Annotated in this window: 51 protein-coding genes, 3 tRNA genes and 1 other RNA gene (1 of these 55 cut by a window edge); 30 read left to right on the plus strand and 25 right to left on the minus strand. The window is 73.1% G+C overall.

Annotated elements, in window-relative coordinates; all coding sequences use genetic code 11:
- The 4 genes from EKG83_RS01065 to EKG83_RS01080 all read right to left on the minus strand — a co-directional run.
- Nucleotides 1–666 carry the start of a fibronectin type III domain-containing protein gene (locus tag EKG83_RS01065; RefSeq protein WP_033433424.1) on the minus strand. Its footprint begins 1,116 nt before the window's first position, so 666 of the gene's 1,782 nt are visible here — the first part of the coding sequence; it begins with the start codon at nt 664–666; its stop codon lies beyond the left edge, outside the window.
- A gap of 57 nt (nt 667–723) precedes the next feature.
- On the minus strand, nt 724–2,433 hold the full coding sequence (locus EKG83_RS01070; protein WP_033433425.1) for a fibronectin type III domain-containing protein: 1,710 nt from the start codon (nt 2,431–2,433) through the stop codon (nt 724–726).
- A 9-nt stretch (nt 2,434–2,442) separates the two neighbouring features.
- Nucleotides 2,443–3,393, minus strand: coding sequence for a prephenate dehydrogenase (locus EKG83_RS01075; protein ID WP_033433426.1), 951 nt, complete (start codon nt 3,391–3,393; stop codon nt 2,443–2,445).
- Between the two features lie 378 nt (nt 3,394–3,771).
- Entirely contained in the window at nt 3,772–5,007 is a 1,236-nt protein-coding gene (locus EKG83_RS01080) for a M20 metallopeptidase family protein (RefSeq protein WP_033433427.1), read from the minus strand.
- Between the two features lie 89 nt (nt 5,008–5,096).
- Here EKG83_RS01080 and EKG83_RS01085 point away from each other — a divergent pair, with 89 nt between their 5' ends.
- The 3 genes from EKG83_RS01085 to EKG83_RS01095 all read left to right on the plus strand — a co-directional run bounded on the left by EKG83_RS01085 (nt 5,097) and on the right by EKG83_RS01095 (nt 6,195).
- A complete protein-coding gene (locus tag EKG83_RS01085; protein ID WP_033433428.1) occupies nt 5,097–5,585 on the plus strand; it encodes a tRNA adenosine deaminase-associated protein in 489 nt (162 codons plus the stop codon).
- 23 nt (nt 5,586–5,608) lie between these two features.
- A complete protein-coding gene (locus EKG83_RS01090; protein ID WP_033433506.1) occupies nt 5,609–6,043 on the plus strand; it encodes a nucleoside deaminase in 435 nt (144 codons plus the stop codon).
- A gap of 67 nt (nt 6,044–6,110) precedes the next feature.
- Nucleotides 6,111–6,195: transfer RNA gene (locus EKG83_RS01095), tRNA-Ser, on the plus strand.
- Between the two features lie 456 nt (nt 6,196–6,651).
- On the opposite strand, the gene EKG83_RS01100 is transcribed toward EKG83_RS01095, so the two are convergent.
- Nucleotides 6,652–6,867: a hypothetical protein gene (locus EKG83_RS01100; protein WP_153277827.1), complete on the minus strand. Its 216-nt coding sequence runs from the start codon at nt 6,865–6,867 to the stop codon at nt 6,652–6,654.
- Nucleotides 6,868–7,469: 602 nt separating this feature from the next.
- On the opposite strand from EKG83_RS01100, the gene EKG83_RS01105 reads away from it, so the two are divergent.
- Nucleotides 7,470–9,920 (plus strand): endonuclease/exonuclease/phosphatase family protein, encoded by a 2,451-nt coding sequence (locus EKG83_RS01105; RefSeq protein ID WP_033433430.1) that lies wholly within the window; start codon nt 7,470–7,472, stop codon nt 9,918–9,920.
- Between the two features lie 58 nt (nt 9,921–9,978).
- Here EKG83_RS01105 and EKG83_RS01110 read toward each other — a convergent pair.
- A tRNA-Ser gene (locus tag EKG83_RS01110) sits at nt 9,979–10,066 on the minus strand.
- A 93-nt stretch (nt 10,067–10,159) separates the two neighbouring features.
- Nucleotides 10,160–13,735, minus strand: coding sequence for a DUF4082 domain-containing protein (locus tag EKG83_RS01115; protein WP_051766472.1), 3,576 nt, complete (start codon nt 13,733–13,735; stop codon nt 10,160–10,162).
- A gap of 177 nt (nt 13,736–13,912) precedes the next feature.
- Between EKG83_RS01115 and EKG83_RS01120 the strand changes: the two genes are divergently transcribed.
- Entirely contained in the window at nt 13,913–14,845 is a 933-nt protein-coding gene (locus EKG83_RS01120; protein WP_033433431.1) for an iron-siderophore ABC transporter substrate-binding protein, read from the plus strand.
- A 5-nt stretch (nt 14,846–14,850) separates the two neighbouring features.
- Here the strand turns inward: EKG83_RS01120 and EKG83_RS01125 are convergent, their stop codons facing one another.
- On the minus strand, nt 14,851–15,120 hold the full coding sequence (locus tag EKG83_RS01125) for a hypothetical protein (RefSeq protein ID WP_033433432.1): 270 nt from the start codon (nt 15,118–15,120) through the stop codon (nt 14,851–14,853).
- Complete coding sequence (locus tag EKG83_RS01130; RefSeq protein ID WP_051766473.1) at nt 15,114–15,410, minus strand: hypothetical protein; 297 nt, start codon at nt 15,408–15,410, stop codon at nt 15,114–15,116. The genes EKG83_RS01125 and EKG83_RS01130 overlap by 7 nt, the downstream gene beginning before the upstream one ends.
- 89 nt (nt 15,411–15,499) lie before the next feature.
- Between EKG83_RS01130 and ffs the strand changes: the two genes are divergently transcribed.
- From ffs to EKG83_RS01155, 5 genes are all read left to right on the plus strand, one after another.
- Nucleotides 15,500–15,594, plus strand: an RNA gene (gene ffs / locus EKG83_RS01135) — signal recognition particle sRNA small type.
- Between the two features lie 65 nt (nt 15,595–15,659).
- Nucleotides 15,660–17,777 (plus strand): DNA polymerase III subunit gamma and tau, encoded by a 2,118-nt coding sequence (locus EKG83_RS01140; protein WP_033433433.1) that lies wholly within the window; start codon nt 15,660–15,662, stop codon nt 17,775–17,777.
- 53 nt (nt 17,778–17,830) lie between these two features.
- Nucleotides 17,831–18,178, plus strand: a complete 348-nt coding sequence (locus tag EKG83_RS01145) for a YbaB/EbfC family nucleoid-associated protein (RefSeq protein ID WP_033433434.1) — start codon at nt 17,831–17,833, stop codon at nt 18,176–18,178.
- A complete protein-coding gene (gene recR, locus EKG83_RS01150) occupies nt 18,178–18,771 on the plus strand; it encodes a recombination mediator RecR (protein ID WP_033433435.1) in 594 nt (197 codons plus the stop codon). The genes EKG83_RS01145 and recR overlap by 1 nt, the downstream gene beginning before the upstream one ends.
- The gene (locus EKG83_RS01155) at nt 18,768–19,268 is read left to right on the plus strand and encodes a uridine kinase family protein (RefSeq protein ID WP_033433436.1); all 501 of its coding nucleotides are present in this window, start codon (nt 18,768–18,770) and stop codon (nt 19,266–19,268) included. The genes recR and EKG83_RS01155 overlap by 4 nt, the downstream gene beginning before the upstream one ends.
- Before the next feature lie 187 nt (nt 19,269–19,455).
- Here EKG83_RS01155 and EKG83_RS01160 read toward each other — a convergent pair whose 3' ends face one another.
- Nucleotides 19,456–22,710, minus strand: a complete 3,255-nt coding sequence (locus EKG83_RS01160) for an AfsR/SARP family transcriptional regulator (RefSeq protein WP_033433437.1) — start codon at nt 22,708–22,710, stop codon at nt 19,456–19,458.
- A 231-nt stretch (nt 22,711–22,941) separates the two neighbouring features.
- On the opposite strand from EKG83_RS01160, the gene EKG83_RS01165 reads away from it, so the two are divergent.
- The 6 genes from EKG83_RS01165 (at nt 22,942) to EKG83_RS01190 (ending at nt 29,209) form a co-directional block, all read left to right on the plus strand.
- Entirely contained in the window at nt 22,942–24,621 is a 1,680-nt protein-coding gene (locus EKG83_RS01165) for an ABC transporter substrate-binding protein (protein ID WP_051766474.1), read from the plus strand.
- 73 nt (nt 24,622–24,694) lie between these two features.
- Complete coding sequence (locus EKG83_RS01170; protein WP_033433438.1) at nt 24,695–25,699, plus strand: ABC transporter permease; 1,005 nt, start codon at nt 24,695–24,697, stop codon at nt 25,697–25,699.
- Complete coding sequence (locus EKG83_RS01175; protein ID WP_033433439.1) at nt 25,696–26,622, plus strand: ABC transporter permease; 927 nt, start codon at nt 25,696–25,698, stop codon at nt 26,620–26,622. The genes EKG83_RS01170 and EKG83_RS01175 overlap by 4 nt, the downstream gene beginning before the upstream one ends.
- Nucleotides 26,623–26,628: 6 nt before the next feature.
- Entirely contained in the window at nt 26,629–27,627 is a 999-nt protein-coding gene (locus EKG83_RS01180) for an ABC transporter ATP-binding protein (protein ID WP_033433440.1), read from the plus strand.
- Nucleotides 27,624–28,766, plus strand: a complete 1,143-nt coding sequence (locus EKG83_RS01185; RefSeq protein ID WP_051766475.1) for an ABC transporter ATP-binding protein — start codon at nt 27,624–27,626, stop codon at nt 28,764–28,766. Before EKG83_RS01180 ends, EKG83_RS01185 begins: the two co-directional genes overlap by 4 nt.
- A 113-nt stretch (nt 28,767–28,879) precedes the next feature.
- Nucleotides 28,880–29,209: a DUF6204 family protein gene (locus EKG83_RS01190; RefSeq protein WP_033433441.1), complete on the plus strand. Its 330-nt coding sequence runs from the start codon at nt 28,880–28,882 to the stop codon at nt 29,207–29,209.
- A gap of 43 nt (nt 29,210–29,252) precedes the next feature.
- Here the strand turns inward: EKG83_RS01190 and EKG83_RS01195 are convergent, their stop codons facing one another.
- On the minus strand, nt 29,253–29,816 hold the full coding sequence (locus EKG83_RS01195) for a TIGR03086 family metal-binding protein (protein ID WP_033433442.1): 564 nt from the start codon (nt 29,814–29,816) through the stop codon (nt 29,253–29,255).
- A 74-nt stretch (nt 29,817–29,890) separates the two neighbouring features.
- Here EKG83_RS01195 and EKG83_RS01200 point away from each other — a divergent pair, with 74 nt between their 5' ends.
- Nucleotides 29,891–30,481 (plus strand): TetR/AcrR family transcriptional regulator, encoded by a 591-nt coding sequence (locus tag EKG83_RS01200; RefSeq protein ID WP_211269183.1) that lies wholly within the window; start codon nt 29,891–29,893, stop codon nt 30,479–30,481.
- Between the two features lie 355 nt (nt 30,482–30,836).
- Here the strand turns inward: EKG83_RS01200 and leuA are convergent, their stop codons facing one another.
- The gene (leuA, locus tag EKG83_RS01205; RefSeq protein WP_033433444.1) at nt 30,837–32,624 is read right to left on the minus strand and encodes a 2-isopropylmalate synthase; all 1,788 of its coding nucleotides are present in this window, start codon (nt 32,622–32,624) and stop codon (nt 30,837–30,839) included.
- Between the two features lie 227 nt (nt 32,625–32,851).
- On the opposite strand from leuA, the gene EKG83_RS01210 reads away from it, so the two are divergent.
- Together EKG83_RS01210 and EKG83_RS01215 are read left to right on the plus strand one after the other, a co-directional pair.
- Nucleotides 32,852–33,151, plus strand: coding sequence for a hypothetical protein (locus tag EKG83_RS01210; protein ID WP_051766476.1), 300 nt, complete (start codon nt 32,852–32,854; stop codon nt 33,149–33,151).
- A 109-nt stretch (nt 33,152–33,260) separates the two neighbouring features.
- Complete coding sequence (locus EKG83_RS01215; protein ID WP_051766477.1) at nt 33,261–33,584, plus strand: hypothetical protein; 324 nt, start codon at nt 33,261–33,263, stop codon at nt 33,582–33,584.
- On the opposite strand, the gene EKG83_RS01220 is transcribed toward EKG83_RS01215, so the two are convergent.
- Together EKG83_RS01220 and EKG83_RS01225 are read right to left on the minus strand one after the other, a co-directional pair.
- Entirely contained in the window at nt 33,558–34,175 is a 618-nt protein-coding gene (locus tag EKG83_RS01220) for a nitroreductase family protein (protein WP_051766478.1), read from the minus strand. The two genes, EKG83_RS01215 and EKG83_RS01220, sit on opposite strands and share 27 nt — an antisense overlap.
- Nucleotides 34,175–35,398, minus strand: coding sequence for a glycosyltransferase family 39 protein (locus tag EKG83_RS01225; RefSeq protein WP_033433447.1), 1,224 nt, complete (start codon nt 35,396–35,398; stop codon nt 34,175–34,177). Before EKG83_RS01225 ends, EKG83_RS01220 begins: the two co-directional genes overlap by 1 nt.
- Before the next feature lie 75 nt (nt 35,399–35,473).
- Here EKG83_RS01225 and EKG83_RS01230 point away from each other — a divergent pair, with 75 nt between their 5' ends.
- The 3 genes from EKG83_RS01230 to EKG83_RS01240 all read left to right on the plus strand — a co-directional run bounded on the left by EKG83_RS01230 (nt 35,474) and on the right by EKG83_RS01240 (nt 39,326).
- A complete protein-coding gene (locus EKG83_RS01230) occupies nt 35,474–36,739 on the plus strand; it encodes an aspartate kinase (RefSeq protein ID WP_033433448.1) in 1,266 nt (421 codons plus the stop codon).
- Nucleotides 36,736–37,818 carry an aspartate-semialdehyde dehydrogenase gene (locus EKG83_RS01235; RefSeq protein ID WP_033433449.1) on the plus strand — a complete coding sequence of 361 codons (1,083 nt, stop codon included), beginning with the start codon at nt 36,736–36,738 and terminating at the stop codon, nt 37,816–37,818. The genes EKG83_RS01230 and EKG83_RS01235 overlap by 4 nt, the downstream gene beginning before the upstream one ends.
- Before the next feature lie 74 nt (nt 37,819–37,892).
- On the plus strand, nt 37,893–39,326 hold the full coding sequence (locus EKG83_RS01240) for a gluconokinase (RefSeq protein WP_033433450.1): 1,434 nt from the start codon (nt 37,893–37,895) through the stop codon (nt 39,324–39,326).
- On the opposite strand, the gene EKG83_RS01245 is transcribed toward EKG83_RS01240, so the two are convergent.
- Nucleotides 39,293–40,489, minus strand: coding sequence for an MFS transporter (locus EKG83_RS01245; RefSeq protein WP_033433451.1), 1,197 nt, complete (start codon nt 40,487–40,489; stop codon nt 39,293–39,295). The two genes, EKG83_RS01240 and EKG83_RS01245, sit on opposite strands and share 34 nt — an antisense overlap.
- An 84-nt stretch (nt 40,490–40,573) precedes the next feature.
- On the opposite strand from EKG83_RS01245, the gene EKG83_RS01250 reads away from it, so the two are divergent.
- Both EKG83_RS01250 and EKG83_RS01255 read left to right on the plus strand, forming a co-directional pair.
- A complete protein-coding gene (locus EKG83_RS01250) occupies nt 40,574–40,996 on the plus strand; it encodes a Fur family transcriptional regulator (protein WP_033433452.1) in 423 nt (140 codons plus the stop codon).
- 59 nt (nt 40,997–41,055) lie between these two features.
- Nucleotides 41,056–42,504 (plus strand): catalase, encoded by a 1,449-nt coding sequence (locus tag EKG83_RS01255; protein WP_033433453.1) that lies wholly within the window; start codon nt 41,056–41,058, stop codon nt 42,502–42,504.
- Between the two features lie 522 nt (nt 42,505–43,026).
- On the opposite strand, the gene EKG83_RS01260 is transcribed toward EKG83_RS01255, so the two are convergent.
- Nucleotides 43,027–44,094, minus strand: a complete 1,068-nt coding sequence (locus EKG83_RS01260) for an alpha/beta hydrolase (protein WP_051766479.1) — start codon at nt 44,092–44,094, stop codon at nt 43,027–43,029.
- 80 nt (nt 44,095–44,174) lie between these two features.
- Between EKG83_RS01260 and EKG83_RS01265 the strand changes: the two genes are divergently transcribed.
- The 3 genes from EKG83_RS01265 to EKG83_RS01275 all read left to right on the plus strand — a co-directional run bounded on the left by EKG83_RS01265 (nt 44,175) and on the right by EKG83_RS01275 (nt 45,764).
- Entirely contained in the window at nt 44,175–44,735 is a 561-nt protein-coding gene (locus EKG83_RS01265) for an NADPH-dependent FMN reductase (RefSeq protein ID WP_033433454.1), read from the plus strand.
- A gap of 112 nt (nt 44,736–44,847) precedes the next feature.
- A complete protein-coding gene (locus tag EKG83_RS01270; protein ID WP_033433513.1) occupies nt 44,848–45,270 on the plus strand; it encodes an organic hydroperoxide resistance protein in 423 nt (140 codons plus the stop codon).
- Nucleotides 45,271–45,287: 17 nt separating this feature from the next.
- Nucleotides 45,288–45,764 carry a Dps family protein gene (locus EKG83_RS01275; protein ID WP_033433455.1) on the plus strand — a complete coding sequence of 159 codons (477 nt, stop codon included), beginning with the start codon at nt 45,288–45,290 and terminating at the stop codon, nt 45,762–45,764.
- A 50-nt stretch (nt 45,765–45,814) separates the two neighbouring features.
- Here EKG83_RS01275 and EKG83_RS01280 read toward each other — a convergent pair whose 3' ends face one another.
- The 3 genes from EKG83_RS01280 to EKG83_RS01290 are packed head-to-tail and all read right to left on the minus strand — an operon-like array spanning nt 45,815 to nt 48,672.
- Nucleotides 45,815–47,626 carry a S9 family peptidase gene (locus EKG83_RS01280; protein WP_033433456.1) on the minus strand — a complete coding sequence of 604 codons (1,812 nt, stop codon included), beginning with the start codon at nt 47,624–47,626 and terminating at the stop codon, nt 45,815–45,817.
- Nucleotides 47,623–48,429 carry a class I SAM-dependent methyltransferase gene (locus EKG83_RS01285; protein ID WP_033433457.1) on the minus strand — a complete coding sequence of 269 codons (807 nt, stop codon included), beginning with the start codon at nt 48,427–48,429 and terminating at the stop codon, nt 47,623–47,625. Before EKG83_RS01285 ends, EKG83_RS01280 begins: the two co-directional genes overlap by 4 nt.
- Nucleotides 48,430–48,444: 15 nt before the next feature.
- Nucleotides 48,445–48,672: a hypothetical protein gene (locus EKG83_RS01290; protein ID WP_033433458.1), complete on the minus strand. Its 228-nt coding sequence runs from the start codon at nt 48,670–48,672 to the stop codon at nt 48,445–48,447.
- Between the two features lie 254 nt (nt 48,673–48,926).
- On the opposite strand from EKG83_RS01290, the gene EKG83_RS01295 reads away from it, so the two are divergent.
- Nucleotides 48,927–49,127: a hypothetical protein gene (locus EKG83_RS01295; RefSeq protein ID WP_033433459.1), complete on the plus strand. Its 201-nt coding sequence runs from the start codon at nt 48,927–48,929 to the stop codon at nt 49,125–49,127.
- A gap of 125 nt (nt 49,128–49,252) precedes the next feature.
- Here EKG83_RS01295 and EKG83_RS01300 read toward each other — a convergent pair.
- Both EKG83_RS01300 and EKG83_RS01305 read right to left on the minus strand, forming a co-directional pair.
- A tRNA-Pro gene (locus EKG83_RS01300) sits at nt 49,253–49,326 on the minus strand.
- Nucleotides 49,327–49,365: 39 nt separating this feature from the next.
- Complete coding sequence (locus EKG83_RS01305) at nt 49,366–50,325, minus strand: metallophosphoesterase (protein WP_033433460.1); 960 nt, start codon at nt 50,323–50,325, stop codon at nt 49,366–49,368.
- Nucleotides 50,326–50,389: 64 nt separating this feature from the next.
- Here EKG83_RS01305 and EKG83_RS01310 point away from each other — a divergent pair, with 64 nt between their 5' ends.
- Nucleotides 50,390–50,857, plus strand: coding sequence for a GatB/YqeY domain-containing protein (locus EKG83_RS01310; RefSeq protein WP_033433514.1), 468 nt, complete (start codon nt 50,390–50,392; stop codon nt 50,855–50,857).
- A 21-nt stretch (nt 50,858–50,878) separates the two neighbouring features.
- Here the strand turns inward: EKG83_RS01310 and EKG83_RS01315 are convergent, their stop codons facing one another.
- On the minus strand, nt 50,879–53,341 hold the full coding sequence (locus EKG83_RS01315) for a transglycosylase domain-containing protein (RefSeq protein ID WP_033433461.1): 2,463 nt from the start codon (nt 53,339–53,341) through the stop codon (nt 50,879–50,881).
- Nucleotides 53,342–53,599: 258 nt separating this feature from the next.
- On the opposite strand from EKG83_RS01315, the gene EKG83_RS01320 reads away from it, so the two are divergent.
- On the plus strand, nt 53,600–53,893 hold the full coding sequence (locus EKG83_RS01320; protein WP_033433515.1) for a WhiB family transcriptional regulator: 294 nt from the start codon (nt 53,600–53,602) through the stop codon (nt 53,891–53,893).
- Between the two features lie 39 nt (nt 53,894–53,932).
- Here EKG83_RS01320 and EKG83_RS01325 read toward each other — a convergent pair whose 3' ends face one another.
- The 3 genes from EKG83_RS01325 to EKG83_RS01335 form a co-directional block, all read right to left on the minus strand.
- Nucleotides 53,933–55,045: an ArsA family ATPase gene (locus EKG83_RS01325; protein ID WP_033433462.1), complete on the minus strand. Its 1,113-nt coding sequence runs from the start codon at nt 55,043–55,045 to the stop codon at nt 53,933–53,935.
- Nucleotides 55,042–56,034 carry an ArsA-related P-loop ATPase gene (locus tag EKG83_RS01330; RefSeq protein ID WP_033433463.1) on the minus strand — a complete coding sequence of 331 codons (993 nt, stop codon included), beginning with the start codon at nt 56,032–56,034 and terminating at the stop codon, nt 55,042–55,044. Before EKG83_RS01330 ends, EKG83_RS01325 begins: the two co-directional genes overlap by 4 nt.
- Nucleotides 56,035–56,107: 73 nt before the next feature.
- Nucleotides 56,108–56,359, minus strand: a complete 252-nt coding sequence (locus tag EKG83_RS01335; protein ID WP_033433464.1) for a hypothetical protein — start codon at nt 56,357–56,359, stop codon at nt 56,108–56,110.
- Nucleotides 56,360–56,381 lie beyond the last annotated feature (22 nt).

Consider the following 56,381-nt stretch of genomic DNA (forward strand, 5'->3'; position numbering starts at 1 on the left):
CGCGTCGGTCTCCACCGCGAACCGGCCCAGCTCGTCGCCGTCGCGCGGCACGAACGGGGTGCGCGACCGCAGCGTGGTCGGCGCCGCCGCGCAGTTGCCGGTCAGCACCAGCCGCCTGCCCTCGTCACCGCGGCCGGGCGCGGCCCGCGCGCAGTTCGGCCGGGACGCCGTCCGCCACCGCAGCGGGTCGGGCGCGTCGTCCCGGTCGAACCGGTCGACCAGCGAGTAGCCGTCGACCGCCACGCCGTGCGGGGTGCCGGAGGACTTCGCGGGCGCCGACCGCTGCCCGAACGCGTCCACCGCGTACACCTCGACGTCGTAGGCCCGCTCGTCCTCCAGCCCGTCGAGCTGGACGGCGGTGTCCGTGACCAGCTTCGAGCGGTCGGCGCCCCAGCGCACCTCGTAGCCGGGCGCCTCGCCCCGCCAGCGCAGCTGCAGCCGCCGGGGCCCGGACGTCACGGCCAGGTCCCGCGGCGCCTCGGGCGGCGCGCCCGCGGTCGGCACCAGCACGCCCTCGGCGGCGAACGGCGCGAGCGACGTGGGCGCCGCCGCGGAGGTGGGGGTGGCGCTGCTCGGCTCGCCGACGCCCGCGGTCCGCAGGACCCACACGACACCGCCGAACAGCACCGCACCCGCGGCGATCAGCGCGATCCGGCGACGGTCCATGGCGTCAAGCTAGGTGGCGCGGTGACGGCGGTCACTACGTCGTTGCGGAGCCGAGACCTACAGCGGCCGGATCTGGAACTCGTGCTCGGCCGACCGCACGTCCCGGCGCTGGTCCGCCGGGAGCACCCGGGCGGTGAGCCGGTGCCCGCCGGTGGGCACGCCTGCCGTGTCCAGGGTGAACTCGTGGCGCCCTCCCGCGGCCCCGCCGGCGGGCAGGGCGGCGATCCGCTCGCCGTCCAGCAGCAGCTCCAGGCCCCGCACCGGGGCGATCTCGCGCGCGTCGCGGTCGGTCAGCTCGACGGCCACCCGCGCCAGGTCGCCGTCGCGCTGGAGGGTGATCCCCGGCTGCGGCACCCCGGGCGGGACCTCCGGCAGGTCGACGAGCCGGGGCGGGGGGCGGCGCGCGTCCGGGACGTCGGTGACCACCAGGCGCGAGTCGTACACGAACAGGTCGCCCTCGCCGCGGACCCGCACCGGCAGGGCGCCCTCCGGCGCGGGCAGCGGGAAGTCGGCCACCAGCAGGGAGGTGCGAGGGCCCAGCGGGACCAGCGCCGCGGGCGCGGACCGGGCGCCCAGCTCCGCGGTGACCGGCGCGCCGGGCTCGGCGATCACCACCGCGACCACGCGCGCCGACGTCCCGCCCGCCACCGAGCGGGGGTCCACCTCGCCCAGGGACGTGCCGCGGTTCGTGCCGGGGCTGCGGTCCAGCGGCACCACCCGGGCGGGCTCGGGCTCCGCCGGTGCGCCGCCGGTGCCGAACGAGTCCAGCAGGGTGCCGCCTGCCTCGCGCAGCGCCAGCCGTGGCCGCGCCACCCGCCACGGCACCGCGACCGGTGCGGCGGCCACCACCTCGCCGTCGCGCAGCGCCAGCACCGCGTCCGGCCGGACCCGCAGCTCCCAGCGGTGCCGGACACCCGGCCGGGGCGGGGTGGACGTGCCGGCGACGGGGACCTGGGCCTGCGTGGCGGGCACCCCCGGGCCGATGTCGAAGCGCGCGCCTTGCGGCGTGATGCGCAGCAGGACCGCGCCCGGCGGCACGTGCTCGTCGAGCCGGGGCAGGTCCTGGAACGGCTCGGGCAGCAGCGCGACGACCAGCTCGCCCTGCGCACCCGCCGGGCCGTCGGTGGTCAGCACGACCCGGCCCACCGCGCCGTCGGCGCCGGGTTCGCCCGGGGACATCGGCACGTTCGACTGGAGGTCCACCGACCGGCAGGTGACCTCCACCCGCTCACCGCTGAACGGGCGCAGGCCCAGGCAGTCGTCGTCCAGGACCCGCCAGCGGTGCCCGGTCAGCGCCGCCGGGCCGTCGAACACGTCGACCGGCGGGAACAGCCCCTCCAGCCAGGACTCGTCGAACGCCAGCCGGGGCACGGCGGTCGCGGTGGCCGGCGCGGACCGGGCGCCCAGGGCGCCGACCGCGCGCACCTCCACGGTGACCTCGGCGTTCACGTCGAGGTCGGTCAGCTCGGTCTCGGTGCCCTGGACCAGGCGGGTGCGGTCCTGCCAGCGCACCTCGAAACCGCCGTACCCGATGCCGCCGCCGGCCTCCCAGGACGCGCGCAGGCTGGTGCGGTCCAGGGCGGTCAGCACCAGGTCGGTGGGCGGGCGCGGCTCCCGGGTGTCCGCGACGTAGGCGACCCGCTCGTCGAGGAAGCGCTCGAAGCCGCCGGGCGACGGGGGAGGAGCGGACTCGTTGCGCAGCACCACGACCGCGCCGCCGAGCAGCACCAGGCCGCCGACCAGGGCGAGGAGCCGGCGTCGTGCCACCCCCCGACCCTACGGGGTGCGCGCGAGCGCGGTCGAGCCGTTCAGCGCGACGACGCGGCCGCCGCGGGAGCCGAGGTCGCGCAGCGCGCGCAGGGCACCGGGGGAGGTCAGGTCGACGGTGGTGTCGGTGAGGTCGGGGCGGCGCTCCAGCTCCAGGCGGGCGGCGTGCCCGGCCTCGACGGTCTTGGCCAGGCCGCCGGTCGAGGCGAGCGACCCGCGCGCCGCGCCCAGCCGGCCCAGCGCGTCGTCCACCGCGTCCAGCAGCGCGGCCCGGTTGCCCTCGCACATCGCCAGGACCAGCTCGGGGCGGCTGCCCGCGACGCGCGTGCCGTCGCCGAACGAGCCCGCGGCCAGCGCGAGGGCCAGCGGGCCGCCGTCCGCGCCGACGCTGGCCAGCACGGCGGCGAGCACGTGCGGCAGGTGGGAGATGCGGGCCACCGCGGCGTCGTGCTCGGCGGCGGTGGTGGGCACGACGTGCGCGCCGGCGGCGAGGGCCAGGCCGACGACGTCGGAGAGGACGTCCAGGTCGGTGCCGTCCTCGGCGGTGACCACCCAGGCCGCGTCGCGGAAGAGGTCCGCCCGGCCCGCGTCCCAGCCGGACCTCGACGTGCCGGCCATGGGGTGGCCGCCGACGTAGCGGGCGTGCGGCGCGACCCGCGCGACGAGGTCGGCGACCGGGCCCTTGACGCTGACCACGTCGGTGAGGCGGACGCCCTCGGGGAGGGCGCGCAGCACGTTCTCCACAGCCGGCAGCGGAACGGCCACGACGACGAGCGCGTCCTGTACAACCGCGCGTTCGAGGGCGGCGGCGAGGTCGACGACGTCGTAGCCGTCCCGCGCCGCGGCCCGCGCGTCGTCCTCCGAGGCGGTCGCGCCCCAGGTCACGTGACCCGCCGCCGCTGCCGCGCGCAGCACCGACCCGCCGATCAACCCCAGCCCGACCACGCACACGCTTCGCACGGCGCACATCCTGCCGGCGCCCCGGCGTGCGAGGGATTCCGGAGTTGTCCACAGGTCGGAGATCGGCGCTCGCGGCTTCGCCCGGCCGCCGGCACGGTCGGGGTCATGAACACGACCCCGACCGCACCGCGGTCCTCCGCGACCACCACCGCACCGCGGTCCTCCGCGACCCTGACGGCGCTGCGGTCTGCCGCGACCCCGACCGCACCGCGGTCTGCCGCGACCACCGCCGCACCGCGGTCCGCCGCGACCACCGCCGCCACCACCACCGCACTCGCGCCGCCCGTGCTCCGACCGGCGGCCGCCTCGCGCCGCCACCCGGCTGCTCCCCGCCCGTCGCCGGTCCCCCGGCCTCCCCGGGGCGGCCCGCCCCCCGGCCTACCTCAGGGCGTCGAGCGCGAACGCGGTGTAGACGACCACCCCGTGCTCCATCGCGGCCTCGTCGAAGAGCACCCGGTTGGAGTGGTTGGGCTCGGCCTGCGCCAGCTCGACCCCGCGCGGGCAGGCACCCAGGAACGCGATCGCCCCCGGCACCCGCTGCAGCACGTAGGAGAAGTCCTCGGCCCCCATCAGCGGGTCCTCCATCGGCGCGGCCCAGCGCGGACCCAGCGCCGCCGCCGTGATGTCCACGACGTGCGGACCGACCTCGGCGTCGTTCACCGTGACCGGGTAGCCGGGCACGATCTCCACCTCGGCGGTGCAGCCGTGCGCGGCGGCCACGTGCTCCACGACCTGCCGCAGCTCGCGGTGCACCAGCGCCCTGGTGTCCTCCGACAGCGTCCGGACGGTGCCCTCGACCAGGGCGGTCTCCGGGATGATGTTGGTGGTCGTGCCCGCGGCGATCCGGCCGATGGTGACCACGGCCGGCTGGTGCACGCTGACCCGCCGGGCGACCATCGTCTGCAGCGCGCCGACCATGGCGGCGGCGGGCGGCACCGGGTCCACCGCGTCGTGCGGCATGCCGCCGTGCCCGCCGCGACCGGTGACGGTGACGTGGAAGGTGTCGGCCGAGGCCATCGTGGGGCCGGGGCGGGAGACGACGACGCCGGACTGCAGCGTCGAGGTGATGTGCAGGGCGAACGCCTTCTCCACCGGCGTGCCCGCCGCGTCCAGCACGCCCTCGTCGAGCATGTGCCGGGCGCCGTGCTGGCCCTCCTCGCCCGGCTGGAACATGAACACGACCTGCCCGGCCAGCGCCTCCCGCCGCGACGACAGCAGGCGGGCGGCCGAGGCCAGCATGGCGACGTGCGTGTCGTGGCCGCAGGCGTGCATGGTGCCGTCGACCTCGGAGGAGTAGGCCAGCCCGGTCTCCTCCCGGAGCGGCAGGGCGTCCATGTCGCCGCGCAGCAGCACGGTCGGCCCCGGCCGGGCGCCCCGCAGCACGGCGGTGACCGAGCTGCACGACTCGCCGGTGGTCACCTCCAGCGGCAGGCCGGACAGCGCGTGCCGGATCGCGGCCTGGGTCGCGGGCAGGTCCAAGCCCTGCTCGGGGTGCTTGTGCACCTGCCGGCGCAGCGCCACGGTCCTCGGCTGGAGGGCCCTGGCAGCCTCCACCAGCCCGGTGAACCTGGGCTCGGCGGCGGTCGTCAACGTGTGCGGCAGAGTTGTGCTCATCCCTCGATAGTGGCACCGGAAAGCCCCCGTCGCCCGCGCCCGAGGGCCCCGTGCTACCGAGCGCGTGCCCATGGCCCTACGGTGTGCACATGGCACACCAGGAGCCGGTCAACGGCTTCGCTGTCGCGGTGGTCCGTGAGGACGGCCGCTGGCGGTGCAGCAAGATGGACAGCTCCGCGCTGTCCGAGCTGGATGCGGCGATCACGGAACTGCGCCAACTGCGCTCGACAGGTGCCGTCTTCGGGATGCTGGCGGTGGACGACGAGTTCTTCATCATCCTGCGCCCGGTCCCCGGCGGGGTCGCGCTCCTGCTCTCCGACGCCGCCGCCGCGCTGGACTACGACATCGCCGCCGACGTCCTGGACCTGCTCCGGGTGGACCCGCCCGACGAGGAGGACGACGAGCTGTGGCCGGAGGGCGACCTCGCCGTCCTCGCCGACCTGGGCATGCCGCAGCACGAGCTCCAGGTGATCGTCGACGAGGTCGAGCTGTACCCGGACGAGCAGTTGCAGATGATCGCCCAGCGCTGCGGCTTCGGTGACGAGTTCACCAAGGTCCTGGACACCATCCAGGCGTGACCACCGACGAGCCGTACGAGGCGATGGTCGAGGACGCCCTGGCGGTGGCCGCCGAGGCGCCGAAGACCGGCGACATCCCCATCGGCGCGGTGGTCTACGCCCCGGACGGCACGGAGCTGGCCAGGGCCTGCAACGCGAGGGAGGCCCTGGGCGACCCGACCGCGCACGCCGAGGTGCTGGCCCTCCGAGCCGCCGCGGCCGCCTACAGCGACGGCTGGCGCCTGACCGGCTGCACCCTGGCGGTCACCGTGGAGCCCTGCACCATGTGCGCCGGCGCCCTGGTCCTGGCGAGGGTCGAGCGAGTCGTCTTCGGCGCCTGGGAACCCCGCACGGGCGCCGCGGGCTCCCTGTGGGACGTGGTCCGAGACCGGCGCCTCAACCACCGCCCGGAGGTGGTGGGAGGTGTCCTGGAGGCCCGCTGCGCCGCCCTGATGGAGTCCTTCTTCCACGACCTGTGAGCGCAGGTCAGGAGCTGTGAGGGACCCCCGTTTGGGGCACGGCCGGCGGTCTTGTATTGTTCTCGGCGGTGGCGTGTCCGAGCGGCCGAAGGAGCACGCCTCGAAAGCGTGTGAGGTGAAAGCCTCCGTGGGTTCAAATCCCACCGCCACCGCTGCTCAGAGCCCCGGTTGCCGATCACGGCAACCGGGGCTCTGACGTTGGGGCCCTGATGTTGTGGGCCCTGACGCCGGGCCACCCGCTCGCGCGGAGGCCATCCCGCGCCGATCCGCTCCCGATACGGCAACCCCGGACCACCCCCGCCCGCGCGGAGACCACAACAGCTCGTACCCCTGGTCGGTCAGCTCGTGGGGACCACCCCCGCCTGCACGGGGACCACGCTTCCCGACCCGCACCGATGTTGCCCGCCTACCGCGGTTTAATTCGGCTCACCCCAGTCTCGCAATAGAGGGCCCCGCCCCGAAGCGCCCACCCGGCAAGATCCCCCATCGCCCGAACCGCCAGACCATTCCCCGCACCCGCCGGTCCTCGCCAACCAAATCCCGACCGACCCGGCGAAGCCCTCCTCGATCGCGGCCGACGCCCCGCGATTCCCCTCGAACGAACGCCCCTACTCGCCCCGGCCCCGCCCCGGCCTCACCGCACCCGCCCGCCCACGGGTAACCCGGCCAATGGTGATCTCGGGTTTCGGGAAGAGGCGGATGATCACCTCGTCATCCTTCTCCTTCTTGCACAACACCAGCCAAACCACACCGAACACGAAGAACAGGACCAGCGCGACGACGACCACGAACGCCCACGGACAGGCGCCGACGAGAGCTGTCATGGACAAAGCCTAAAGCGACAGGCCGCCCACGTTTTGGTGTACTAATGGCTCTGACCGCAGATCGCCGCCACCGAACGGCGAAGTATTTTTTGCGGTAAGAGCATTCTCGATCCGCCCGCCGCGCCCGAACAAGGTCATCCGGGGCAATTCGCTCTTCCGGGTTACGACCCATTACCCAAAGTGGCACCGAGCGAACTCCGGGCGACGGGCAAACCCGGAAGATGTGACGTACATCACTTCCGGCTCTCTCCGGGGCGCCGCGGAGCGCCCGGGCATCCGCTGTGGCACGGTTCCGGTGTCACCGGTGGGGCGCAGCGCCGCGGTCGAAGCCGGCACCTCGCCGGCCACGCGCGCAAGGGCCACGAGGCGGCACAGGGGCGTCGATTCGCTCCTCGTCAGGCCCGGCTCGACGCCCCTGTCGCGTGCACCGCGCCCGACCCGGCGCTGGGAGGGCCACCGGCTGGGCGCGCCAAAACTCTACCCCATGCTCGAACACACGTTCGAGTGAAGGGTCAATGGTCAACAGTTAGTGACGGCGTCTACCGTCGTTCACTCGATCCGGGGAAGATGCGCGGACCCCCGCCAACTTCCCGGAGGACCCCTTGAGACCCACCCCGCTCCGCCTGGGCGCGGCGGTCACGGCCGCCTCGGCCGTGACGCTCGCCCTGGCCACGCCGACCCTCGCGGTCCCGAGCCAGGACGCCCTCATCGCCGAGGTCTACGGCGGTGGCGGCAACTCCGGCGCGACGCTGACCCAGGACTTCGTCGAGCTGGCCAACCGCGGCGCCGTCCCGGTGTCGGTCGAGGGCTGGAGCGTCCAGTACCTGCCCGCGAGCGCCAGCGCGAGCAGCCAGTGGCAGGTCACCCCGCTGACCGGGTCGATCGCCCCCGGCGCCCGCTTCCTCGTCGCGCAGGCCAAGGGCTCCGGCGGCACGGTGGAGCTGCCCACCCCGGACGCCACCGGCACCACCGCCATGGGCGGCAGCGGCGGCACGGTCGCGCTCGTCGCCACCACCACCGCGCTGACCTGCAAGACGGCCGCCGACTGCGGTGCCGACGCGCGCATCCGCGACCTGGTCGGCTACGGCACCTCGACCGTCGTCCGCGAGACCACGCCGACGGCCAACCTGAGCAACACCACCTCCGCGGCCCGCCCGGCGCTGACCGACACCGACGACAACTCCGCGGACTTCACCACGGGCGCGCCGACGCCGGTCAACAGCAAGGGCCAGGGCGCCGGCGACCCGGACCCCGACCCGGAGCCCCAGCCGGGGGACAAGCGCATCCGCGACATCCAGGGCACCACCCGCATCTCGCCGCTGGTGGGCCGGCGCGTCGCGGGCGTCCCGGGCGTCGTCACCGCGGTCCGCAACACCGGCGACCGCGGCTTCTGGATCCAGGACACCGCCCCGGACGCCGACCCGCGCACCAGCGAGGGCGTGTTCGTCTACACCGCCAACCTGGCCCCGACCGTGGAGCCGGGTGACGACGTGCTGGTCACCGGCACCGTCGCCGAGTACCGGCCGGCCGGTGACGCCGCGAGCAACTCCCTCCAGACGCTCACCGAGCTGACCGGCGCCACGGTCACCGTGAAGTCCAAGGGCAACGCCCTGCCCGCGCCGGAGGTCCTGTCCGTCCCCGCCGGCTACACCCCCACCGCGGGCGGCGGCAGCATCGAGCAGCTGCCGCTGGAGCCGGCCACCTACTCGCAGGACTACTTCGAGTCCCGCGAGGGCATGTACGTCCAGGCGAACGACGTCCGCGTGGTCGGCCCGACCAACGGCTTCGACGAGACGTTCGTGACGCTGCGCCCCGAGCAGAACCCGACCCCGCGCGGCGGCACCGTCTACCTCGGCTACGACCAGCCGAACAACGGCCGGATCAAGGTCAAGCCGGGCAGCGCGACGCCGCCGAGGAGCAACGTCGGCGACACCTGGCGCGGCGCGACCGTCGGCAACGTCGAGTACACCAACTTCGGCGGCTACACCCTGGCGGCCAAGTCCGTCGGCGAGTACGCCTCCGGCGGCATCCAGCGGGAGCGGACCGACGCGCAGCGCGGCTACGAGCTGTCCGTGGCCACCTACAACGTGGAGAACCTGGCCGCCACCAACGAGCAGGCCAAGTTCGACCGCCTGGCCGCGGCCGTGGTGGACAACCTGGCGAACCCGGACGTGGTCGTGCTGGAGGAGATCCAGGACGACAACGGCACCACCGACGACGGCACGGTGACCGCCGGCGCGACGTTCGCGAAGTTCACCGACGCCATCGCGGCCGCGGGCGGCCTGCGCTACCAGTGGCGGCAGGTCGACCCGGTGGACGGCGAGGACGGCGGCGCGCCCGGCGGCAACATCCGCGTGGCGTTCCTGTTCAACCCGGCGCGCGTGTCCTTCGTGGACCGCGCGGGCGGCGACGCGACCACCCCGGTCCAGGTCGTCAAGCAGCACGGCAGGGCCGCGCTGTCGGTGTCGCCGGGCCGCGTCGCGCCCGCCGACCCGGCGTGGGAGGACAGCCGCAAGCCGCTCGCCGGCGAGTTCAAGTTCCGCGGTCGCACCGTGTTCGTGGTCGCCAACCACTTCAACTCCAAGGGCGGCGACCAGGCCGTGCACGGCCGCTACCAGGAGCCGAACCGCACCTCCGAGGTCCAGCGGGCGAAGCAGGCCGCGCTGCTCAAGGGCTTCGTCGACCAGGTGAAGGCCGTCGACCGGGGCGCCAACGTCGTCCTCGCGGGCGACCTCAACGACTACCAGTTCTCCCCGGTGGTCCGGACCCTCACCGCGGGCGGCCAGGTCGTCGCCCTGATCGACACCCTCCCCGAGGCCGAGCGGTACAGCTACGTGTTCGAGGGCAACTCGCAGACCCTCGACCACCTGCTGATCAGCTCGAACATCACCCGGTACCGCTACGACGTGGTGCACGTCAACGCCGAGTTCGCCGACCAGGCCAGCGACCACGACCCGCAGGTCGTGAAGGTGCGCCCGAGCACCGGCAACGCGAACGTCGACAAGGTGGTCTTCCTGCTGGAGGACGTCCTGGAGTGCCTGCCCAGGACGTGACGCCGACCAGCGGAAAGGCCCCGGGACTCGGTCGAGTCCCGGGGCCTTTCCGTACCGCTGGCGGAGGATACGGGATTTGAACCCGTGAGGGGGTTAACCCAACACGATTTCCAATCGTGCGCACTAGGCCGCTATGCGAATCCTCCGCCGCAGAGGGTACCGGATGGGCGTCTGGCCGGACAAAACGGGTGGTCAGAGAGGTGCGGAGGCGCCCGCCGGGGGAGCCGCGCGGGTCGGGGTCAGCCGGTCCGGACCACGACGTCCACCCAGTAGTTCGTCGCGTTGAACGACGAGTTCGGGAAGCTGCCGGCCAGGCCGTAGGCGAACACCCCGTTCCCGTCCGCCGGGGCGATCAGCGGGCCGCGCACGCGGTCGGCGGTGAAGAAGTTCGGGGTCGCCGAGTACCGCCCGTCGGTGTGGTACGAGGCGATGTAGGTCACGTCGGGGCTCAGCGCGACGGGCGTGGCGAAGTCCGCCTGCTGCCAGCCGCCCGTGGTCTCGCCGGTGAAGTTCGCGGTGGCCAGCAGGGTGCCGGTGTCGGTCCACAGGTGCGCCACGTGCGCGCCGGTGTTGCCCTGCCCCTTGTAGAACCTGATGCCGGTCGCCGCGGCGTTCGGCGCCGCCGCCCGGAACCTCACCCCCACCTGGAGCGGGCGGGCGTCGACGACCACCGGCGTGGTCGGGGCCTCGTCGTCGGCGAACAGGCCGTGCACCACCGGCGGCGGCGTCTCCACGACCACGTCCACCCAGTAGTTCGTGGACCGGTACGCGCGGTCGGGGAACGTGCCCGGGGCGCCGTAGGCGTACACGCCGTTGCCCGCCGGGGCGCCGTCGGCGGGCGCGACCAGGTCGTTGCGCCGGTACTCGACGGCGAAGAAGTTGGTGGTGGCCGAGTACCGCCCGTTGGTGTGGTACGAGGCGATGTAGTTCGCGTCGGGGCTCAGCGCGACGGGCGTGGCGAAGTCGGCCTGCTGCCAGCCGCTGGTGGTCTCGCCGGTGAAGTTCGCGGTGGCGAGCAGGGTGCCGGTGTCGGTCCACAGGTGCGCCACGTGCGCGCCCGTGTTGAGCGGTCCCTTGTAGAACCTGATGCCCCTGGCCACGCCGCCGGCGACCGCGCAGCGGAACCTGGTGCCGACCTGCACGGGGTTGGGGTCGTCGGCGTTGATGATCGCCGGCGTGTGGTCGGTGGGCTTGAACAGGGTCTGCGTGACCGCCTGGGGCGGCACCACCACCGACACGGTGGCCTGGACGGGCGGGGTCCGGCCGTTGGTGACCGAGTAGCGGAACGTCGCCTGCCCGGAGAACCCGGCGGCCGGGGTGAACGTCACCCGCTGCGTGGCGGCCGACCACGTCACGGTGCCGCCGACCGGGGCGGACACCCCGGTGATCGACAGCGGGTAGCCGTTGGGGTCGGTGTCGTTGGCCAGCAGCCCCTCGGCGGGGATCACCAGCGGGGCACCCGCGCGCGCGGTGAAGCCGCTGTCGTTGGTCGCGGTGGGCGGCAGGTCGCCCGCGCCGCCGGCGCGCTCGAAGACGACGTCCACCCAGTAGTTGTTGGACCGGTAGGTGCTGTTGGGGAAGGTGCCGGGGGCGCCGTAGGCGTAGACGCCGTTGCCGCTGGTCGCGGTGCCGGCGGGGGCGGTCACCGCGCCGCCGGTCCGCGCGGTGGTGAAGTAGTTGCGGTCGGCGGAGTAGAAGCCCGCCGTGTGGTACGAGGCGATGTAGGTGGAGCCCGGCGTGATCACCACCGGCTCGTCGAACTCCGCCTGCTGCCAGCCGCTCGCGGTCTCGTCGGTGTAGTCGGCCTTGGCCAGCAGGACGCCGCCGGCCGTCCACAGGTGGCCGACGTGCGCGCCGGTGTCGGCCGGGTTCTTGTAGAACCGCAGGCCGGTCACCGAGCCCGGCGTGTTCACGGTGAACTTCACGCCCAGCTCCAGCGCGTTGGCCTCGTTGCTGCGCAGGGCGAACGGCACGTCGGCGGGGGTGAACAGGCTCACCGAGGCGGCGGGCGTGACGGTGACCCGGACGGCCGCGCCGGGCGACTGGGCGTTGAGGCTGTCGTCGACCGCGCGGGCCAGGACCCGGTAGGACCCGGGTAACCGCGGCCACCACGAGAAGGTCCAGTCGGTGGTGCCGTCGGCGGCCCACCAGGTCCGGCCGCCGTCGGTGGAGACCTCGACGACGCCGACCTGACCGCCGACGTCGCTCGCGGTGCCGCTGATCACCACCTCCTCCTGCTGCACGAAGCTCGCGCCGGCGGCCGGCGAGGTGATGACCGCGACCGGCGCGGTGGTGTCGGTGGACCCGGTGGCGCGGACGAGGTCCGGCTGGAGCGTGGCCGGCTGGACCCCCATGTCGGCGAACAGGTTGACCATCGCCTGCTGCACGTCCTGGTCCTCGGGGATGTCCGGCACCGGGCCGCTGTTGGTGGTGTCGTGCTCGGTGTCCAGGCCGAACGACCAGAAGACCGTGCCCGCGCCGAACACGATCGCCCCGCTGGGCGCCCGGTGCAGGACCATCCGGTGCCGGGCGGTCGCCTGGCCGGTCGCGGTGCCGTAGTCCACCAGGTAGGTGCGGACGTCCACGGTGGTGTCGGAGACCGCGACGCTGCCGGGCGGCCGGAACCGGTTGTCGGGCGCCTCGTCCCACTCGTAGCCGAGCAGGCCGGGGCTCAGGCTCGCGGTCTCGCCGGGTGCCGTCGTGGCGACCTTGGTGTCGCGCCAGAACCGCAGCCGGGAGCGCTCGTGCGGCACCTCGATGACGTCCGCGCGGTGGGAGTCGACCTGGAAGATCGTGCCGGTGAGCGCGTTCTCGGGCCGGCCGCCGTCGGCCGGCGGGGAGAACAGCGTGTCGCGCCAGGTCCCGGTCCACTGCGGGCTGGGGTCGGTCTTCTCGCCGGCCCGGGTCTCCTTGTAGGTCACCAGGGTGCGGGCGGGCGTGCCGTTGAGGTCGGGTTCCCAGCGGGTCCTCCAGTAGACCTCGTTGCCGCTGATGAAGACCAGGTGCACGCCGGCGTCGCGGGCGGCCTCGACGTGGGCGCGCTGGTCGCCCGACCAGTACTCGTCGTGGCCGGTGGACATGAAGACGCGGTGGTCGGTCAGGGCGGCGTTGCCGGGCCCGGTGTCGACGCCGCTGATGTAGGTCACGTCGTAGCCGTTGCGCTCCAGCCACCTGATGGCCGCGTGCTCGGCGCTGAGCACGAAGTCCTGCGGCCCGGCCCAGAGCCCGACGCCGTCGCGGGTGCGGAAGGGCCGGTTGTAGCTGACCTTGTAGGCGCGGCCGTCGGGGCTGGCCGTGGCGTTGCCGCCGTAGAGGTTCGCGCCGCCCCAGCCGTTGTACGCCTGCCAGGTGGTGTCGGAGGTCTGGAAGACGATGTCGTGGCCCACGCCGTCGTCGCGCACCACGAACACGACGTGGCTCGCGCCCGCCACGCCGTCCTGCCGCACCAGCTTCGCCAGGTGGACCCCGGACACCGCGTCGGCGGGCACGTCCCACGAGGTGGTGACGTCCCAGTTGCCCGCGTCGTACAGGCCGATGGCGGGGTCGCCGCCCGGCGGGGGCTGCACCGACGGGCCGTCGCACTGGATCGTGGCGACCTTCCGCGCGCCCAGGCCGCCGTAGTAGCCGAGGCGGTAGATGTCGACGCGGTAGTCGGGCGAGTCGGTGTTGATCTTGAACTCGACGCGCTCGCCCCGGTTGACGCTCATGCTGGTGGTGAAGCCCTCGATGGTGGTCGAGGCGGGCCCGTCGAGGTCCCACTCGCTCCGCGGGCTGCCGGGTCTCCGGTTCTCCGCGGTGATCGCGTTGGTGGACATGTGAGTTCCCCCGTTCTGCCGATCCGATCGCTCCCCTTGTCCGTGTGTGGGACGGCAATCCGGTCTCGTTACGGAAAGTCACGGGAATGCACTCTGATGGATTAACTCGTCCAGGTCGGCCGACGTGATGCATCAGCGTCCAATAGGTTCGGTTAGGCTCACCTAAGGAGGTGCAAGGTGAAGCGTGGTCTCGTGGTCGTCCTGTCCGCACTGCTGCTGGCCGCCTGCGGCAGTGGTGACGGTGGTTCCGAAAGCAGTCAGGGCGCCGCCCGGGGGGCGGTGACGGTCGACACCCGCTTCGGCCCCGTCACCGTCGAGAAGCCGCCCACGCGCGTGGTCGCGCTGGGCTGGTCCGACGCCGAGGCCGCGCTGGCCCTGGGCGTGCAGCCGGTGGGCGCGAGCGACTGGCTCGGGTTCGGCGGCAAGGGCGTCGGCCCGTGGGCGGAGGGCCTGTACCGGCAGGCGCCGCAGCTGCTCGGCACCACCGAGATCGACTACGAGGCGGTCGCCGCGCTCCAGCCCGACCTCATCCTCAACACCAGGTCGGACAACGACGAGAAGAAGCACGAGACGCTGTCCAGGATCGCGCCCACCATCGGCGCGCCCAAGGACGTCATCCCCTACGGCACCACCTGGGAGCAGCAGGTCGAGCTGGTCTCCAAGGCCCTGTTCAAGGAGGACGAGGGCAGGAGGATCATCGGCGACCTGGAGGCGAAGTTCGCCGCCAACAAGAAGTTCGACGGCAAGACCACCGTGGTCGGCGCCTACTTCGACGGCAAGTTCGGCGCGTACGTCTCCGGCGACTCCCGGACCGACTTCATGAAGGCCATCGGCTTCACCCCGCGCCAGGACGTCGAGGCCCTGGCGTCCGGCTCGTTCTACGTCGACATCTCGGCCGAGCGGCTGGACCTGCTGGCCGCCGACCTGACCGTGCTGTTCCCGATCGGCGGCGACGCGACCGCGCTCAAGGCCAACCCGCTGGTGCCGCACAAGGCGCTGGTCCTGGACGACGAGGCCCTGGTCAACGCCTTCTCCAGCGGCTCGTCCCTGGGCACGGCGTACGCGCTCGACCACGCCGTGCCGCTGTTCGGCCAGGCCCTGGGGCTCTAGCAGAATCAGCCGTCGGCGACCCAGCCGTGGGCGTTGACGTGCCCGTAGGCGAAGCCGTAGACGTAGTTGCCGACCTTGGGGCCTTTGACCAGGAACGTCTGGTTCCGGTAGAGCGTGCCCATCCACGGGCCGTCGTTGGGCGCGGTGCGGACGTACAGGTCGGTGGCGCAGACGGTCTCGCGCTCCCCGACGGTGCCGTTCGCGGCCAGGGCGGGTGCGGCGGTCGCGACCAGGGCGACCGCCGCCAGCGCCGTGATCAGCGGGATCTTCACCACGAGTCGTAACCCCCGATGCACTCGACGCGGAGGTAGCCCCAGTCGTTGGGGCCGAAGTCCATGCTCGCCGCCCAGCCGTTGTAGACCGGGTGGGCGCCGGGCGTGTGGCCGATCTTGTTGCCGTAGGTCAGGGTGCGCTTGAAGTCGGCCGGGCCGGACGAGTGGTCGTAGTTGCCGTAGAAGCTCGCCGTCTGGCAGACCACGATGGCGTGTCTGGGCGGTACGGGGTCGGCCGCCGCCGTGCCGGCGGCGAGGAGCAGGGTGGCGCACGCGAGGGTCAGGGCCCGCATGGCGTTCCTCCTTCACCGGGTGTTGACGCTGTCGGTGAAGAGTTTCCCGTGCCCGGTGTGAGGCGTCCAGGGCGGTTGGCTACACTGGCTTCGGACCTCGTGCGGCACACATCTCGCGAACCTCCCCAGGGCCGGAAGGCAGCAAGGATAAGCGGGCTCTGGTGGGTGCACGGGGTCCCCTTTCTTTTCCAGCCCCCTCACGTGCGAGGCCCGGCGGCGGTGTCGGACCCTCCCGGTAAGGTCGCCGACGTGGCGCTCGCCCTCTACCGCAAGTACCGACCGGCCACCTTCGGCGAGGTGGTCGGGCAGGAGCACGTCACCGATCCGCTGCGCACCGCCCTGGGCGCGGGCCGGGTCAACCACGCGTACCTGTTCTCCGGGCCGCGCGGCTGCGGCAAGACCTCCAGCGCCCGCATCCTCGCCCGCTCGCTCAACTGCGTGAACGGGCCGACGCCCGACCCGTGCGGCGAGTGCAACTCGTGCGTCGGCCTGGCGCCCAACGGGCCCGGCAGCGTGGACGTGGTGGAGCTGGACGCGGCCAGCCACGGCGGCGTGGACGACGCCCGCGAGCTGCGCGACAAGGCGTTCTACGCGCCGGCCGAGTCGCGGTACCGGGTGTTCATCATCGACGAGGCCCACATGGTCACCACGCAGGGCTTCAACGCCCTGCTGAAGATCGTGGAGGAGCCGCCCGAGCACCTGATCTTCATCTTCGCCACCACCGAGCCGGACAAGGTGCTGCCCACCATCCGCTCGCGCACCCACCACTACCCCTTCCGGCTGATCCCGCCGCGCGACATGCGGGCGCTGCTGGAGCGCAACTGCGCGGCCGAGGGCGTGCGGGTCGAACCTTCGGTGTTCCCGCTGGTCATCCGGGCGGGCGGCGGGTCCGCGCGCGACACGCAGTCGGTGATGGACCAGCTGCTGTCCGGCGCCGGGCCCGAGGGCGTGCGCTACGAGCGGGCGGTCGCGCTGCTCGGCGTCACCGACGTGGCGCTCATCGACGACGTGGTGGACGGCCTGTCCAACGGCGACGGCGCGGCCGTGTTCGGCACCATCGACCGGCTGGTCGAGGCCGGTCACGACCCGCGGCGCTTCGCCTCGGACCTGCTCGACCGGCTGCGCGACCTGGTGCTGCTGCACGCCGTGCCCGACGCGGCCGACCGCGGCCTGGTCAACGCGCCCGACGACGAGCTGGCCAAGATGGCGGCCCAGCGCGAGGCGACCCGGCCGGCGACGGTCACCCGGTGGGCCGAGGTGCTGCACCAGGGCCTGACCGAGATGCGCGGCTCCACCGCGCCCCGGCTGCTGCTGGAGCTGGTGGCCGCGCGGATGCTGCTGCCCTCGGTGGGCGACGTCGAGTCCGGGCTGCTGCAGCGGGTCGAGCAGCTCGAACGCCACGGCCCGCCCGCCGGTGTGCCCGCCGGGGGCGGGGTGGCCGCCGGTGCCCCGGGCGGAGCCGCGGGTGGGGGAGCCGCGGCCGGTCGGACCTTCCAGCGCCCTTCACAGCGCCCCGCGGACGCCCAGCCCGCCGCGGAACAGCCCGCCGCGGTCCAGCCGCCCGCGCCGCCGGCCGCGCCCCAGGCCGCTCCTGCCGCCCCCGTGGCCGCGCAGGCCGTGGCCGCCCCCGCCGCGCAGGTCGCACCGCCCGAGCGCCCCGCCCCGGAGCCCCCGGTCCCGCAGGCCCAACCCGCCGAGTGGCCCGCCCCGGCCACGCCCACTCCCGCCGCACCCGCCGCACCGCAGCCCGAGCCGCAGGCCGAGCAGGCCGCCCCGGCACCGGCCGGCGGCGGCATCGACGTGGCCGAGGTGCGCAGGCGCTGGTCGGAGCTGCTGGGCGTGGTCCGCGGCACCAGCCGCAGCACCGAGGCGATGCTCACCAACGCCACCGTGGTCGAGGTGGACGGCACCGCGGTCACCCTGGCCCACCCGTCCGCCCCGCTGGCCCGCCGGCTGGCCGAGGCGCGCAACGCCGACGCCATCGCCGGCGCGTTCGCCCAGGTCCTGGGCGGTACGTGGCAGGTCAGGTGCGTGCACGGCGACGCCGCGACCGCCGCCGCCGCGACCCGCCCGGCCCAACCCCGGCAGCAGCGACCCGCGCCGACCCGGCCCAGCCAGGCCCAGCAGCGCCGGCCCGAGCCGACCCGCCAGGCACCGCCCGGCAGACCGGCGCCCGTCGACGACATCCCGCCGCCGCCGGAGCCGCCCGAGCCGGACGACCCCCTGCCGCCGGAACCGGTCGACGAGGAGGAGATGCTGGCCGAGGCCGCCCGGCCGAACGAGGACGGTGAACAGGGCCTCGACCCCGAGGCGGTGGTGCTCAAGCTCCTGGCAGACGAGCTGGGTGCTCGCCCGTTGAAGGGCTGATCGACGCGGCTACGCTGGTGAGCAGCGGCAAACCCGGAAGAGAGGAACCCGCGGTGCAACCCGGTGGGCCCAACATCCAGCAGATCCTCCAGCAGGCGCAGGAGATGCAGCAGAAGCTCGCGGCCACCCAGCAGGAGCTGGCCGAGTCCGAGCTGACCGGTACCGCGGGCGGCGGTCTGGTGACCGCCGTCGTGACCGGCGGCGGTGAGCTCAAGCGCCTGGACATCGACCCGAAGGTGGTCGACCCCGACGACGTGGAGACCCTGTCCGACCTGGTGGTGGCCGCCGTGCGCGACGCCAACCGGGCCGCCCAGGAACTGGCGGCCCAGAAGATGGGCCCGCTGGCCGCCGGCATGGGCGGGATGGACGACCTCGGCGGTCTCGGGAAGCTGTTCGGCTGATGTACGAGGGGCCCGTCCAGGACCTGATCGACGAACTCGGCCGCCTGCCGGGCGTCGGTCCCAAGAGCGCGCAGCGCATCGCCTTCCACCTGCTCGCCGCGGACCCGGCCGACATCGGCCGGCTCCAGGACGCCTTGCAGAAGGTCAAGGACGGCGTGGTGTTCTGCGACGTGTGCGGCAACGTCTCGGCCGAGACGACCTGCCGCATCTGCCGCGACCCGCGCCGCGACGTGACGCTCATCTGCGTGGTGGAGGAGCCGAAGGACGTGCTCGCGGTGGAGCGCACCCGGGAGTTCAAGGGTCGCTACCACGTCCTGGGCGGCGCGCTCGACCCGCTGTCGGGCGTCGGGCCGGACCAGCTGCGCATCAAGCAGCTGCTCACCCGCATCGGCACGGACGTCAACGAGGTCATCATCGCCACCGACCCCAACACCGAGGGCGAGGCCACCGCCACCTACCTGGTGCGGATGCTGCGCGACTTCCCCGGCCTCACCGTCACCCGGCTCGCCTCCGGCCTGCCGATGGGCGGTGACCTGGAGTTCGCCGACGAGCTGACCCTCGGCCGGGCCCTGTCCGGCCGGCGCAGCATGTGAGGCTCGTCGCGGTCGACGGCCCGTCGGGCTCGGGCAAGACGACGTACGCGGCGCGGCTGGCCGGCGAGCTGGGCGCGGGCGGGGCGGCCGTGGTGGTGGTCCCGACCGACCACTTCGCCACCTGGACCGACCCGGTCGCCTGGTGGCCGCGCCTGCTGCACGGGGTCCTGGAGCCCCTGTGGCGGGGCGAGGGCGGCTCCTACCGGCGGATGGACTGGTCGGAGGGCTGGCCCAGGCTGGGCGAGCGGGTCACCGTGCCGGTGCCGGACGTGCTGGTGCTCGAAGGCGTCTCGGCGGCGCGGCGCTGCCTCGCGCCACGCCTGGACGAGGCGGTCTGGGTGGAGCTGCCGGACCCGGCCGAGCGCCTGGCCAGGGCCGTGGCCCGGGACGGCGAGGCGAGCCGCGCCCACCTGGTGCGCTGGCAGGCGTTCGAGCGCGGCTGGTTCGCCGTGGACGGCACGAGGGAGCGCGCCGACCGGGTGGTCCTGGTCGACTGAACCCGCTGGGGCGAACCCCACCCGCCCGCACACCGCCCCGCCCGGCCGCCCAGATCCGTGCTGCCCAGATCCGTGCTGCCCAGATCCGCGCCGCCCTGCCCGCCCTGCCCAGGGCCGGCCCGCATCCCGCCGGCCCGCACCCCGCCGCCCAGGCGCGACCCGCCCAGCCCGCACCACCGCGCGGCGGCTACCCCAGCAGCTCGCGCACGCACCCGGCCTCGGGCGCGCCGACCAGGTCGAACCCCTCCAACGCCGTCCGCCAGTAGGGCACCGCACCACCCCGGTCACCGGCCACCGCCAGCGCGTCACCGGCCAGGTGCGCCGCCCGCGCCCGCACGAACCGCTGCCCCGTGGCCCGGCTCAGCTCCAGCGCCCGCAGCGCCAGGTCCAGCGCCTGCGCCGAGTCACCCTGGTCCAGCCGCACCCGCCCCAGCACGGTCATCACGTCCACCTCGGCCAACCGCAGCCGGTACCGCACGGCGCTGTCCAGGGCCTGGTGCGCCGAGTACCGCGCCTCGTCCAGCCGCCCGGCCGCGCGGTGCGCCAGCGCGAGGCCCCGGCGGGCCGTGCAGATGCCCATCGGGTAGCCGATCTCCTCGGCGATGCGCAGCGCGTCGGTGCTGCGCTCCACCGCCTCGTCCAGCCTGCCCAGCCCGCACAGCGCCTCGCCCAGGGCGTTCTTGCCGTCGCACACCCCCTTGCGGTTGTCCACGCCCTCCGCGATGGCCAGCGCCCGCTCCGCCTCGACCGCCGCCTCGGCGAACCGGCCCCGCATCAGGTGCCCCAGCGCCAGGCCCTCGTGCGAGAAGTGCGCGAACCGCCGCGCGCCCGCCCGCTCGTACAGCTCGCCGCACCGCTCGTAGAGCCGCGCCGCCCGCTCGGGCTCGCCCAGGAACAGGTGCGCCTCGGCCAGCGCCCGGTGGCTGTCGGCCTGCGTCATCCACGCGCCGAGCCGGTTGCCGACGTCCAGGGCGCCCTCGAACGAGGACACCGCCCGGTCGAGCTGCCCCAGCTGCATGTAGACGCCGCCGAGGTTGAGCTGCGCGATGCCCTCCTGCTGGAGCGCCCCGATGGACCGGGTGATCACCAGCGCCCGCTCCAGGTGGTCGGCCGCCAGCTCCAGCTCGCCGACCTCGATGTAGACCGCGCCGAGGTTCGCCAGCACCGCCGCCTCCACCGCGGGCGCGGCGCCGGTGCGCTGCTGGATCGGGATGGCCCGGCGGAAGTGGTCCACGGCCACCCGGTGCTGGCTGATCGCCCAGTACAGGGTGCCCAGCGACGAGAGCATCGCCACCTCGCCGACCGCGTCCTGCGTCGCCTGCGCCACCGCCAGCCCGGCCCTGGCCGTGGCCAGCCACTCCACCGGCAGCCCGGTCGGGTAGAAGTAGCGCCGCAGCGCGTCGGCCAGCTGCCACACGTCCTGGTCGGGGTAGCGGTCGGCCGCGTGCACGACCAGCGCCACCAGGTTGGCCCGCTCGGCGTCGAGCCAGGCCAGCGCCTCGGCCGAGGTGGCGAACAGCCGCGGCGTGACGCCCGTGACGACCCCGGCGCGGGGCAGCCGCAGCAGGGTGCTCTTGAACGCGTCCGTCGCGTTGTCCACCGACCGGATCGACCAGTCCAGCAGCCGCCGCACGGCCTGGTCGCGCTCGGCCGGGTCGTCCTCGAACGCCAGCCGCTCGGCCGCGTAGTCGCGCAGCAGGTCGTGGAACTGGTAGCGGCCGGGCGCGTGGTTGTCGACCAGGTTCGCGGTGGCCAGCCGGTCGAGCCGCCGCCGGGCGTCCTGCGCGGTCAGCCCGCCCAGGGCCGCCGCCACGTCCGGGGTGATGTCGCCCGGCGCCAGGCTGAGCAGCCGGAACAGCGCCGCCAGCTCCGGTTTCAGCGCCGTGTAGGACAGGTCGAACGCCGCGTGCACGGCGGCCCGCTCGTCGCCCTCCACGGCCAGCGCGGCCAGCCGGTTGCCCGCCCGCAGCTCCTCCACGTACGAGGCGATGGTGATCTCCGGCCGGGACAGCAGGTTGGCCGCCGCGATCCGCAGCGCCAGCGGCAGGTGCGCGCACAGGTCGGCCAGCTCCTCGGCGGCCTCGGCCTGCGCGGCCACCACGTCCTCGCCGAGCATCCCGGCCAGCAGCGCCCGCGTCTCGGACCGGTCCAGCACGTCGAGCCGCACGTTCGACGCGGCGTGGCTCACCGCCAGCCCGCGCAGGGTGTCGCGGCTGGTCACCAGCACCGCGCAGCCGGGCGAGCCGGGCAGCAGCGGCCGGATCTGCTCGGCGTTGGCCGCGTTGTCGAGCACCAGCAGCACCTGCTGGTCGGTCAGCTGGGACCGGAACATCGCCTCCTGCTCGTCCTGGTCCAGCGGCACCTGCTCGGGCGGCACGCCCTGGGCCCGCAGGAACCGCGGCAGCACGTCGACCGCGCTCAGCGGCGGCCCGGACGCGTACCCGCGCAGGTTCACGTACAGCTGGCCGTCGGGGAAGAAGTGCCGCAGCTTGTGCGCCGCGTGCACGGCCAGCGCCGTCTTGCCCACGCCCGGCGGCCCGGCCAGCGTGACCACCGGCACGCCCTGCGCGGTGCGCAGCAGCGCCTCGATCAGCTGCACGGCCTGCTCGCGGCCCACGAAGTCGCCGATGTCGGCGGGCAGCTGGGAGGGCACCACCCGGTCGCGCGCGGCGGGGGCCGCCTGCCCGTGCTCCAGCGCCGGCGACCCGCCCAGCACCTGCTGGTGCACCCGCCGCAGCTCGTCGCCGGGGTCGATGCCCAGCTCCTCGGCCAGCAGCCCGCTGACCCGGCGGTAGGCGGTCAGCGCGTCGGCCTGCCGCCCCGACCGGTACAGCGCGACCATCAGCAGCGACCACAGCCGCTCGCGCAGCGGGTGCTCGCCGGTCAGCCGGTACAGCTCGGGCACCAGCTCGGCGTGCCTGCCCAGCTCCAGGTCCACCTCGAACCGGCGCTCCTGGGCGTGCAGCTTGCGCTCGCCCAGCCGCGGCACCTCGTCGCGGTGCAGCACCTCCGACGGCACGTCCACCATCGCCGGGCCCCGCCACAGCGCCAGGGCGGCGGTGAAGATCGCCGACGCGGACTCCAGCCTGCCCGCGGCCCGCTCGCGCTCGCCCTGCTCGACCAGCTGCTCGAAGCGCATCAGGTCGATCGTGCGCTCGTCCACGTCGATCAGGTAGCCGTCGGGCACGGTGCGGATCGGCACCGCGGGACCGAGCACCTGCCGAAGCCTCATCACGTAGGTCTGGAGGGTGCCGCGGGCCCGCGCGGGTGGTTCGGCGCCCCAGATCTGCTCGGCGAGCTCGTCGACCGAGACCCCGGCCCCGGCGCGCAGGAGCAGCGACACCAGCAGCGAGCGCTGCCGCCCCGCCCGGACCACCACCTGCTCGCCGTCGACCAGCACCTGCAGCGGTCCGAGGACGCGGAACTCGACCACTGGGCTCACCGGCGACCTCCCTCCGCGCGCCTGCGGGTTTCTGTTGTCCGTTGTACAGCGTAGGAGAGCGTTTGCCCGATCGGCCGTGGTCGCGTTGGGTCAGCGCACGCCCACCGAATGTATGAGAATGCGGGTCCACGTGGCCGGATCGTGACCTGTGTTACGTCAGAAGGGTTGTGCGCACGGGTTAGGGTCCCTGACCACACCGTGAGATCCCGGATTTCTCCAAGGGGTGCTTTGATGGCTCATTCCCGAACGGCCCGCCGCCGTTGGGCGACCGCGATCGGCCTGACCGGCGTCGCGGCGCTCGCCCTGTCCGCCTGCGCTCAATCCGAGCGGGGGCAGGATTCCGGGTCCGGTCAGACCGGCGGCACGATGGTCTTCGGCGCCGCGGGCGAGCCGAAGAACTTCGACCCGATCTTCAACGACGACGGTGAGAGCTTCCGCCCGATCCGCCAGATGTTCGACACGCTCATCACCTACAAACGCGGCACCGCGGACCTCGCGCCCGGCCTGGCCGAGAAGTGGGAACCGAGCGCCGACGGCAAGTCGTGGACGTTCACACTGCGGAAAAACGTGAAATTCCACGACGGCAGCCCGTTCAACGCCGAGGCCGTCTGCTACAACTTCGACCGCTGGTTCAACATGAAGGGCGCCGCCGCCCAGAGCCAGATGATCTACTACGGCGACGTGTTCGGGGGCTTCGCCGCCAACGAGGGCGACGCCGCCGGTGAGCCGCTCTACCAGTCCTGCGAGGCGAAGGACGAGAGCACCGCCGTCCTCAACCTGACGAAGTACAAGGGCGCGTTCCCGGCCGCCTTCGGCCTGACCTCGTTCTCCATCTCCAGCCCGACGGCGCTCAAGCAGTACGACGCGGACAACGTGCAGCAGTCCGGCGACTCGTTCAGCTACCCGGCCTACGCGACCGAGCACCCGACCGGCACCGGCGCGTTCAAGCTGGAGAAGTTCGACCGGGCCAACAAGACCATCACCCTGGTCCGCAACGAGGACTACTGGGGCGAGAAGGCCAAGCTCGACAAGCTGATCTTCAAGATCATCCCGGACGAGAACGCCCGCAAGCAGGAGCTCAAGGCCGGCACGATCGACGGCTACGACTTCCCGAGCCCGGCGGACTACAACTCGCTCAAGGGCGACGGCTTCAACGTCACCCCGCGCCCGGCGTTCAACATCCTCTACCTGGGCATCAACGAGGCCAACACGCCGGCGCTGAAGGACGTGCGGGTGCGCCAGGCCATCGCCTACGCCGTCAACCGCGAGCAGCTGGTCAAGACCAAGCTCCCCGCCGGCGCCGAGGTGGCCACGCAGTTCCTGCCCAAGACCGTCTCCGGCTACGCCGACGACGTGCAGCAGTACCCGTACGACCTGGCCAAAGCCAAGGAGCTGCTGGCGCAGGCCGGCGCGAGCAACCTGTCGCTGAAGTTCTACGTGCCGACCGAGGTCTCCCGGCCGTACATGCCGAACCCGACCGAGCTGGCGGCCGTCATCGCCGACGACCTCAAGGCCGCGGGCATCACCGTCGAGCTGGTGTCGCGCCCGTGGAACGGCGGCTACAAGGACGACGTGCAGAAGCTCGGCAAGCACGACCTGCACCTGCTCGGCTGGACCGGTGACTACAACGACGCCGGCAACTTCGTGGGCACGTTCTTCGGCCGGGAGAAGAAGGAGTTCGGCTTCACCGACCAGGGCCTGTTCGACGCCCTCGCCGCGGCCGACGCGGTGGTCGACCAGACCGCCCACGCCGACGCCTACAAGCAGGTCAACCGCGACATCATGAGCAAGTACCTGCCCGCGGTGCCCGTGTCCCACTCGCCGCCGGCGATCGTGGTGAGCAGCAAGATCTCCGGCCTGGTGCCGAGCCCGCTCACCGACGAGCGCTTCGACACGGTGAGCAAGGGCTAGATCCGACTGGTTCGGCGGGTGGTGGCGCTCGTGACCCGAGCGCCACCACTTCGCCGTCCAAGGGGTTTCCACCATGCTGCGATTCATAGTCCGTCGCCTGCTCCAGGCGATCCCGACGTTGCTGATCCTCTCCCTGCTGGTGTTCACCTGGCTGCGCTCACTACCCGGCGGACCCGCCGGCGCGCTGCTGGGCGACAAGGCCACCCCGGAGAAGATCGCGGACCTCAACCGGTTGCTGGGGCTCGACCAGCCCGTGTTCATCCAGTACTTCAAGTTCCTCGGCCGCGTGCTCACCGGTGACTTCGGCAGCTCGCTGGTCAGCGGCGAGCCGGTGCTGGCGGAGATCGGCCGGGCGCTGCCCGCGACCGTCGAGCTGTCCCTCGCGGCGCTGCTGTTCGCCGTGGTGCTCGGCATCCCGCTCGGCTACCTCGCCGCGAGCCACCGCGGCCGCTTCCTCGACAACACCACCGTGATCGGCACGCTGGTCGGCGTCGCCGTCCCGGTGTTCTTCCTCGGCATCCTGCTCAAGCAGCTGTTCGCCCAGGACCTCGCGCTGTTCCCCCCGTCGGGCAGGCAGGACGTCACGATCGACCCGACGCACGTCACGAACTTCGCCGTGCTGGACGGCATCCTCACCCAGGAGTGGGATGCCTCGATCGACGCGCTGTGGCACCTGGTGCTCCCGGCGATGGCGCTGGGCACGATCCCGCTCGCGGTCATCGTGCGGATCACCCGGGCGTCCGTGCTCGACGTCCTCAACGAGGACTTCGTCCGCACCGCCAACGCCAAGGGCCTCCAGGGGGCGGTCGTGCGGCGCAGGCACGTGCTGCGCAACGCGATGCTGCCCGTGTCCACCACCATCGGCCTCCAGACCGGCCTGCTGCTCGGCGGCGCCGTGCTCACCGAGCGGGTGTTCGTGTGGGGCGGCCTCGGCTCGCTGCTGGCGCAGGGCATCGAACGCCGCGACTACCCGCGCCTCCAGGCCCTGCTGCTGCTCGCGGCGGTGGTGTACGTGGTGGTCAACCTGCTGGTCGACATCTCCTACGCGATCATCGACCCGAGGGTGCGGACCTCATGACCTCACTGCTGAACCGGAAGAAGCGGCGGGTCGACGACCTGGCGGAGACGGCCGGCACGAGCCTCGCGGCCGACGCGCTCAAGCGCATGGCCCGCAGCCCCGTGGCGATCATCGGCGCGGTGATCGTGGTGCTGTTCGTGGTGCTGTCGGTGGTCGCGCCGTTCATCGCGCCGAAGGACCCCTACCTGCGGTACCCGGAGCTGGTGGACAACCTCCGCGCCGACCACATCCCCGGGCCGACGCCCGGGTTCCTGCTGGGCAGCGACGAGCTGGGCCGCGACTTCTTCAGCCGGCTGCTCGTCGGCTCGCAGCAGTCGCTGATCGTCGGCGTGGGCGCCACCCTGATCGGGCTGGTGCTGGGCATGCTCATCGGCGGCCTGGCCGGCGCGTTCGGCGGCTGGGTGGACAGCTGGCTGATGCGGTTCACCGACATCATGCTGTCCATCCCGAGCCTGCTGCTGGCCATCTCGATCGCCGCGCTGGCCAGCCGCGGCAGCCAGACCACGGTCATCGTCGCGGTGGCGGTGACCACCGTGCCGATCTTCGCCCGGCTGCTGCGCGGCGCGATGCTCGCCCAGCGGCACAGCGACCACGTCGTCGCGGCGACGGCGCTGGGCGTCAAGCGCGGCACGATCGTGCTCCGGCACATGCTGCCCAACTCGCTGGGCCCGGTCATCGTGCAGGCCACGCTGACCCTGGCCACCGCGATCATCGAGGCGGCGTCGCTGTCGTTCCTCGGCCTCGGCGACCCGGACCCGAGCCGCGCCGAGTGGGGCCTGATGCTGGGCAACTCGCAGCGCTGGATCGACGTCCGGCCCGAGCTGGCGTTCTACCCGGCCATCGCGATCATCATCGTGGCGCTGGGCTTCACGCTGCTCGGCGAGTCGCTGCGCGAGGCCCTCGACCCGAAGAACAGGAGGTGAGCCGCGGTGGCGATGCTCGAAGTGCGTGATCTGCGCGTGGTGTTCCAGCGCCGCGGCGCCGAGCCGTTCAGCGCCGTGGACGGCGTCTCCTTCGACGTCGACCCCGGCCAGACCGTGGGGCTGGTCGGCGAGTCCGGCTGCGGCAAGTCCGTGACGTCGCTGGCGATCATGGGCCTGCTGCCCGCGCGCGGCAACAGGGTCACCGGTTCGGTGAAGTTCGAGGGCACCGACCTGCTCACGCTGAGCAACCGGGAGATGCGCGACCGCCGCGGCCGCGACCTGGGCATGGTGTTCCAGGACCCGCTGTCGTCGCTCAACCCGGTGATCCCGATCGGGTTGCAGGTGACCGAGGTGCTGGAGCGGCACCGGGACATGCCGCGCAAGCGGGCCATGGTGGAGGCGGCCGAGCTGCTGGACAAGGTCGGCATCCCCGACCCGCGGCGGCGGCTGTCGGAGTACCCGCACCAGCTCTCCGGCGGGATGCGGCAGCGCGCGCTGATCGCGATCGCGCTGGCGTGCCGGCCCCGGCTGCTCATCGCCGACGAGCCGACCACGGCGCTGGACGTGACCATCCAGGCGCAGATCCTGGCCCTGCTCAAGGAACTGGTCCGGGACACCGGCACGGCGCTGATCATGATCACGCACGACCTGGGCGTGGTGGCCGGCCTGTGCGACGAGGTGAACGTGCTCTACGCCGGCCGCGTGGTGGAGAAGGCCGACCGGCACACGCTGTTCGCCGAGCCGCGGCACCCGTACACCCACGGCCTGCTCGCGTCCATCCCGCGGCTCGACGCGCCGCGCGGCGAGAAGCTGGTGCCCATCAAGGGCTCGGTCGCGGACAACATCCCGTGGGACCACGGGTGCGCGTTCGCGCCGCGCTGCCCCAACGCGCTGCCGGTGTGCCGCGAGGTCACCCCGGCGCTCGACCCGGCGGACCGGCGCGCGCTGCGCTGCCACAACCCGGTGCTGCCGGGTACGCCCGCCGCACAGGAGGTGCCCGCATGACCGCCGCTGTCGAACCGACCACCGCCGACTCGCCCGCGGGCGGGTCCCTGGTGTCGGTCGAGGGGCTGAAGGTCCACTTCCCGATCAAGCGCGGGCTCGTGGTGGACCGCACGGTCGGCCACGTCTACGCCGTGGACGGGGTGGACCTGAGCATCCGGCGCGGCGAGACCTACGGGCTGGTCGGGGAGTCGGGCTGCGGCAAGTCCACCCTCGGGCGGGGCATGCTGCGCCTGGTCGAGCCGACCGCGGGCCGCGTGGTGTTCGACGGCACGGACCTGGTCGAGCTCAAGGGCGAGCAGCTGCGGCGGATGCGCCGCCGGATGCAGATGGTGTTCCAGGACCCCATGTCGTCCCTGGACCCGCGGCAGTCGGTGGAGTCGATCCTGGTCGAGGGCCTGCGCGCGCACGGGCTGGACAAGGGCCGCGAGGCGACCGGCAGGCGCCTGCGCGAGCTGCTGTCCGCGGTCGGCCTGCCGGTGACCTCGCTGCGCAAGTACCCGCACGAGTTCTCGGGCGGCCAGCGGCAGCGCATCGGCATCGCGCGGGCACTGGCCGTGGAGCCGGACCTGATCATCGCCGACGAGCCGGTGTCCGCGCTGGACGTGTCGGTGCAGGCGCAGGTGGTCAACCTGCTGGAGGAGCTGCAGGAGTCCTTCGGCCTGACCTACCTGGTGATCGCGCACGACCTCGCCGTGGTGCGGCACATCTCCGACCGGGTCGGCGTGATGTACCTGGGCGGGCTGGTGGAGGAGGCGACCTCGGACGGCCTGTACGCCGAGCCGCTGCACCCGTACACCAGGGCCCTGCTGTCGGCGATCCCGGTGCCCGACCCGCTGGTGGAGGACCGCCGGGAGCGCATCCTGCTGACCGGCGACCTGCCGTCGCCGGCCAACCCGCCGACCGGCTGCCGGTTCCACACCCGGTGCCCGTGGCGCCAGGCCACCAGGTGCGACACGGAGCGGCCCGCGCTGCGGGAGGTGCTGCCCGGGCACCGGGTGGCGTGCCACTGGGCGGAGGACATCCGCTCGGGCGCGATCCGGCCGCACGAGGTGGAGCCGGTCCTGGTGGAGGAGGACGGCGTCTCGCCGGACGTCCCGCTGATCGGCCCGTCCTCGGTGACCGAGGTGCTCAACCCGTAGGCGGTGAGGGGGCGCCCGGACTCCCGGGCGCCCCCACCCCCCTTTTTTCGGTTGCCCCCGCCGTGGTGCCTCGCCCACGATGGCGCCCGGTCTTCTCCGAGGGGAGCGCGTTCGTGGAGCACACCTACCGGGTCCTGGTGCGCGGTCGGTTCACCGACCTCGACGACGCCGGCCGGGCCCGGCTGCTGGCCGAGGTCGACCGGCACGGCGCGCTCACCAACGGCTTCACCGACGAGGGCGCGCTGACCTACGACAAGGCGCTGGACTTCTTCAGCTTCCGCGTCCAGTTCCGGGCCGAGGTCGGGCCGGACGAGCGCGCGGTGCGCGACCGCGGCCTGGCCCTGGCCGCCGCGGCGGTCGAGCGCTACGGCGTGGACTTCCGCGACCTGCGCGCCTCGGTGACCGACGTGGACCTGATCAAGGTCCGCCGGCCGAGGCGCTGACCCGGGGGCGCCTCCCCCTGTGCGGGCGCCCCCGGGTCAGCGGTCACGCCGACCAGTTCGGCGAGCGGCCGAGCAGGCCCACCAGCCGGTCGGTGATCGGGGCGTCCGCCGGCACGTCCACCGGCATCGCGAACGCCGCGCCGGGCCCCCGCACGTCCGGCGTGCTCGGGTAGCGCAGCGCCATCCGGTGGGCGGCCTCGGCCATGCCCGCGTCCAGGGTGCCGTCCAGGCCCAGCGCCCGGCGCAGGTCCCAGGCGTGCACCAGGTTGTCCACGAAGTGCGCGCCCACCAGGTCCTTGCCCCGGCGCGGGCCGTAGCCCGGGAACTCGGCCGGCCGGTCGAGGAAGCCCTCCTCGCGGAACGCCCTGGTCGCCTCGTCGGCGGCGGCCCGGTAGGCGACGCGCATGTCGTCGCTCGCGGGCTCGCCCGGCGAGGTGCCGCGGGCGGCGGCGGCGAAGGCCAGCGTCCCCTCCACCTGGTGGCGCAGGAGTTCGTAGACGGTCCACCCGGCGCACGGCGTGGCGAGGTCCAGGTGCTCCTCCGCCAGGTCGGCCCAGAGCGCCAGGTTCAGGTCGAGCGCGGTGCGGTTCAGGTCCAGCAGGTCCATCGGGTCCCCCTTCTAAATGTACGAACGATCGTACAATTAGTTTGCCGTCGGTCAAGGGGGTTACCGTGTGGGGCGTGAAGGTCGACGGACGGGTGGAGCGCGGCGAGCAGACGCGGCGGCAGATCCTGCGGCGGGCCGCGGACATCGCGTCGGTCGAGGGCCTGGAGGGCCTGTCGATCGGGCGGCTGGCCACCGAGCTGGAGGTCAGCAAGAGCGGCGTGTTCGCCCACTTCGGCTCCAAGGAGGAGCTGCAGCTGGCGACCGTGCGCGCGGCCGCGGCCATCTTCGTGGCGCGGGTCGTCGACCCGGCGATGGCCGCGCCGGCGGGCCTGGAGCGCCTGGCGCTGCTGCTGGACGGCTGGCTGGCGTACTCGGAGGAGCGCACCTTCCCCGGCGGGTGCTTCTTCTACGCGGTGCAGGCCGAGTTCGACGCGCGGCCCGGCCGGGTGCGCGACCAGCTCGTCGAGCTGGACGCCCGGTGGCACGCCCTGGTCAGGGACACCGCCGCGGACGTGCCCGGGGTGGGCGACCCGGGTCAGCTGGCGTTCGAGCTGGTGGCGTTCCTGGAGCTGGCCAACGCCCAGTCCGTCCTGCACGGCGACCAGCGGGCCTACGACCGGGCGCGCGCGGCCGTCCGGGGGCGGCTGGCGGACTTCCGGCGCTGAGGCGGGCCGCCCCGGGACCGCTGTCGTTCCGGGGGCCGCCCCACCGCGGGACCGCCGCCGGCTGAGCAGCGACTCCAGGACGCCCCGCCCGCAGTCCGCGCGGACCCGGTCGGGTTCCGCCGCGATCAGCGCTCCTGGGCACCCGCCCCGCTCCGCCCCGCGCGGCGCCGGTGCCCGGCCAGGCCCGAAGGCGCGTCGGGCACCACCGGTGCCGGGGGAGGGGACCGGCCCGGGGCCGGGCCGGCGAGCAGCGCGTCGACCAGGCCGTCGAAAACCAGGCCGTCGAAAACCAGGCCGTCGAACCGGTCCGCCCCCCGGCCTCCCGTCAGCTCCCGTCAGTCTCCCGCCGGCCTCGTCAGCGGTGCGCCCGGTTGATCGCCGAGACCAGGGCGCGCAGCGAGGCCGACACCGTGGAGCTGTCGATGCCCACGCCCCACAGCACCCGGTCGCCCACGGCGCACTCCAGGTACGCCGCCGCCCGCGCGTCGTCACCCGACGACATCGCGTGCTCCACGTAGTCGAGGACCCGCACGTCGTACCCGATCGTGGCCAGGGCGTCCACGAACGCGGCAATCGGGCCGTTACCCGTTCCGGTGATCTCCTGGGTCTCGCCGTCGACCACCACGAACGCCCGGATCTGCTCGTGCCCGCTGCCGTCGCCGGAGACCTTCTGCCGCAGCAGCTTCAGCGGGACCGTGCCGTCCAGGTACTCGGCGGAGAACGAGTCCCACATGTCCTTCGGGCCGATCTCGCCGCCGTGGGTGTCGGTGACCTCCTGGATCACCCTGGAGAACTCCACCTGCAGCCGCCGCGGCAGGTTCAGGTGGTGCTCGGTCTTCATCACGTACGCCACGCCGCCCTTGCCGGACTGCGAGTTGACCCGGATGACCGCCTCGTAGGTGCGGCCGACGTCCTTCGGGTCGATCGGCAGGTACGGGACCTCCCACGGGAACTCGTCCACGTGCTGCCCGGCGTCCTTGGCCGCGTCCTCCAGGGCCTCGAAGCCCTTCTTGATCGCGTCCTGGTGCGAGCCGGAGAACGCGGTGAACACCAGGTCGCCGCCGTAGGGGTGCCGCTCGGGCACGGGCAGCTGGTTGCAGTACTCGACCGTGCGGCGGATCTCGTCGATGTCGGAGAAGTCCAGCTGCGGGTCGACGCCCTGGCTGAACATGTTCATGCCCAGCGTCACCAGGCACACGTTGCCGGTCCGCTCGCCGTTGCCGAACAGGCAGCCCTCGATGCGGTCCGCGCCCGCCAGGTAGCCCAGCTCGGCCGCCGCCACGCCGGTGCCGCGGTCGTTGTGCGGGTGCAGCGACAGGATGATCGAGTCGCGCCGGGCCAGGTTGCGCGACATCCACTCGATCGAGTCGGCGTAGACGTTCGGCGTGGCCATCTCGACGGTCGCGGGCAGGTTGATGATCAGCGGCTTGTCCGGCGTCGGCCGGATGACCTCGGACACCGCGTCGCAGACGTCCAGGGCGTAGGACAGCTCGGTGCCGGTGTAGGACTCGGGGGAGTACTCGTACCGGAACTCGGTCTCCGGGTACAGCGCCTCCTGCTCCAGGGCGAACCGCGCCGCGTCGGTGGCGATCTTCTTGACGCCCTCGCGGTCGGCCCGGAACACCACGCGCCGCTGGAGCACGGAGGTCGAGTTGTAGAAGTGGACGATCGCCTTGGCCGCGCCGCGCAGGGACTCGAACGTCCGGGCGATCAGCTCGGGCCGGCACTGGGTCAGCACCTGGACGGTGACGTCCGGCGGGATCGCGCCGTCCTCGATGATCTCGCGGACGAAGTCGTAGTCGGTCTGCGAGGCGGCCGGGAAGCCGACCTCGATCTCCTTGAAGCCCATCCGCACCAGCAGGTCGAACATCTTGCGCTTGCGCGCGGGCGACATGGGGTCGATCAGGGCCTGGTTGCCGTCGCGCAGGTCGACCGCGCACCACAGGGGCGCCTTCTCGACCCGCTTCGAGGGCCAGGTGCGGTCGGGTACGTCGACGACCTCCACCAGCTCGTGAAAGGGCCGGTAGCGGTGGACGGGCATGGACGTGCCGCGCTGCGGGTTCCAGGCGGGCTGCCCCTCGACGGGGCGGGCGGGCGTGCGGATGCGGCTGGTGCCGGAGGTGTACGCGTCGGGGCTGGTCATCGGGATCTCGCTCCTGCTGGCCGGTGGGTGTGAGACGACCGGCGGCAGCGCTCGATCCCGCGACGGGGGGCCGGTCGGTCAGACCCCGTCACGGCGGCGAAGCAGGAGGGCACGCGCCATGCCGACTAGGTTAACCACACGGCGCGGCGAGCTGGAACCACGCGCCCAGATGGTGGAACTTCACCCGAAGGAGTTTCACTAGATCGTGGTGCGGGCAGCCTCTTGACATGTCCAGATGGCGAACCTCAACGCGCAGCGGCAGCTACACCGCTGCCCGAGTGATCCACGGTGTGGGCGCCGTGTTCGCGCTCATCGAGGTTATCTACATCCTGATGAACCTCTTCGGGGCGAACCCGGCCAACGCGCTCTTCAAGTTCATCCAGCAGCTGGCCGAGCCGCTCGCGTTGTTCTTCCCAGGGCTCTTCCAGCTGGGCAACGCGAATCTCGACCTGATCGTCAACTACGGCCTCGCGGCGGTCTTCTGGCTGGTCGTCGCGAACCTGCTCGCCCGCGTCGTCGCGCGCTGACGCCCGAACGTCGACGTCGAGACAACCGACGCGAGCACGCCGGGGTCCCCCGCCGCCCACCCCCTGCGGCGGGGGACCCCGGCGCATCCGCGCGCCTACACTGCCGGGCATGGCCGCGCACCGGACCGAACCAGACCGGCCGGGCGCCCGCCCGCGGGTGGTCGCCGCGGTGGCCGGGGTCCTCGGCTGGGCGGGGGCGCTCGTCGCGGCCGTGCTGGTCGCCGACGTGCTGCTGACCGTCGGGGGCGCCAACCCCGCCAACTCGATCACCACGACCGTCGCGACCTGGGCCGACCGGTTCGCCCTCGGCTTCCGCGACCTGTTCACCCCGGCCGACGCGAAGCTGCGCGTCCTGGTCAACCACGGCCTGGCCGCGCTGTTCTGGCTGGTCGTCCGGTCCCTCGCGCTACGGCTGGTCCGGCTGCTCGGCTGAACCGCCCAGGGAGTCCGGCTGCCCGCCCGGGAAGGCGGGCCGGCCCCACGAGCCCGCGAAGGCGGTCTCGGCCAGCGGCTTGCGCACCCGCGGCCGCCGCTCCCGGGCCGCCAGGTCGGCGGGCAGGTCGTCGGCGGAGCCGAGCAGGCCCACCGCGACCACCACGACCGGCCGCACGTCCTCCGGGATGCCGAAGGACCCGCGCAGCGCCTCCGGCGAGAACCCGCCCACCTGGTGCGTCACCAGGCCGAGGTCGACGGCCTGGAGCACGAGGTTCTGCACGGCCAGCCCCAGCCCGAACTCGGTGTTGGGCAGCGGCCCGCGCTCGTCGGCCGTCGCCACCGCGCCCACCAGCAGCACCGAGGCGCGCCCGGCCCACGTCTGGTTGCCCGGCCGCAGGGCCGCGAAGATTCGCTCGAACGTGTCGTCCCCGCGGTACCCGACGAGGAACCGGGCCGGCTGGGTGTTGCCGTGCGAGGCCGCCCAGCGGGCCGCCTCCAGGAGCACGCGCACGGTCCCCGGCGCCACCTCGGCCACCGGGTCGAACGCGCGCGGGCTCCAGCGCCGCGCGATCAACGGGTTCGGTTCCATCAGATCGCATACTGCCAAGCGGTGATGGCGTACGCACCGAACCACGCGCTGAACACCGACAACCCGGCCAGCACGGCGACCGCGGTGCCCGTCCGCCGCCGCGCCAGCGCCAGCGCCACCGGCACGAGCAGCGTGAACGCCGGCAGCAGCAGCCGCGCCTTGGAGTTCATCAGCCCGTTCGACCCCAGGTCCATGGCCAGCACGCCCGCGCCGTAGAGGACCAGCGGCCACTCCAGCCCGCGCCGCGCGCCCAGCACCACCAGGGCCAGCGCCACCACCAGGAACCACACCGTGGCCAGCTCCAGCACCGACCGCGGCTCGCCCAGGATGAGCAGGGCGAACTTCCACGTCGCCGCCCCGCCGTCGAACCGCGAGTCCCAGCCGCCCCGCTGCACGGCGAACCAGCCGTCCCACCGCCCGGTGCGCACCGCCACGTACCCGAGGTAGCCGGCCAGGCCGGCCGGCGCGAGCAGCGCGCCCGCCCACGGCCGCCACCCGTCGCGCCGCTGCCACACCGCGACCAGCGCCGCCGCGCACACCGCCAGTACCAGCGCCGCCGCCGTCGGCCGCACCAGGCCCGCGCCGGCGCAGCACAGCCCGGCGAGCAGCCACCGCCGCTCCACCACGCCCACCAGCGACCACGCCGCCAGCGCGCAGAACGTCGCCTCCGAGTAGGTCATGGACAGCACCACGGCCATCGGCGAGGCCGCGAACAGCACCACCAGCACCAGCCCGGCGCGCCGCGACCCGCCGAACACCCGCCGCCCCAGCTGCGCCAACCCGTAGGCGCAGACGACACCGCTGAGCAGGCTCACCGCGAACGCCGCGCCCACCGGCTCCACGCCGGGCAGGCCGGCCACCCAGCGCACCAGGGCCGGGTAGCCGGGGAAGAACGCCAGCGGCGTCTCCGCGGACCGCCTGCCGAACGCGTCGACCAGGTGCGCCGGCACGCCCGCGTAGCCGCCCTCGGCGATGCCCAGGAACCACTGCCCGTCCCACGAGGTCAGCGCCCTGGCCACGTCCTCGCCCCACCGGTCGGCCATCAGCTGGAGCACCAGCAGCCCCAGCTCGCGCACCGCGAGGTAGAGCGCGGCGGGGGCGACCGCCAGGGTCACCCGGTGTCTGGCCGCGCGCGCCAGCCGCTCGCGCGCCGACGGCGCGTCCTCCGGCTCCACGTGCACGGCCTCCAGGGTTGCCACGGCGACGAGCGTAGTGGGGGTCACGGTCCCCGCTGTCCACTCCTTGGGCCAGGTAGTCTCCCGAAGAGCTGGGCTTTCGCACCTGGGAGGAGAGGTTCTGTGGCGCTCGTCGTCCAGAAGTACGGCGGTTCCTCGGTGGGAAGCGCCGAGCGGATCAAACGGGTGGCCGAGCGCATCGTCGCGACCCGCAAGGCGGGCAACGACGTCGTCGTCGCGGTGTCCGCGATGGGCGACACGACCGACGAGCTGCTCGACCTCGCGCGCCAGGTGTCCCCGGTGCCGCCCGCCCGGGAGATGGACATGCTGCTCACCGCCGGTGAGCGGATCTCCATGTCGCTGCTGGCGATGGCGATCAGCTCGCTGGGCGCCAAGGCGCGCTCGTACACCGGCTCGCAGGCCGGCGTGATCACCACGTCCGTGCACGGCAAGGCGCGCATCATCGACGTGACGCCCAGCCGCATCCAGGACGCCCTGTCCGAGGGCGCCATCGCGATCGTCGCGGGCTTCCAGGGCGTCAGCCAGGACAGCAAGGAGATCACCACGCTCGGCCGCGGCGGCACCGACACCACCGCGGTGGCGCTGGCGGCCGCCCTGAAGGCCGACGTCTGCGAGATCTACACCGACGTGGACGGCGTGTTCAGCGCCGACCCGCGCATCGTGCCGAACGCCAAGCGGCTGGAGAGCATCACCTACGAGGAGATGCTGGAGATGGCGGCGAGCGGGGCCAAGGTGCTCATGCTGCGCTGCGTCGAGTACGCCCGCCGGTACGGCGTCCCCGTGCACGTCCGATCCTCGTTCAGCAACAAGCCCGGGACCATCGTGTCCGGGTCAGTGGAGGACCTTCCCGTGGAACAGGCGATGATCACCGGCGTCGCGCACGACCGGTCCGAGGCCAAGGTCACCGTGACCGCGGTCCCCGACCACCCCGGCGTGGCCGCCCGCATCTTCCGCGTCGTGGCCGACGCGGAGATCGACATCGACATGGTCGTGCAGAACGTGTCGCAGGCCGTGTCCGGCCGCACCGACGTGACGTTCACCCTGCCGAAGGACGACGGCCCGCGCGCGGTGGCCGCGCTGGAGAAGGCGCGCGACGAGATCGGCCACGACCAGGTGCTCTACGACGAGCACGTGGGCAAGGTGTCGCTGGTCGGCGCGGGCATGCGCTCGCACCCCGGCGTGACCGCCCAGTTCTGCGAGGCCCTGGCCAGCGCCGGGGTGAACATCGAGATCATCTCCACCTCGGAGATCCGCATCTCGGTCATCTGCCGCGACACGCAGCTCGACGACGCCGTGCGGGCCCTGCACGACGCCTTCGAGCTCGGCGGCGACGAGGAGGCAGTGGTGTACGCGGGGAGCGGGCGATGAGCGGCGCGGGCGGGACGTCGGGCCCGGTGCTGGCCCTGGTGGGCGCCACCGGCGCGGTCGGCACCGTGATGATCGACATCATCAACGGCCGGGAGTCCGTGCCGTGGGGCGAGATCCGGCTGGTCGCCTCGCCGCGGTCGGCGGGCAAGAAGATCGTCGTGCGCGGCGAGGAGCTGACCGTCCGGGCGTTGGCGCCCGAGGTGTTCGACGGCGTGGACGTGGCCATGTTCGACGTGCCGGACGCGGTGTCGGCGCAGTGGGCGCCCATCGCGGCCGAGCGCGGCGCGGTGGCGGTGGACAACTCGGCGGCGTTCCGGATGGACCCCGAGGTGCCCCTGGTGGTGCCCGAGGTCAACGCGGACGAGGTGGCCGAGCGGCCCAAGGGCATCATCGCCAACCCGAACTGCACCACGCTGTCGATGATGGCCGCGCTGGGTGCGCTGCACCGCGAGTTCGAGCTGCGCGAGCTGGTCGTGGCCTCGTACCAGGCGGCGTCCGGCGGCGGCCAGGAGGCCATCGACCGGCTGCACGCCGAGACCGCGGCGGTGGCGGGCAAGGGCGTCGGCGTCCGGGCGGGCGACGTGCGCGAGGTGCTGGAGGCCGCGGGCCTGCCGGTGTCCGAGTCGCCGTTCCCCGCGCCGCTGGCGCTGAACGTCGTGCCGTGGGCGGGCTCCCTCAAGGACGACGGGTGGACCAGCGAGGAGCTGAAGGTCCGCAACGAGTCCCGCAAGATCCTGGGCATCCCGGACCTGAAGGTGTCCGCGACCTGCGTGCGCGTGCCCGTGGTGACCACGCACTCGCTGGCCGTGCACGCCACGTTCGCCCGCGAGGTGACCGTGGCGCGGGCGCACGAGATCTTCGCCGCGCAGCCCACCATCGTGCTCGTGGACGACCCGGAGCAGAAGCGGTTCCCGACGCCCGCGGACGTGGTGGGCGAGGACCCCACCTACGTCGGCCGCGTCCGGCAGGCGCTGGACTTCCCGAACACGCTGGACTTCTTCGTGTGCGGCGACAACCTCCGCAAGGGCGCGGCGCTGAACACCTACGAGATCGCCGAGGAGCTGGCGACCCGGCTGTAGTCGCGGGCCGTGCCGCCGACCGCCCCCTGACCTGATCGGGTCGGGGGGCGGTCGCGTTCTGTAGGTTCTCGGCCATGGCTGAGGTGGTGCTCGCGATCGACCTGGGTACGACGGCGACGAAGGTCATCGCGGTCGACCGCCGCGCGGGCGTGGTGGCGTCGGCGGAGCACGGCTACCCGATGCGCACCACGCCGTCCGGCGAGGCGACCCACGACCCGGGTGAGGTGCTGAACGCGGCGCTGACCGGGTTGCGCGAGGTCGCCGCCCTGGGGCACGACGTGCGCGCGCTCGCGCTGACCGGCGCCATGCACACGCTGCTCGGCCTGGACGCCTCCGGCCGCCCGGTGACGCCGTCGCTGAGCTGGGCCGACAACCGCGCCGTCGAGCAGACCGCCCGGCTGCGCGGCACGCCCGAGGGCGCGGCCCTGCACCAGGCCACCGGCACCCCCGTGCACACGATGTCCCCGCTGGTCAAGCTGGCGTGGTTCGCCGAGCAGGGGTTCACCGCCGACCGGTGGTGCGGGCTGAAGGACTTCGTCGCGGCCAGGCTGACCGGTCGGCTGGCCACCGAGCACTCGTCCGGCTCGGCCACCGGCCTGATGGACCTGCGGACCCTGGCCTGGCACCCGGGCGCGCTGGAGTACGCGCGGGTGACCGCGGGCCGGCTGCCCGAGCTGCACGCGCCCACCGACTGGTTCCCGCTGGTCCTGGACGTGCCGGGGGTGGTCCGCGGCACCCCGGTGGTGCTCGGCGGCGGCGACGGCCCGCTGGCCAACCTCGGCGTCGGCGCGGTGGTGCCCGGCGTGGCGGCGGTGTCCCTGGGCACCAGCGGCGCGCTGCGCGTGGTCCGCGACCAGCCGGGCGTGGACGCCCTGGGGCGGGTGTTCTGCTACGCCGTCGCCGACGGCCTGTGGGTGCTCGGCGGCGCGGTGAGCAACGGCGGGGTGGTCGCGCAGTGGGCCGCGGAGGCGTTCGGGGCCGACGTGGGGACGCTGCTGGAGGAGGCCGCGGGCGTGCCGGTGGGCGCGGCGGGCGTGACCGCGCTGCCGTACCTGCTGGGCGAGCGCGCGCCGTGGTGGGACCCGGACGCGTCATCGGCCGTGGTCGGGCTGCGGCGCGAGCACGGGCGCGCCGAGGTGACCCGGGCGCTGGTCGAGGGCGTGGCGCAGCAGTTGGCGCTGGTGCTGGACGCGGTGCGGTCGGTGGCGGGCGTGCACGCGGTGCGGGTGACCGGCGGCGCGTTCCGCAGCGACCTGTGGGCGACCGTGCTGGCCTCGGCGCTGGGGCTGCGCCTGGAGGTCGCCGAGGACAGCGAGGGCTCGGGCGTCGGCGCGGCGCTGCTGGCGTGGCGGGCGCTGGGCGAGTTGCCGTCGCTGACCGCCGCGGCGGACCTGGTCGTGCCGACCAGGGCGGTCGAGCCGGACGCGGCGGCGGTGGAGCACTACGCCCGCGCGCGCCCGGCCGTCGAACGCCTCTACCGCGCGCTGCGGGAGCTGGTCGGGAGCTGATCCACCGCCGGCGCGGCGCGCCGGTCCAGCAGCACCACGGCCAGCGCGATCGCCACCGCGCCCGCGCCCGCCGCGGCGAAGCCCCAGCCCGGGGCGGAGTGGTCGATCACGAAACCGGTCAGCGGCTGCCCCAGCGCCACGCCCAGCGTGAACGCCGACCCCTGCAACCCGATCGCCATGCCCCGCGCGGACGCCGGGGCGTGCCGGGTGATCGCCTCGCCGGTCGCGGTGATCGTGGGCGCGCACAGGAAGTTGGTCGGCACCAGGGCGAGCGCCAGCAGCCACGGCGAGGAGTCGAACAGGCCGATCGGCACGGCCAGCAGCCCCATGCCGCCCATCAGCGCCCACAGCGGCGGCACGCGCGGCAGGCCGCCGTAGACGAAGCCGCCGACCAGCGACGCCACGCACATCACCGCGACCACCGCGCCCGTCCACGCGGTCAGGCCGAGCCCGCGCATGGACGCCACCACCGACACCTCGACCCCGGACAGCACGAACGTGGCGCCGCCCGCGCTGATCAGCACGCCCAGCAGTCGGCCGTCGAGCCACTGCCGGACCGGCACCCGCTCGCGGCTCTCGCCCTCGGAGCGGACCGGCGGGTCGACCGCCCACAGCGCCACGCCGGTGAGCACCATGGCCGCGCCGATGGTCCACATCGCGCCGCGGCTGGTGACCTGGGTGGTCAGCGCCACGCCCAGCGCGGGGCCGGCCATGAAGGCGACCTCGACGGCCATCGAGTCCATCGCCAGCGCGCTGCGCCTGCTCGACTCCGGCACCAGGGCGGTGAGCACCTGCCTGCCCAGCTGCATCACCGGCATGGCGGTGATGCCCGCGAGGAAGCAGCTGACCAGCAGCACCGGGTAGGCCAGCAGCGGCCCGGTGGCCCAGAACACGCCCTCGGTGACCACGGACAGCGCGATCATCGCGCGCAGCCCGCGCCGGTCCACGAGGCGCCCCATCAGCGGCGAGCCGACGGCCATGCCGATGGTGCTGACCGCGCCGACCAGGCCCGCGGCGCCGTAGCCGCGCTCCAGGCCGAGCAGGACGTGCATGGTGACCGTCATGCCCGCCGCCGTCGCGGGTATGCGCGCGACCAGCATGAACAGCATGAGCCCGGGCACGCGCGGGGTCCGCAGGACGGCGAGGTAGTTAGCGACGTTCACGAGTTCATCTTCGCCCGACGGGGCAAGTCTTTAACAGTTCGCTTTCTTGACTGACTCAAGAAAACGTGGTGAACTGGCTGGGCCATGACCCCAGGACCACGTGAACTGCTCAAGGGCGCCGGGCTGCGCGTCACCGCACCCCGGCTCGCGGTGCTCGACTGGCTCGCCGAGCACCCCCACGCGACGGCCGACCAGGTCGCCGAGGGGGTGCGGGCCAGGCTGGGCGCGGTGTCCACGCAGGCCGTCTACGACGTGCTGCACGCGTGCGCCCGGACCGGGTTGTTGCGCCGGATCGAGCCCGCCGGTCACCCGGCGCGCTACGAGACGCGGACCGGCGACAACCACCACCACCTCGTGTGCCGGGCCTGCGGCCGGACCAGGGACGTCGACTGCGTCCACGGTGCCGCGCCCTGCCTGGAACCGTCGTCCACCGGCGGGTTCACCGTGGACGAGGCGGAGGTCCTGTTCTGGGGTCTGTGCCCGGACTGCCAGGGCGCCCCGGGCTGACCGGGACCCCCGGCCGGCGAGGGCGCCGACTGCCGCACCCCACAGAAGGAGCTGGAAGCGTGACCCAAGCGCGTCACACCACGAACAACGCGGGCATCCCGGTCGCGAGCGACGACCACTCGCTGACCCTCGGCGCCAACGGTCCCATCCTGCTGCAGGACCACTACCTGATCGAGAAGAACGCGCAGTTCAACCGCGAGCGCGTGCCGGAGCGGGTCGTGCACGCCAAGGGCGGCGGCGCGTTCGGCCGCTTCGAGACCACCGAGGACGTCAGCCGCTTCACCAAGGCGGCGCTGTTCCAGCCGGGCGTGGCGACCGAGGTGCTGCTGCGCTTCTCCACCGTCGCCGGTGAGCTGGGCTCGCCCGACACCTGGCGCGACCCGCGCGGGTTCGCGCTGAAGTTCTACACCACGCAGGGCAACTACGACCTCGTCGGCAACAACACGCCGGTGTTCTTCTTGCGCGACCCGATCAAGTTCCCCGACTTCATCCGGTCGCAGAAGCGCCGCGCCGACACCGGGCGCCGCGACCACGACATGCAGTGGGACTTCTGGACGCTGCGGCCCGAGACCGCCCACCAGGTGACCTGGCTGATGGGCGACCGGGGCATCCCCCGGACGTGGCGCCACCAGAACGGCTACGGCTCGCACACCTACCTGTGGGAGAACGCGGCCGGTGAGAAGTTCTGGGTCAAGTACCACTTCAAGACCGACCAGGGGATCGAGAACCTGACCTCGGAGGAGGCCGCCAGGATCGCCGGCGAGGACGCCGACGCGCACCGGGCCGACCTGTGGCACGCCATCGAGCGGGGCGAGTTCCCGTCCTGGACGCTGTACGTGCAGGTCATGCCTTACGCGGACGCGGCGACCTACCGGTTCAACCCGTTCGACCTGACCAAGGTGTGGCCGCACGGCGACTACCCGCTGGTCAAGGTCGGCAGGCTGGTGCTCGACCGCAACCCGTCCGACTACTTCGCCGAGATCGAGCAGGCGGCGTTCGAGCCGACCAACCTGGTGCCCGGGATCGGGGCTTCGCCCGACCGGATGCTGGTGGGGCGGATGTTCTCCTACCCGGACGCGCACCGGTACCGCATCGGGGCCAACTACAACGAGCTGCCGGTGAACCGGCCCAAGTCGCCGGTCCACTCGTACTCCAAGGACGGGGCCATGCGGTTCGGCCGCGCTTCCGATCCGGTGTACGCGCCCAACTCCTACGGTGGGCCGCACGCCTCCTCCGAGGCTGCCGGGGAGGTCACCACGACTTACGGGGTCGAGGACGACGTCGTGCGGTCGGCTTACAAGCTGCACGCCGAGGACGACGACTGGGGGCAGGCGGGGACCCTGATCCGGGAGGTCATGGACTCGGGGCAGCGGGAGCGTCTGGTCCGGACCGTCGTCGCCCACCTGTCCAACGGGGTCAGTGGGCCGGTGCTGGAGCGGGCGTTCGAGTACTGGCGCTCCATCGACAAGGAGACCGGCGACAAGATCGCGTCCGCCTTCGCCGGCTGAACTCCGGCGCCTGCTTTTGCTGGGGCTTTCGTCGGGCGGGTTTCCGGCGGGTTTTGTTGAGTGCTCTCGCCGGGTGATCCCCGGCGAGTGAGGTCTGGCGAGTGCCCTGCCAGGGGAGGCCGCCCGGTTCCGCTACCGGGCGGCCTCTTTTTGCTCGTTCCCCCTGGGTGTCGTCCGGCTCGATTTGACATGGGGCCCTTACGAGCACCGGAGGCAGGCCGCAGCCGACAGGCACGGCGGGGAAAAGCGTCCCGCCGAGCCTGCCGGCTCCGACCAGCCTATGGCACTCGAACCCATGTCAAATCGGGCCTCGTCGGCCCCCACCGGCCCCAGCCCCCTCCCGGCGTGTCATGCGTTGGGGTCGGGCGAGTCATGCGTTCAAACCGCGCGAGTCGAACCTTCAGACCCGTCGTGTCGAACGTTCCGGGCCCCCGAGTTCTACGTTCAGCACCGGCGTGTCCTCCACTCGGACACCGCGTGTCCTCCACTCCGGCACCGCGTGTCCTCCAGTCGTGCAGGGGGTCAGGCGGTGTCCGGCACGTCCTGCTGGGCGTTGGCCAGGGCGAGGCCGGTGCGCAGGGAGCCGACTGCTTCGGCCACCGCCTCCCGGAACACGCCGCCCACGCCGAGGATGTTGGCGAAGCCGTGGAACAGGCCGGGGTGGCGGCGCAGGACTACGGGGACTCCCTGTTCGGCCAGTTTTTCCGCGAATGCCTCGCCCTCGTCGCGCAGGGGGTCGAAGCCTGCCGTGGCCACGTAGGTCGGGGGGAGTCCGCTCAGGTCTTCGGCCAGTAGCACCGAGAGGCGGGGGTCGGTGTGCGTGTCCCGTGATGGCGCGTAGTGGTCCATGAACCAGTCCATCTTCTCGTCGGTCAGGAAGAAGCCCTGGCCGAACAGTTCGCGTGAGCGCCTGCGCACCGTCGCGTCCACTGCCGGGTAGAACAGCAGCAGGAAGACCGGCTTGGCGCGGTCCGCGTGCAGGGCCGTCACCGCCGCCAGGTTGCCGCCCGCGCTGTCACCGCCCAGGGCGATCCGCCTCGGGTCGACGTTCAGTTCTTCGGCGTGCTCGGTGGCCCAGGTGAAGGCGTTGCGGGCGTCGTCCACGGCGGCGGGGAACGGGTGCTCGGGGGCCAGTCGGTAATCCACCGCCAGCACTCGCACGCCGGACTCCACGGCCAGGAAGCGGCACAGGTTGTCGTGGCTGTCGAGGTCGCCGCTGACCCAGCCGCCGCCGTGGTAGAAGACCAGCAGGGGGGAGCCCGGGGGGAGGTTCGTCGGCTCGTAGAACCGTGCGCCCACGCCGGCTGCGGACAGGGCTCGCACGGCCACGCCGTCGATGATCGGGCCGCACACCAGCTGGTTGCTGCGGGACAGGGCCAGGCGGTTCTCCGCCGGGGTCGTCGTGCGCCAGTCCTCGCCGCTGAGTTGTTGCAGCCTCAGCAGCAGTTGGGCCTCGGGGTGCAGGCGTTGGCCGTCGACGGTGATCGGGCGGCCGGTGATCAGGCGGCGCAGGGGGGCGGGCAGGCCGAAGGCGAGGCGGAGGGCGCCGGCCAGGACGCCGGAGGGGACCGATTCGGCGAGCTTGGGCATGAGACGCAGGTTACTCGTCGGTAAGGCGGTGTGCGAGGAATTGGACCTCCAGCTAGGTGGAGGTGGCAGGATCGGTTGCCATGACGGTCACCGTGGTGGGCATCGGCGGGTCGCTCCGCCCCAGTTCGCAGTCCGAGCGCGCCCTGCGCATCGCGCTGGAGGGGGCGGCGGAGGCGGGGGCGAAGACCGTCGAGGTCTCCGGGCCGGACCTGGTGCTGCCGTTCTACGACCCCTCGGTGCCCGATCGGCCGGACAACGCCCGTCGGCTCGTCGAGGCGCTGCGCGCGGCCGACGGGGTGGTGCTGGTCTCGCCCGGCTACCACGGCACGGTGTCCGGGCTGGTCAAGAACGCCCTGGACTACGTCGAGGACCTGCGCGAGGACGGCCGGCCCTACCTGGACGGCCGGGCGGTGGGCTGCGTGGCCACGGCCCTGGGCTGGCAGGCGTCGGTGACCACGTTGACCGCGCTGCGGTCGATCGTGCACGCGCTGCGCGGCTGGCCCACGCCGCTGGGCGCGGCGGTGAACTCGCGGGAGGTCGACTTCGACGCCGAGGGCGGCTGCTCGGTGCTCTCGGTGGCCGAACAGCTTCACACGATCGGGCGGCAAGTGACGGAGTTCGCCGTGTCGAGGGCCGGTTGAGCGGGTAGTTCCGGGGTGGCGTGAGCTGCCGCACCACCCGGTGCGGTTCGGCTTCGGCCGGGTGTTGGACTTGATCGAAGGACCAACCACCAGCTCAGAGGAGAACATCACCATGCAGGTGCTCTACACGGCGGAAGCGGTCGCGGTCGGGGACGGGCGCGACGGCGAGGTCCGGTCCTCGGACGGCGTCATCGACGAGCAGCTCGCCACGCCCAAGGAGCTGGGCGGGCCGGGTGGGGACAGGACCAACCCGGAGCAGCTGTTCGCCGCCGGCTACGCGGCGTGCTTCCACAGCGCGCTGCGGCTCTCCGCCCGCCAGTTGGGCGTGCGCGTCGGCGAGACGACGGTCACCGCGAAGGTGGGCCTCGGCCGTGACGACGCGGGCGCGTTCGGGCTGACCGTGGCGCTCGACGTCCACGTCCCGGGCGTCGACCAGGCCACGGCCGACCGGCTGGTCGAGGCGGCGCACCGCGTCTGCCCGTACTCCAACGCCACGCGCGGCAACATCGAGGTGGCCCTCACCGCCACCGTGTGAAGGAGGCGTCAGCACACATGAGCAACAGCCCGATCACCAGCCCGCTGTCCGAGTCCGACAAGGCCGCGGTGGGCACCGTCCTGCAGGCCACCCTGGTGGACCTGGTCGACCTGTCGCTGGTGGCCAAGCAGGCGCACTGGAACGTGGTCGGCAAGAACTTCCGCAGCGTCCACCTCCAGCTCGACGAGCTGGTCACGACGGCGCGGACCTACACCGACGAGGTGGCCGAGCGGGCCGCCGCGCTGGGCATCTCGCCCAACGGCAAGGCCAGGACGGTCGCCGAGGGCTCGGGCGTGCCCGAGTTCCCGGACGGCTGGCTCAAGGAGGCCGACGTGGTCTCCGCGGTCGTCACCGCGCTGGCCAAGCTGGTCGAGCGGCTGCGCGCGCGGATCGACGAGACCGACAAGTCCGACCTGGTCACCCAGGACCTGCTGATCGAGATCACCAAGAACCTGGAGCAGGCCCACTGGATGTGGCAGGCCCAGCAGGCATGACGGCGGGGTGACCCGACCGCCGGTTCGCCCGGCGGTCGGGTCGGCCCGCCTCAGCCCAGCACGCGCCGCACGAACGCGACCTCCGCCGCGGTCTGCCGGATGGTCTCCGCGACCACCAGCGAGCCGTGGCCGGCGTCGTACCGGTACACCTCGTACGCGGCGCCGCGCTCGGCCAGCCGGTCCAGGTAGTTGTCGATCTGCCGGATCGGGCAGCGCGGGTCGTTCTCGCCCGCCAGCACCAGCACGGGCGCGCGCACCGCGTCCACGTAGGTCAGCGGCGAGCACTCGCGGTACCGGTCGGGCAGCTCCTCCGGCGAACCGCCGAACAGCGCCCGGTCGAACGCCCGCAGCGGCTCCATCTCGTCCTCGTACGCGGCCAGGTAGTCGGCCACCGGCACGCCCGCGACGCCCGCCGCCCACAACCCGGGCTGGGTGCCCAGCGCCAGCAGCGTCAGGTAGCCGCCCCACGAGGCGCCGTTGACCACGCACTTCGCCGGGTCGGCGAACCCGGAGGACACGGCCCACCCGTGCACGGCCGCCACGTCCTCCAGCTCGGTCAGGCCCGGCCGGCCCTCGATCGCGTCGCGCCACTTCGAGCCGTAGCCGGTGGAGCCGCGGTAGTTGACGTGCACCACGGCGTACCCGGCGTCCAGCCACACCGCGCGGTAGGCGGAGAACCGGTCCTCGTCGGCCGAGTGCGGGCCGCCGTGCAGGTGGAACACGGTCGGCAGCGGGCCGTCCGGCGCGCCCGCGGGCCGCGCGACCAGGGCGTGCACCTCGCCGACGAACACGTCCTCCAGGTCGATCGAGGCGGGCGCCTCGTGCCCGGGCGGCTTGAGCAGCACGCGCTCGTCGCCGTCGGCGCCCAGCGTCCGCACCACGCCGGGCCGGGCGGCCGAGGACCACGAGTACTCCACCGCGCCGTCCGGGCGCACGCGCGCGCCGCCGACCGTGCCGTGCGGGGTGTCCAGGGCGGTCAGCTCGCCGGTCGCCAGGTCGTAGCGGTGCAGCGTGTTGCGGGCCCGGAAGGTGTGCGCGACCAGCAGCGCCCGCGCGTCGGGGTACCAGTCGGCGCTGATCTCGCCGGGCAGGTCGATGGTGACCTCGGTCTCGCTGTCCGCGGCGACGTCCCAGATCAGCAGCTCCTCCCGGCCGCGCCGCTCGTGGCCGACCAGCAGCCGGTTGTCGCCGCGCACCGGGCTGAACGCGATCGCGTCGAGGCCCTTGCCGGGGCCGTCCCACTTCTCGGCGACCTTTTCACCCGTCGGTGTGACCACGCGCAGCGCGGCGTGCCGGTTGTCGCCGTGCTCGGAGTGCGCGAGCACCACCAGGGTCTCGTCCTTGGACAGCGCGGAGACGCCGCCGTCGTTCTCGTGCGCGTAGATGACCTGGGCGGGCGCGCCGCCGCGGGAGACGTAGACGGTGGTGCCGTCGTCGGTGGAGGTGCCGACGGCGACCACGTCGTGCCCGATCTCCAGGCCCGCCGGGTAGCCCGCGGGCACGCCCTCGACGGCGGGCTTCGCGTCGCCGCCGGGGGCGAACGGCTCGCTGACCCAGGTGCCGAACTCGTCGCCGTCGGTGTCGTTGAACCACCAGATCGCCTCGCCGTCGGGGCTCAGCGCGGCGTGCGAGGTGCCGTTCGGGCGGTCGGTGACCCTGCGGTGGGTGTCGGTGGCCCGGTCCCAGGCGTAGACCTCCCACACGCCGCTCGCGTTCGACAGGTAGAGGTTGCGGTCCGGCGCGTCGTCGGCCCAGCCGGGCAGGCTCACGCGCGGCGCGGTGAAGCGGGCGCGCCAGCGCTGTTCGGCCTCGGCGTCGGGGAACAGCGGGTCGGGGACCTCGGCGGTCGGGTGCGTCGTCACGTACCCGATCCTGCCGGCTTCCGGGCGGTGACCAGGTAGTAGTCCAGCAGTCCCCGGTCGAACGCCCGTCGATAGGCGCGGTCCCACCCGTTCGGGTGGGGGCCGAGTTCGAGCCAGCGGTCCAGCCCGTGCCACACGTGCTCGCCGATGCTCGTCGCGGTCACGTCGGCGAGGCCGGCGGCGCGCAGGTGGGCCAGCACGTCGTCGACCGGGTGGGCCAGGTCCAGGCCCCTGGTGAACGACCTGACCAGCCCGACCAGCTCGGGGACGGCCGCCGCGCCGGTGGCGAAGAAGGTGGTCAGCGCGAACCGGCCGCTGTCGGCCAGGACGCGGGCGCTCTCCCGCGCGAAGCCCGCGACGTCCTCGAAGTGCTGCGCGGCCTCCACCGACAGCAGGCGGTCGAAGGAGGCGTCCGGGAACGGCATGGCGCACGCGGAGCCCGTGGTGAACGCCACGCGCGGGTCGGTGCCGCCGGCGGTGGCGCGGGCCACCTGCTCGGGCTCCAGGTCCAGGCCGCGGACCAGGGAGGGCTCGTGGCGCAGCGCCCGGCGGGCACCCACGCCGTGCCCGCAGCCGACCTCCAGGAGGCGGTCGCCGGGGCGCACGTCCAGGGCGTCGAGGACGACGTCGTAGAGGGCTTCCTGGGTGCCGACGCGCTGCTCGACGGTGAGCCCGCCGGTCAGGTCGACACCCCGCCAGTAGCCGAAGTTGATGAAGCCGCCGGCGAACACGGGCAGGGCGGCCAGGTCCCGCTCGCCGTACATGCGGCGGCGCAGCGCGGTGCGTTCCGCGAGGTCGGTCACGGAGGTGATCGTGCCCTAGCGGTCCAGCTCCTCCTCGAAGATGCGGTCCATCGTGCGCGAGGCGCGGTGCAGGGCGTTGACCACGAGGCCCAGCAGGGCGACGACGAGGCCGACCACGACGCCGGGGGTGGGCGAGGTCAGCAGGGTGACGGCGGTGGCGGAGCCGAGTGCGGCCTGTGACCAGGCGAGCAGGGGGAGCCAGGTGCGGGCGGAGGAGGGACGGGCGGCGGAGGTGGTGCTCATGGGTCTCCTTCGCTTGCGGCGTCCGGTGTTCGGTGTCGTTCGGACGCGTTGCCCGGTCTTCGCGCCGATCTTGTCGTCTGTTACTTAGCGTGAGTTGAATCGTCAACTTTCACCCGGTTGGGTTAACAGAACGTGACGATCTGTCGGTTGGGAGGGGTGGAATCAATTTGGCAACAGCGAGGAGTGATGCGTAACGCCCACGTTCGGCCGAACGAATTCCCGGTCATACGAACCCGCACAGCGGAGGTCTGACGATGGTGGAGAACTCGGTTCGGCAGGGCGGTCGGGTCGCGTGCCTGGACGCCCTGGGTCGTCGGCGAACGCTGGAGGTGTCCCTGACCGAGGACGGCGACGTGTGCATCCACACCCCGCCCGGCGAGTCGGCGAAGCTGGACTGGACGCAGGTCGGTGAACTGCTCCGCAAGCTCGCCGAGTTGCGCCCGCACACCCGCTAGTCCTCGGGGCGGGTCGGTCGGGGGAAGCCCCCCGACCCCGACCGACCCGCGCCCGGCGGTTCGGCACCGCCGGCGCGGAGACGAATCAGGCCCACAGAGGGAGTCCTCTGTGGGCCTGATCTGTGTCGGGGTGACAGGATTTGAACCTGCGACCTCTTCGTCCCGAACGAAGCGCGCTACCAAACTGCGCCACACCCCGGTCCCGCCCGACCCCCGTGGGGCTCGAACGAGGAGAACTCTACCTGATCCCCCCACCCACTCCGAACCGGGTATCCCTTTTCGCGTCGAACCCGTCCTGACCTGCGTCGACGCCCCGAGCCACCAGCGTCAGCAGGCTGGCCTCCGGCGGGCACGCGAAGCGCACCGGCGCGTACGGCGACGTGCCCAGCCCGGCGGAGACGTTCAGCCACGTGCGCGCCCCCCACCGCGACACCCCGCGGGCCCGCGAGCGGTCCAGGTCGCAGTTCGTCACCAGGGCCCCGTAGCCCGGCACGCGCAGCTGGCCGCCGTGGGTGTGGCCGGCCAGGACGAGGTCGTAGCCGTCGCCCGCGAAGGCGTCCAGGACCCTCGGCTCGGGCGAGTGCGTCACCCCCAGGCGCAGGTCGGCCGACGGCGGCTCGCCCGCGATCTCGTCGTACCGGTCGCGCTTGAGGTGGGGGTCGTCCACGCCGGCCGCGAAGATCGTCAGACCCCCCGCCTCGAACGTCCGGCGCACGTGCGTCAGGTCCAGCCAGCCGCGCTCGACCATGGCCGCGCGCAGGTCGCGCCACGGCAGCGGGATGCCGTGGATGCGCTTGGTCTTGGCCGACGGCAGCAGGTACCGCACCGGGTTCTTCGGGCGCGGCGCGTAGTAGTCGTTGCTGCCGAACACGAACACGCCCGGCCGCTCCAGCAGCGGGCCCAGGGCGCGGATCACGGCGGGCACGGCCTGCTGGTGCGCCAGGTTGTCGCCGGTGTTGACCACCAGGTCCGGCGCCAGCTCGGCCAGCGCGGCGACCCACCGCTGCTTGGACCGCTGCCCGGGGAGCATGTGCAGGTCCGACAGGTGCAGCACGCGCAGCGGCGCGGAACCCGGCGGCAGGACCGGCACGGTGGCTTCGCGCAGCGTCCAGTGCCGCCGTTCGATGCCCGCCGCGTAGGCGACGGTGGCGGTGCCGAGGGCGGTGGTGGCGAGGAGGGCCCGGCCGAGCTTGTTCACGTCCCCGAGGGTAGGGGGTTTACCCGTTCGGGGTGTGGCGGGTCGCCCGGTACCGTTCCCGACCATGGCGGAGCTGAAGGCGCGGTTGCAGGCTGACCTGACGGTGGCGATCAAGAACCGGGAGACGGTCCGGGCCGGTGCGCTGCGGATGGCGCTGGCCGCCGTGACGACCGAGGAGGTCGCCGGCAAGACCGCCCGCGAGCTGTCCGACGACGAGGTGCTGAAGGTCATCACCCGCGAGGTGAAGAAGCGCAAGGAGGCCGCGGAGGCGTTCGCGGGCGCCGGGCGCGCCGAGCAGGCCGAGCTGGAGCGCACCGAGTCCGCGGTGCTGGAGGCGTACCTGCCCGCGCAGCTGTCCGACGACGAGCTGGCCTCGCTGGTCGACGGCGTGGTGGCCCGGCTGGCCGACGAGCTGGGCGAGCGGCCCGGGCAGCGGCAGATGGGGCAGGTCATGAAGGCGGTCAACGCCGAGGTGGCCGGGCGCGCCGAGGGCGGCCGGGTGGCCGCGGTCGTGCGGGCGAAGCTGGCCTGAGGACGACGGCGGGCTCCCGCGTCACCTGCCCGGTGGCTCGACCGGGATGGTGATCTGCGGCGGCTCGGTGGGCCGCCCCGGTCCCGGCCGCGGGTCGGGCTCGGGCTGCCCCGGCGGCGGCACGGCCGTGGTGGGCTCGACCGGCTGCGGCGGCGGCACGTAGCCCGTGGACACCAGCAGCGTCACCACGGTGCCGCGCAACGCGCTGCCGCGCGGCGTCTGGCCCACCACGCGCCCCTTGGGCTGCTCGGAGTTCCGGTTCTGCACCGAGACCTGGTACCCGGCCTCCTCCAGCGCCCGCGTGGCGTCGTTGACGTTGCGCCCCACCACGTCCGGGATGCGGATCTCGCTGCCGCCCTTGAGGTAGCGCTCCTCGACCGGCGGCAGGCCGCGCACCGGCAGTCCGGCGTGGACGTCGGTCATCGCGTCGAACCAGGTGCGCGCGGGGATCGTGCCGCCGTAGATGTCGCCGCGCCCGCACAGCCGGGGCGTGCCGTTGACGCAGATCGGGCTCGGGTTGGGGCCGTCGTTGAACGTCTGCACCGCGCCCGCGTAGTCGGGGGTCGCGCCGATGAACGCCGCCGACTTGTACTCCTCGGTGGTGCCGGTCTTGCCCATCATCGGCCGCTTCCAGCCGAACTGCTGCGCCGCCCGGGCCGCGGTGCCCCCGCCCTGGTCGTCCTTCGACATCCCGGTCGCCAGGCCGTTGGCCAGCGGCTCGGCCACGACCTGCTCGCACGGCGCCTCGTTGACCGGCACCTGCTCGCCGTTGCGGTCGAGCACCTTCACGATCGGCGAGGGCGGGCACCACACGCCGCCGCTCATGATGGTGGCGGCCACGTTCGCCAGCTCCAACGTGGACACCGGCGCCGGGCTGAGGGTGAACGAGGCGTTGCCGCCGTTGGACTTGTAGAACTCCGCCTGCGACACCCGCAGCTCGCGGTTCTTCGCCCGCGGGTCCGGTCGCACGCCGGCGAGGTTGGTGGCCATCGTGTCGCGCATCCCCAGCCGCGAGGCCATGTCCACCACCGGGTCCATGCCCAGCTGCTCCTCCAGGATCACGAAGCCGGTGTTGGGCGAGGTCTGCAGCGCCGTCTGCAACGACATCTGCGCCGGGTAGGAGTTGTTCTCGTTGCTCAGGCAGTACCAGCGGGTGTCCGGCTCGCCGGTGGACGGGCAGTTCTTCGCGCCGCCCTTGAACACCCGCGACACGTGGGAGCCGGGCGTGGCGATGGTGTTCTCGATGCCCATGCCCTTCTCCAGGGCCGCGGCCGCGGTGAACACCTTGTAGACCGACCCGGCGCCGAACTTGTTCTCCACCCCGGACGGCAGGTCGAACTGGGTCTGGAACTGGTCGGCCTTGAGCCCGTAGTCGCGGTTGGCCACCAGCGCGACCACCTCGTGCCGCTCCTTGCCCGGCCGCACGATCGCCAGCGTGTTGGCGATGCCGTTGGTGGACTTGGGCAGCTGCGCCTCGGCGGCCTGCTTGGCGTGGCCGGTGACGGTGCGGTCCAACGTGGTCTGCACGGTGTAGCCGCCGGTCTTGAGCTGCTCCAGGCTGAACCCGTTGCGCTCCAGGTAGTTCACCGCGTACGAGCAGAAGAACCCGTTCTCCGGGCCCGCGCCGACGCAGCCGTTGGGCGGCGTGCGCACGGGCGTGGCCAGGCCCAGCGGTTCCCGCTTGGCGGCCTCGGCGGTGTCCCGGGACAGCTTGTCGTTCTCCACCATCTTGTCGATGACCTGGTTGCGCCGCTCCAGCGCCTTGTCCGGGTACACCTCGGGGTTCAACGCGGACGGGCTGTTGACCATGCCCGCGAGCATCGCCGACTGCGCCACGGTCAGCCGGTCCGGCGTGGTGTCGAAGTACGCCCGGGCCGCCGCGGCGATGCCGTAGACGGTCGAGCCGAACGGCACCACGTTCAGGTAGCGCGCGAGGATTTCGTCCTTGCCCAGCTTGGTTTCCAGCTGGATGGAGATCCGCGCTTCACGCGCTTTTCGCGCGATCGTCTGCTCCTGGGCCTTTTGCTGTTCGACCAAGTTGTTCCGCGCCACCACGTGCACGAGGTAGTTCTTCACGTATTGCTGCGTGAGCGTGGAGGCGCCCTGCGTGACCGAGCCGCTGAACTGGTTGGTCAGGCCCGCGCGGATGGTGCCCTTCCAGTCCACGCCCTGGTGCTCGTAGAAGCGGCGGTCCTCGATGGAGACCAGCGCCGCCTTCATGGTGTCCGCGATCTTCTCCGGCGGCACCAGCACCCGGTACTGGTCGTACAGGTAGGCGATCGGCACGCCGTCCTTGTCGGTGACCGTCGTGACCAGGGGCGGGTCGGTGGTGACCAGGTCGGCGGAGATGCTGTCGACCGTGTCGCTGGCCCGGTTCGACACCAGCCCCAGCGAGCCGACGACGGGGAACAGCAGACCCGACAGCAGGACGCCGGCCAGCAGACACAGGCCGAGCAGTTTCAGCACGCCGTTCCTGGCTCGCATGCAGGTCAGCGTACGCGGCACCGAAAGTACCGGTGTGGTCGCGCACAGTTGATTACCCAGGATGAGTACTCGTACTCAAGACAGGTAACAGGTGGGCAACCCAGGGTTGGAGGTGGAACCGGAAGGCTCTACAGTCCGTCACTGTCCAAGACAGCAGTCGATGGCGGGACCACTCGTCGGTGGTCAGCCTACGGCATCCGCGGCAGGGGTGTGGCGGATTTACGAGGTCTGGGCACTGTGTGAACCGAGGTGGGGGATATGCAGCAACAGGGGGATTGGCGGATCAAGGCGTCGTGCCGTGATGAGGAGCCGGACCAGCTCTTCGTGCGCGGCGCCGAGCAGCGCAAGGCCAAGGTGGTGTGCCTCGGGTGTCCCGTGCGCACCGAGTGCCTGGCCGAGGCCCTGGACAACCGGATCGAGTTCGGTGTCTGGGGCGGCATGACGGAGCGTGAGCGACGGGCGCTGCTGCGGCGCCGCCCGGACGTCACGTCCTGGTACGAGCTCCTCGACAGCGCACGTCAGGAGCACACCGAGGAGTCCAAGGTCGGCTGATCGGCCGACGCCCGGTCACCGCGGTCCGGTCACCGGGTGTCACTCGCCCGCGAGCCGCCGGCCGATCTCGTGCAGGCCGTCCAGGTCGTGCACGTCGGCGGGCAGCGCGGGTACCCCGATCAGCGGAACGCCGGGGTGCGCCCGGGTGAACCGCGCGAGCAGTCGCTTCTCGCGATCGGCGACGGCCACGCGGTCCGCGTGCACCCGCAGCACCGCGGCGGCCAGGGGCGCGTCACCCGACCGCTCCAGCCGGTCCGCCGCGGCCAGCGCGCCCGGTGCGGGCAAGGGGGCCAGCACGGGGTGCGTCCGGTTCGCCACCAGACCGGTCAACGGCATGTGCTCGGCGCTCAACCGCTCCACGAAGTAGCTGGCCTCCCGCAGCGCGTCCGGTTCGGCCGCGGCGATCACCAGGAACCCCGTACCGGGTGACCGCAGCAGGTCGTAGGTGGCCTGGGCGCGCTGCCGGAAGCCGCCGAACATGCTGTCGAGCGCCTGCACGAAGGTCGACGCGTCGTGCAGGAGCTGGCCGCCCACGATCGTCGACACGGCCTTGGTGAACAGGCCGAAGCCGGCGCCGACGATCTTGCGGATGCCGCGCCCGCCCGCCCGGGCGGGCGCCGACAGCATCCGGATCAGCTTGCCGTCGAGCACCGCGGACAGCCGCTGCGGCGCGTCCAGGAAGTCCAGCGCCGACCGGCTGGGCGGGGTGTCCACGACGATCAGGTCCCACTCGTCCTGCGCGGCGAGCTGGCCCAGCTTCTCCATCGCCATGTACTCCTGCGTGCCGGAGAACGAGGTGGAGATCGTCTGGTAGAAGGGGTTGGCCAGGATCTGCTCGGCCCGCTCCCGGCCCGCGTGCTGCCACACCATGTCGTCGAACGTGCGGCGCATGTCGAGCATCATCGCGTGCAGGTCGCCCTTGAACTCCCCCTCCACGCGGCGGGGGTTGTTGTCGAGCTCCCGCAGGCCCAGCGACTGGGCCAGCCGGCGGGCCGGGTCGATGGTCAGCACCACCGCCCGCCGCCCCCGCTCGGCGGCGCGCACGGCCAGCGCGGCGGCCGTGGTCGTCTTGCCGACGCCACCCGAGCCGCAGCACACCAGCACCCTGGTCGCCGGGTCGTCCAGCAGCGCGTCCACGTCCAGCCGGTTCACCGGACCCCCTGCCCGACCATCGCCTCGGCCAGCTCGTACAGCGCGGCCACGTCCACCCCGTCGGTCAGCTCCGGCAGCTCCAGGGTCGGCAGGTCCGACTCGGCCAGCTTCTCCTTGGCCCGCTGCTCGGTGCGCACCCGCACGGCGTGCTCCACGGTCTGCTCGACCAGGCCCTCCAGCACGTCCTCGGGCAGCTCCAGCCCGGCGGCGACCAGGCCGGCGCGCACCCGCGCCCCGTCGACCCGGCCCTCCGCGGCGGCGGCCACCGACCGGGCGGGCAGCCGCGGCGGCCGCACCCGGTTGACGAACACCGCGCCCGGCCGCAGGTCGGCGCCGTCCAGCTCGGCCACCGCGTCCAGGGTCTCCCGCACCGGCATCTCCTCCAGCAGCGCGACCAGGTGCACCGCCGTGTCGCCGGAGTGCAGCAGCCGCACCACGCCCTCGCTCTGGCCCTTGATCGGGCCCACCTTGGCCAGGTCGGCCATGGCGCGGGTGACGTCGAGGAAGCGGACCACCCGGCCGGTCGGCGGCGCGTCCAGCACGACCGCGTCGTACTCGTGCCGCCCGGTGCCCGAGGTGCGCCGCACGCACTCCTTGACCTTGCCGGTGAGCAGCACGTCCCGCAGGCCGGGCGCCAGCGTGGTGGCGAACTCGATCGCGCCCGTCCTCTTCAGCGTCCGGCCGGCGAAGCCCAGGTTGTAGAACATGTCCAGGTACTCCAGCAGCGCCGCCTCCGGGTCCACCGCCAGCGCCCGCACCTCGCCGCCGCCGGGCGCGGACGCGATGCGCTCCTCCGCGTAGGGCAGCGGCGGCCGGTCGAACAGCCGGGCGATGCCCTGCCGGTTCTCGACCTCGACCAGCAGCACCCGCCGCCCGCCGGTGGCCAGCGCGAGGGCCAGCGCCGCGGCGACCGTCGTCTTGCCGGTGCCCCCCTTGCCGGTCACCACGTGCAGGCGCGCGCGGGTGAGTTCGTCGGTCCAGCCGTCCACCGGATCAGCCTATGCGCGAGGGGTGGTGACCCGCTGGCCAGAGGGGCGGGCCGACCGGGCCGATTCCACCGGATCAGTCCCACATCGTGATGAAGACCACCGCGATGGCCGTCGCGCCCACCACGCCCCAGGCCACCACCGACGGCAGCACGTAGGCGATCAGCACCGCCACCACCGCGACCGCGGCGAGCCCGATGAGGGCCGCGCGCCGGACGTCACCGCGGCGGGCGCCCTTGCGGTCGCGGGCCTGCGCCATGCCCACGAGCACCATCACCAGCCCGCCCAGCAGGAACGAGCCGGTGGCGACGAGCCGCCACGTTTCCACGTGATCAAGGTAGCGCCTGGTG

The sequence above is a fragment of the Saccharothrix syringae genome, assembly GCF_009498035.1.
Lineage (GTDB): Bacteria > Actinomycetota > Actinomycetes > Mycobacteriales > Pseudonocardiaceae > Actinosynnema > Actinosynnema syringae.

Bases quoted from the DNA above. Each gene is read 5' to 3' on its own strand.
- EKG83_RS01115 (WP_051766472.1), bottom strand. From the start codon at position 13,735: ATGTCCACCAACGCGATCACCGCGGAGAACCGGAGACCCGGCAGCCCG.
- EKG83_RS01130 (WP_051766473.1), bottom strand. From the start codon at position 15,410: ATGCGGGCCCTGACCCTCGCGTGCGCCACCCTGCTCCTCGCCGCCGGC.
- EKG83_RS01215 (WP_051766477.1), top strand. From the start codon at position 33,261: ATGGCCGCGCACCGGACCGAACCAGACCGGCCGGGCGCCCGCCCGCGG.
- EKG83_RS01085 (WP_033433428.1), top strand. From the start codon at position 5,097: ATGGCACACCAGGAGCCGGTCAACGGCTTCGCTGTCGCGGTGGTCCGT.
- EKG83_RS01295 (WP_033433459.1), top strand. From the start codon at position 48,927: ATGGTGGAGAACTCGGTTCGGCAGGGCGGTCGGGTCGCGTGCCTGGAC.
- EKG83_RS01290 (WP_033433458.1), bottom strand. From the start codon at position 48,672: ATGAGCACCACCTCCGCCGCCCGTCCCTCCTCCGCCCGCACCTGGCTC.
- EKG83_RS01195 (WP_033433442.1), bottom strand. From the start codon at position 29,816: ATGGACCTGCTGGACCTGAACCGCACCGCGCTCGACCTGAACCTGGCG.
- EKG83_RS01185 (WP_051766475.1), top strand. From the start codon at position 27,624: ATGACCGCCGCTGTCGAACCGACCACCGCCGACTCGCCCGCGGGCGGG.
- EKG83_RS01260 (WP_051766479.1), bottom strand. From the start codon at position 44,094: ATGCCCAAGCTCGCCGAATCGGTCCCCTCCGGCGTCCTGGCCGGCGCC.
- EKG83_RS01090 (WP_033433506.1), top strand. From the start codon at position 5,609: ATGGTCGAGGACGCCCTGGCGGTGGCCGCCGAGGCGCCGAAGACCGGC.
- EKG83_RS01220 (WP_051766478.1), bottom strand. From the start codon at position 34,175: ATGGAACCGAACCCGTTGATCGCGCGGCGCTGGAGCCCGCGCGCGTTC.
- EKG83_RS01310 (WP_033433514.1), top strand. From the start codon at position 50,390: ATGGCGGAGCTGAAGGCGCGGTTGCAGGCTGACCTGACGGTGGCGATC.
- EKG83_RS01100 (WP_153277827.1), bottom strand. From the start codon at position 6,867: ATGACAGCTCTCGTCGGCGCCTGTCCGTGGGCGTTCGTGGTCGTCGTC.
- EKG83_RS01270 (WP_033433513.1), top strand. From the start codon at position 44,848: ATGCAGGTGCTCTACACGGCGGAAGCGGTCGCGGTCGGGGACGGGCGC.
- EKG83_RS01165 (WP_051766474.1), top strand. From the start codon at position 22,942: ATGGCTCATTCCCGAACGGCCCGCCGCCGTTGGGCGACCGCGATCGGC.
- recR (WP_033433435.1), top strand. From the start codon at position 18,178: ATGTACGAGGGGCCCGTCCAGGACCTGATCGACGAACTCGGCCGCCTG.
- EKG83_RS01320 (WP_033433515.1), top strand. From the start codon at position 53,600: ATGCAGCAACAGGGGGATTGGCGGATCAAGGCGTCGTGCCGTGATGAG.
- EKG83_RS01265 (WP_033433454.1), top strand. From the start codon at position 44,175: ATGACGGTCACCGTGGTGGGCATCGGCGGGTCGCTCCGCCCCAGTTCG.
- EKG83_RS01250 (WP_033433452.1), top strand. From the start codon at position 40,574: ATGACCCCAGGACCACGTGAACTGCTCAAGGGCGCCGGGCTGCGCGTC.
- EKG83_RS01275 (WP_033433455.1), top strand. From the start codon at position 45,288: ATGAGCAACAGCCCGATCACCAGCCCGCTGTCCGAGTCCGACAAGGCC.
- EKG83_RS01235 (WP_033433449.1), top strand. From the start codon at position 36,736: ATGAGCGGCGCGGGCGGGACGTCGGGCCCGGTGCTGGCCCTGGTGGGC.
- EKG83_RS01170 (WP_033433438.1), top strand. From the start codon at position 24,695: ATGCTGCGATTCATAGTCCGTCGCCTGCTCCAGGCGATCCCGACGTTG.
- EKG83_RS01210 (WP_051766476.1), top strand. From the start codon at position 32,852: ATGTCCAGATGGCGAACCTCAACGCGCAGCGGCAGCTACACCGCTGCC.
- EKG83_RS01175 (WP_033433439.1), top strand. From the start codon at position 25,696: ATGACCTCACTGCTGAACCGGAAGAAGCGGCGGGTCGACGACCTGGCG.
- EKG83_RS01315 (WP_033433461.1), bottom strand. From the start codon at position 53,341: ATGCGAGCCAGGAACGGCGTGCTGAAACTGCTCGGCCTGTGTCTGCTG.
- EKG83_RS01240 (WP_033433450.1), top strand. From the start codon at position 37,893: ATGGCTGAGGTGGTGCTCGCGATCGACCTGGGTACGACGGCGACGAAG.
- EKG83_RS01080 (WP_033433427.1), bottom strand. From the start codon at position 5,007: ATGAGCACAACTCTGCCGCACACGTTGACGACCGCCGCCGAGCCCAGG.
- leuA (WP_033433444.1), bottom strand. From the start codon at position 32,624: ATGACCAGCCCCGACGCGTACACCTCCGGCACCAGCCGCATCCGCACG.